Source organism: Pseudomonas sp. LBUM1671 (genome assembly GCF_059695685.1).
Map to the genome: position 1 here is coordinate 1,887,986 of NZ_CP166782.1, position 54,790 is coordinate 1,942,775.

At 58.5% G+C, this 54,790-nt stretch carries 61 protein-coding genes and 1 pseudogene (1 of these 62 only partly in view); 30 read left to right on the top strand and 32 right to left on the bottom strand.

The window, feature by feature from the left end; genetic code table 11:
• The 6 genes from ACA060_RS08570 to minC form a co-directional block, all read right to left on the bottom strand.
• Positions 1 to 521, bottom strand: partial view of a M18 family aminopeptidase gene (locus ACA060_RS08570; RefSeq protein ID WP_497316603.1) — the 5' end (the start) only. Its footprint begins 769 nt before the window's first position; only the first 521 of its 1,290 coding nucleotides appear in the window; its start codon is at positions 519 to 521; its stop codon lies beyond the left edge, outside the window.
• Between the two features lie 76 nt (positions 522 to 597).
• Entirely contained in the window at positions 598 to 1,704 is a 1,107-nt protein-coding gene (locus ACA060_RS08575) for a hypothetical protein (protein ID WP_109628720.1), read from the bottom strand.
• A gap of 50 nt (positions 1,705 to 1,754) precedes the next feature.
• Positions 1,755 to 2,390, bottom strand: a complete 636-nt coding sequence (locus ACA060_RS08580; RefSeq protein ID WP_109628722.1) for an RluA family pseudouridine synthase — start codon at positions 2,388 to 2,390, stop codon at positions 1,755 to 1,757.
• Positions 2,391 to 2,572: 182 nt separating this feature from the next.
• Positions 2,573 to 2,827: a cell division topological specificity factor MinE gene (gene minE, locus ACA060_RS08585; protein WP_007898843.1), complete on the bottom strand. Its 255-nt coding sequence runs from the start codon at positions 2,825 to 2,827 to the stop codon at positions 2,573 to 2,575.
• On the bottom strand, positions 2,827 to 3,639 hold the full coding sequence (gene minD / locus ACA060_RS08590; protein WP_109628724.1) for a septum site-determining protein MinD: 813 nt from the start codon (positions 3,637 to 3,639) through the stop codon (positions 2,827 to 2,829). Before minD ends, minE begins: the two co-directional genes overlap by 1 nt.
• 190 nt (positions 3,640 to 3,829) lie before the next feature.
• A complete protein-coding gene (minC, locus tag ACA060_RS08595) occupies positions 3,830 to 4,567 on the bottom strand; it encodes a septum site-determining protein MinC (RefSeq protein WP_497316606.1) in 738 nt (245 codons plus the stop codon).
• A gap of 118 nt (positions 4,568 to 4,685) precedes the next feature.
• Between minC and ACA060_RS08600 the strand changes: the two genes are divergently transcribed.
• Both ACA060_RS08600 and ACA060_RS08605 read left to right on the top strand, forming a co-directional pair.
• Positions 4,686 to 5,618: a lipid A biosynthesis lauroyl acyltransferase gene (locus ACA060_RS08600; RefSeq protein WP_109628726.1), complete on the top strand. Its 933-nt coding sequence runs from the start codon at positions 4,686 to 4,688 to the stop codon at positions 5,616 to 5,618.
• A gap of 35 nt (positions 5,619 to 5,653) precedes the next feature.
• Complete coding sequence (locus ACA060_RS08605; RefSeq protein WP_497316608.1) at positions 5,654 to 6,826, top strand: patatin-like phospholipase family protein; 1,173 nt, start codon at positions 5,654 to 5,656, stop codon at positions 6,824 to 6,826.
• 116 nt (positions 6,827 to 6,942) lie between these two features.
• Here ACA060_RS08605 and ACA060_RS08610 read toward each other — a convergent pair whose 3' ends face one another.
• The 10 genes from ACA060_RS08610 to ACA060_RS08655 all read right to left on the bottom strand — a co-directional run bounded on the left by ACA060_RS08610 (position 6,943) and on the right by ACA060_RS08655 (position 15,381).
• Positions 6,943 to 7,728 (bottom strand): outer membrane protein OmpK, encoded by a 786-nt coding sequence (locus ACA060_RS08610; protein WP_497316610.1) that lies wholly within the window; start codon positions 7,726 to 7,728, stop codon positions 6,943 to 6,945.
• Entirely contained in the window at positions 7,725 to 8,102 is a 378-nt protein-coding gene (locus ACA060_RS08615) for a hypothetical protein (protein ID WP_497316612.1), read from the bottom strand. Before ACA060_RS08615 ends, ACA060_RS08610 begins: the two co-directional genes overlap by 4 nt.
• 1 nt (position 8,103) lies before the next feature.
• Positions 8,104 to 8,889 (bottom strand): outer membrane protein OmpK, encoded by a 786-nt coding sequence (locus tag ACA060_RS08620; RefSeq protein ID WP_497316614.1) that lies wholly within the window; start codon positions 8,887 to 8,889, stop codon positions 8,104 to 8,106.
• Between the two features lie 113 nt (positions 8,890 to 9,002).
• Positions 9,003 to 10,409: a nucleobase:cation symporter-2 family protein gene (locus ACA060_RS08625; protein WP_497316616.1), complete on the bottom strand. Its 1,407-nt coding sequence runs from the start codon at positions 10,407 to 10,409 to the stop codon at positions 9,003 to 9,005.
• Between the two features lie 165 nt (positions 10,410 to 10,574).
• Positions 10,575 to 11,867 (bottom strand): urate hydroxylase PuuD, encoded by a 1,293-nt coding sequence (locus ACA060_RS08630; protein ID WP_497316618.1) that lies wholly within the window; start codon positions 11,865 to 11,867, stop codon positions 10,575 to 10,577.
• 50 nt (positions 11,868 to 11,917) lie between these two features.
• The gene (locus tag ACA060_RS08635; RefSeq protein WP_109628737.1) at positions 11,918 to 12,421 is read right to left on the bottom strand and encodes an ureidoglycolate lyase; all 504 of its coding nucleotides are present in this window, start codon (positions 12,419 to 12,421) and stop codon (positions 11,918 to 11,920) included.
• A gap of 121 nt (positions 12,422 to 12,542) precedes the next feature.
• Entirely contained in the window at positions 12,543 to 13,538 is a 996-nt protein-coding gene (alc, locus tag ACA060_RS08640) for an allantoicase (protein WP_059404692.1), read from the bottom strand.
• Positions 13,539 to 13,628: 90 nt separating this feature from the next.
• Complete coding sequence (gene uraD / locus ACA060_RS08645; protein ID WP_497316620.1) at positions 13,629 to 14,144, bottom strand: 2-oxo-4-hydroxy-4-carboxy-5-ureidoimidazoline decarboxylase; 516 nt, start codon at positions 14,142 to 14,144, stop codon at positions 13,629 to 13,631.
• The gene (puuE, locus tag ACA060_RS08650; protein WP_109628743.1) at positions 14,141 to 15,067 is read right to left on the bottom strand and encodes an allantoinase PuuE; all 927 of its coding nucleotides are present in this window, start codon (positions 15,065 to 15,067) and stop codon (positions 14,141 to 14,143) included. Before puuE ends, uraD begins: the two co-directional genes overlap by 4 nt.
• A 56-nt stretch (positions 15,068 to 15,123) precedes the next feature.
• Positions 15,124 to 15,381, bottom strand: coding sequence for a hypothetical protein (locus ACA060_RS08655; RefSeq protein ID WP_497316622.1), 258 nt, complete (start codon positions 15,379 to 15,381; stop codon positions 15,124 to 15,126).
• Between the two features lie 105 nt (positions 15,382 to 15,486).
• Here ACA060_RS08655 and uraH point away from each other — a divergent pair, with 105 nt between their 5' ends.
• On the top strand, positions 15,487 to 15,840 hold the full coding sequence (uraH, locus tag ACA060_RS08660; protein WP_010456673.1) for a hydroxyisourate hydrolase: 354 nt from the start codon (positions 15,487 to 15,489) through the stop codon (positions 15,838 to 15,840).
• Positions 15,841 to 16,043: 203 nt separating this feature from the next.
• Here uraH and ACA060_RS08665 read toward each other — a convergent pair whose 3' ends face one another.
• From ACA060_RS08665 to folE, 4 genes are all read right to left on the bottom strand, one after another.
• Positions 16,044 to 16,670: a LysE family translocator gene (locus tag ACA060_RS08665; RefSeq protein WP_497316623.1), complete on the bottom strand. Its 627-nt coding sequence runs from the start codon at positions 16,668 to 16,670 to the stop codon at positions 16,044 to 16,046.
• Between the two features lie 79 nt (positions 16,671 to 16,749).
• Positions 16,750 to 18,099, bottom strand: coding sequence for an NCS2 family permease (locus ACA060_RS08670; RefSeq protein WP_109628747.1), 1,350 nt, complete (start codon positions 18,097 to 18,099; stop codon positions 16,750 to 16,752).
• Positions 18,100 to 18,502: 403 nt separating this feature from the next.
• A complete protein-coding gene (locus tag ACA060_RS08675) occupies positions 18,503 to 18,874 on the bottom strand; it encodes a glutathione S-transferase N-terminal domain-containing protein (RefSeq protein WP_497316625.1) in 372 nt (123 codons plus the stop codon).
• Positions 18,875 to 18,975: 101 nt separating this feature from the next.
• Positions 18,976 to 19,521: a GTP cyclohydrolase I FolE gene (gene folE / locus ACA060_RS08680; protein WP_010456659.1), complete on the bottom strand. Its 546-nt coding sequence runs from the start codon at positions 19,519 to 19,521 to the stop codon at positions 18,976 to 18,978.
• A gap of 370 nt (positions 19,522 to 19,891) precedes the next feature.
• Between folE and ACA060_RS08685 the strand changes: the two genes are divergently transcribed.
• Positions 19,892 to 20,551 (top strand): hypothetical protein, encoded by a 660-nt coding sequence (locus tag ACA060_RS08685; protein ID WP_497316627.1) that lies wholly within the window; start codon positions 19,892 to 19,894, stop codon positions 20,549 to 20,551.
• Positions 20,552 to 20,597: 46 nt separating this feature from the next.
• Here the strand turns inward: ACA060_RS08685 and ACA060_RS08690 are convergent, their stop codons facing one another.
• The 3 genes from ACA060_RS08690 to ACA060_RS08700 all read right to left on the bottom strand — a co-directional run bounded on the left by ACA060_RS08690 (position 20,598) and on the right by ACA060_RS08700 (position 22,284).
• Positions 20,598 to 21,155, bottom strand: a complete 558-nt coding sequence (locus tag ACA060_RS08690; protein WP_007898817.1) for a Smr/MutS family protein — start codon at positions 21,153 to 21,155, stop codon at positions 20,598 to 20,600.
• An 87-nt stretch (positions 21,156 to 21,242) separates the two neighbouring features.
• Positions 21,243 to 21,563, bottom strand: a complete 321-nt coding sequence (locus tag ACA060_RS08695) for a hypothetical protein (protein ID WP_010456650.1) — start codon at positions 21,561 to 21,563, stop codon at positions 21,243 to 21,245.
• 130 nt (positions 21,564 to 21,693) lie between these two features.
• Complete coding sequence (locus ACA060_RS08700; protein ID WP_109628751.1) at positions 21,694 to 22,284, bottom strand: cysteine hydrolase family protein; 591 nt, start codon at positions 22,282 to 22,284, stop codon at positions 21,694 to 21,696.
• A 238-nt stretch (positions 22,285 to 22,522) separates the two neighbouring features.
• On the opposite strand from ACA060_RS08700, the gene prmB reads away from it, so the two are divergent.
• Entirely contained in the window at positions 22,523 to 23,431 is a 909-nt protein-coding gene (gene prmB / locus ACA060_RS08705) for a 50S ribosomal protein L3 N(5)-glutamine methyltransferase (RefSeq protein WP_497316630.1), read from the top strand.
• Positions 23,432 to 23,545: 114 nt separating this feature from the next.
• Here the strand turns inward: prmB and ACA060_RS08710 are convergent, their stop codons facing one another.
• Positions 23,546 to 24,337 carry a hypothetical protein gene (locus tag ACA060_RS08710; protein WP_497316632.1) on the bottom strand — a complete coding sequence of 264 codons (792 nt, stop codon included), beginning with the start codon at positions 24,335 to 24,337 and terminating at the stop codon, positions 23,546 to 23,548.
• Positions 24,338 to 24,436: 99 nt separating this feature from the next.
• Positions 24,437 to 25,436: pseudogene (locus ACA060_RS08715) on the bottom strand (alpha/beta hydrolase).
• A gap of 83 nt (positions 25,437 to 25,519) precedes the next feature.
• Here ACA060_RS08715 and aroC point away from each other — a divergent pair.
• From aroC to mtnC, 5 genes are read left to right on the top strand one after another with little or no spacing between them, the layout of a single operon-like run.
• Positions 25,520 to 26,611: a chorismate synthase gene (aroC, locus tag ACA060_RS08720; protein ID WP_109628758.1), complete on the top strand. Its 1,092-nt coding sequence runs from the start codon at positions 25,520 to 25,522 to the stop codon at positions 26,609 to 26,611.
• Positions 26,612 to 26,645: 34 nt separating this feature from the next.
• Entirely contained in the window at positions 26,646 to 27,791 is a 1,146-nt protein-coding gene (locus ACA060_RS08725; protein ID WP_497316634.1) for an MFS transporter, read from the top strand.
• A complete protein-coding gene (locus tag ACA060_RS08730) occupies positions 27,788 to 28,414 on the top strand; it encodes a methylthioribulose 1-phosphate dehydratase (protein WP_497316636.1) in 627 nt (208 codons plus the stop codon). The genes ACA060_RS08725 and ACA060_RS08730 overlap by 4 nt, the downstream gene beginning before the upstream one ends.
• Positions 28,415 to 28,434: 20 nt before the next feature.
• Positions 28,435 to 28,980, top strand: coding sequence for a 1,2-dihydroxy-3-keto-5-methylthiopentene dioxygenase (locus ACA060_RS08735; RefSeq protein WP_109628764.1), 546 nt, complete (start codon positions 28,435 to 28,437; stop codon positions 28,978 to 28,980).
• 4 nt (positions 28,981 to 28,984) lie between these two features.
• Positions 28,985 to 29,668 carry an acireductone synthase gene (mtnC, locus tag ACA060_RS08740; protein WP_497316638.1) on the top strand — a complete coding sequence of 228 codons (684 nt, stop codon included), beginning with the start codon at positions 28,985 to 28,987 and terminating at the stop codon, positions 29,666 to 29,668.
• Between the two features lie 204 nt (positions 29,669 to 29,872).
• Here mtnC and ACA060_RS08745 read toward each other — a convergent pair whose 3' ends face one another.
• Entirely contained in the window at positions 29,873 to 30,151 is a 279-nt protein-coding gene (locus ACA060_RS08745; RefSeq protein WP_109628767.1) for a DUF3509 domain-containing protein, read from the bottom strand.
• 344 nt (positions 30,152 to 30,495) lie between these two features.
• Between ACA060_RS08745 and ACA060_RS08750 the strand changes: the two genes are divergently transcribed.
• The 10 genes from ACA060_RS08750 to ACA060_RS08795 all read left to right on the top strand — a co-directional run bounded on the left by ACA060_RS08750 (position 30,496) and on the right by ACA060_RS08795 (position 39,747).
• Positions 30,496 to 32,322, top strand: a complete 1,827-nt coding sequence (locus ACA060_RS08750; RefSeq protein WP_497316640.1) for a long-chain-acyl-CoA synthetase — start codon at positions 30,496 to 30,498, stop codon at positions 32,320 to 32,322.
• A 112-nt stretch (positions 32,323 to 32,434) separates the two neighbouring features.
• Entirely contained in the window at positions 32,435 to 32,953 is a 519-nt protein-coding gene (locus ACA060_RS08755; RefSeq protein WP_497316642.1) for an ankyrin repeat domain-containing protein, read from the top strand.
• 271 nt (positions 32,954 to 33,224) lie between these two features.
• Positions 33,225 to 33,755 carry a hypothetical protein gene (locus ACA060_RS08760; RefSeq protein WP_109628771.1) on the top strand — a complete coding sequence of 177 codons (531 nt, stop codon included), beginning with the start codon at positions 33,225 to 33,227 and terminating at the stop codon, positions 33,753 to 33,755.
• Positions 33,756 to 33,819: 64 nt separating this feature from the next.
• Complete coding sequence (locus ACA060_RS08765; RefSeq protein WP_010456621.1) at positions 33,820 to 34,011, top strand: PLDc N-terminal domain-containing protein; 192 nt, start codon at positions 33,820 to 33,822, stop codon at positions 34,009 to 34,011.
• 264 nt (positions 34,012 to 34,275) lie between these two features.
• Complete coding sequence (gene speE, locus ACA060_RS08770) at positions 34,276 to 35,151, top strand: polyamine aminopropyltransferase (RefSeq protein ID WP_109628773.1); 876 nt, start codon at positions 34,276 to 34,278, stop codon at positions 35,149 to 35,151.
• A 222-nt stretch (positions 35,152 to 35,373) separates the two neighbouring features.
• Positions 35,374 to 35,607 carry a hypothetical protein gene (locus ACA060_RS08775; protein ID WP_109628775.1) on the top strand — a complete coding sequence of 78 codons (234 nt, stop codon included), beginning with the start codon at positions 35,374 to 35,376 and terminating at the stop codon, positions 35,605 to 35,607.
• A 214-nt stretch (positions 35,608 to 35,821) separates the two neighbouring features.
• Entirely contained in the window at positions 35,822 to 36,163 is a 342-nt protein-coding gene (locus tag ACA060_RS08780) for a ribonuclease E inhibitor RraB (protein WP_109628776.1), read from the top strand.
• 399 nt (positions 36,164 to 36,562) lie between these two features.
• Positions 36,563 to 37,972, top strand: a complete 1,410-nt coding sequence (locus tag ACA060_RS08785; protein ID WP_109628778.1) for a circularly permuted type 2 ATP-grasp protein — start codon at positions 36,563 to 36,565, stop codon at positions 37,970 to 37,972.
• A gap of 12 nt (positions 37,973 to 37,984) precedes the next feature.
• Positions 37,985 to 38,935 carry an alpha-E domain-containing protein gene (locus ACA060_RS08790; protein WP_497316645.1) on the top strand — a complete coding sequence of 317 codons (951 nt, stop codon included), beginning with the start codon at positions 37,985 to 37,987 and terminating at the stop codon, positions 38,933 to 38,935.
• Complete coding sequence (locus ACA060_RS08795) at positions 38,932 to 39,747, top strand: transglutaminase family protein (RefSeq protein WP_219095559.1); 816 nt, start codon at positions 38,932 to 38,934, stop codon at positions 39,745 to 39,747. The genes ACA060_RS08790 and ACA060_RS08795 overlap by 4 nt, the downstream gene beginning before the upstream one ends.
• A gap of 120 nt (positions 39,748 to 39,867) precedes the next feature.
• On the opposite strand, the gene ACA060_RS08800 is transcribed toward ACA060_RS08795, so the two are convergent.
• On the bottom strand, positions 39,868 to 40,689 hold the full coding sequence (locus ACA060_RS08800; protein WP_497316647.1) for a c-type cytochrome: 822 nt from the start codon (positions 40,687 to 40,689) through the stop codon (positions 39,868 to 39,870).
• A 598-nt stretch (positions 40,690 to 41,287) separates the two neighbouring features.
• Between ACA060_RS08800 and ACA060_RS08805 the strand changes: the two genes are divergently transcribed.
• The 3 genes from ACA060_RS08805 to ACA060_RS08815 all read left to right on the top strand — a co-directional run bounded on the left by ACA060_RS08805 (position 41,288) and on the right by ACA060_RS08815 (position 45,487).
• Positions 41,288 to 42,493, top strand: coding sequence for an acetyl-CoA C-acetyltransferase (locus ACA060_RS08805; RefSeq protein WP_497316649.1), 1,206 nt, complete (start codon positions 41,288 to 41,290; stop codon positions 42,491 to 42,493).
• A 25-nt stretch (positions 42,494 to 42,518) separates the two neighbouring features.
• Positions 42,519 to 44,663 (top strand): 3-hydroxyacyl-CoA dehydrogenase NAD-binding domain-containing protein, encoded by a 2,145-nt coding sequence (locus ACA060_RS08810; RefSeq protein ID WP_497316651.1) that lies wholly within the window; start codon positions 42,519 to 42,521, stop codon positions 44,661 to 44,663.
• A 95-nt stretch (positions 44,664 to 44,758) separates the two neighbouring features.
• Positions 44,759 to 45,487 (top strand): amidotransferase, encoded by a 729-nt coding sequence (locus ACA060_RS08815; protein WP_497316653.1) that lies wholly within the window; start codon positions 44,759 to 44,761, stop codon positions 45,485 to 45,487.
• Positions 45,488 to 45,602: 115 nt separating this feature from the next.
• Here ACA060_RS08815 and ACA060_RS08820 read toward each other — a convergent pair whose 3' ends face one another.
• The 5 genes from ACA060_RS08820 to ACA060_RS08840 all read right to left on the bottom strand — a co-directional run bounded on the left by ACA060_RS08820 (position 45,603) and on the right by ACA060_RS08840 (position 49,818).
• Positions 45,603 to 46,574, bottom strand: coding sequence for a magnesium and cobalt transport protein CorA (locus ACA060_RS08820; RefSeq protein ID WP_109628790.1), 972 nt, complete (start codon positions 46,572 to 46,574; stop codon positions 45,603 to 45,605).
• Positions 46,575 to 46,721: 147 nt separating this feature from the next.
• Entirely contained in the window at positions 46,722 to 47,444 is a 723-nt protein-coding gene (locus tag ACA060_RS08825; RefSeq protein WP_109628791.1) for a lysophospholipid acyltransferase family protein, read from the bottom strand.
• A 214-nt stretch (positions 47,445 to 47,658) separates the two neighbouring features.
• Entirely contained in the window at positions 47,659 to 48,348 is a 690-nt protein-coding gene (locus ACA060_RS08830; RefSeq protein ID WP_497316655.1) for a crotonase/enoyl-CoA hydratase family protein, read from the bottom strand.
• A 41-nt stretch (positions 48,349 to 48,389) separates the two neighbouring features.
• Positions 48,390 to 49,502 (bottom strand): phage integrase, encoded by a 1,113-nt coding sequence (locus ACA060_RS08835; RefSeq protein ID WP_497316657.1) that lies wholly within the window; start codon positions 49,500 to 49,502, stop codon positions 48,390 to 48,392.
• 55 nt (positions 49,503 to 49,557) lie between these two features.
• Positions 49,558 to 49,818 (bottom strand): helix-turn-helix domain-containing protein, encoded by a 261-nt coding sequence (locus tag ACA060_RS08840; protein ID WP_245006776.1) that lies wholly within the window; start codon positions 49,816 to 49,818, stop codon positions 49,558 to 49,560.
• Positions 49,819 to 49,883: 65 nt separating this feature from the next.
• On the opposite strand from ACA060_RS08840, the gene ACA060_RS08845 reads away from it, so the two are divergent.
• From ACA060_RS08845 to ACA060_RS08875, 7 genes are all read left to right on the top strand, one after another.
• Positions 49,884 to 50,123 (top strand): hypothetical protein, encoded by a 240-nt coding sequence (locus tag ACA060_RS08845; RefSeq protein WP_221106955.1) that lies wholly within the window; start codon positions 49,884 to 49,886, stop codon positions 50,121 to 50,123.
• A gap of 11 nt (positions 50,124 to 50,134) precedes the next feature.
• On the top strand, positions 50,135 to 52,786 hold the full coding sequence (locus tag ACA060_RS08850) for a toprim domain-containing protein (protein WP_497316659.1): 2,652 nt from the start codon (positions 50,135 to 50,137) through the stop codon (positions 52,784 to 52,786).
• Positions 52,786 to 53,166, top strand: a complete 381-nt coding sequence (locus ACA060_RS08855) for a hypothetical protein (RefSeq protein WP_497316661.1) — start codon at positions 52,786 to 52,788, stop codon at positions 53,164 to 53,166. The genes ACA060_RS08850 and ACA060_RS08855 overlap by 1 nt, the downstream gene beginning before the upstream one ends.
• A 90-nt stretch (positions 53,167 to 53,256) precedes the next feature.
• The gene (locus ACA060_RS08860; protein ID WP_497316663.1) at positions 53,257 to 53,550 is read left to right on the top strand and encodes a hypothetical protein; all 294 of its coding nucleotides are present in this window, start codon (positions 53,257 to 53,259) and stop codon (positions 53,548 to 53,550) included.
• A 14-nt stretch (positions 53,551 to 53,564) separates the two neighbouring features.
• Positions 53,565 to 53,816, top strand: coding sequence for a hypothetical protein (locus ACA060_RS08865; RefSeq protein ID WP_497316665.1), 252 nt, complete (start codon positions 53,565 to 53,567; stop codon positions 53,814 to 53,816).
• Positions 53,817 to 53,878: 62 nt separating this feature from the next.
• Positions 53,879 to 54,157 carry a hypothetical protein gene (locus ACA060_RS08870; RefSeq protein WP_497316667.1) on the top strand — a complete coding sequence of 93 codons (279 nt, stop codon included), beginning with the start codon at positions 53,879 to 53,881 and terminating at the stop codon, positions 54,155 to 54,157.
• Positions 54,151 to 54,387 (top strand): hypothetical protein, encoded by a 237-nt coding sequence (locus ACA060_RS08875; protein ID WP_497316669.1) that lies wholly within the window; start codon positions 54,151 to 54,153, stop codon positions 54,385 to 54,387. Before ACA060_RS08870 ends, ACA060_RS08875 begins: the two co-directional genes overlap by 7 nt.
• Positions 54,388 to 54,790 lie beyond the last annotated feature (403 nt).

A 54,790-nucleotide genomic window follows, 5' to 3' on the forward strand; every position in this document is an offset into this window, starting at 1 on the left:
GGCAGTTCGGTCTGGGCGTTGATGGCCCAGCCCATATTGGCTTCACGGTTGAGGTGGATCGCCAGGTTCGGGATGGTAGCGATCGGTGCCTTGAAGTCGATCAACTGGCTCTCGACCTTGCCGTCGCGGCGGAACGTCACGCGGCCGGCCAGGGACAAGTCGCGGTCAAACCACGGCGCCAGCAACGCACCACCATAGACTTCGACGCCCAGTTGCCAGAAACCCTGGCGCTGCAGTTCCGGCTGCGGCTTGACCCGCAGGCACGGGCTGTCGGTGTGGGCGCCGACCAGGCGAATACCGCCATGCAGCGGCGAATGACGGCCCATCTTGACCGCGACAATGGACGAGTCGTTACGGGTGACGTAGTAACGACCGTTGGCTTCGGTAGTCCAGGGCTCGCGCTCGTCAAGGCGCACAAAACCCGCCGCTTCCAGACGCTGAACAAGGCTGGCAGTGGCATGAAACGGGGTAGGGGAGGCCTTGAGGAAGTCGATCAGGCCTTGGTTCAACTCTTCGCGCATAAGAAGCTCCAGACAGCAGTGGGCGGGAGTTTAACGTATTGGCCGGGGCCTTTGGGCATGACGTGAGCCGGTCACGTCAGCTGGCAGCCTCTACCCGCTTTTTCAGGTACTTCATGATGATCCGCTCATCTTCAGGCTTTTCAGGCTTGGGCAATTGCCGGGGCCAGCCGTTCTGATGGGTCTCCAGCAGCTTTTTCTGTTGCGCCTGGTCCCAACGAAGGATCTCCCGCGAGGCACACTCCCACCATTCGTGGCGGCAGGCCGTGTAGTACGGGTGATCGGGCGCCGCGCTGCCGTAAAGCAGATCGCGGCCGACCTTGCGCAGGGCGCCACTCTGGTTGCGCAGTTTCCATTTGATTTTCAGCCGCTGCCAGGCCGAAGGGAAGGGTTTGACCCGTGGCACGTCCCGGCACAATTCAACCAGCTGCTGGCTGAACCGCTCGCCATGCTGAGAGAAAAAATACGCCTGCATCGCATGGAAAAAGCGTTTTTCCGCAAAGTAGTGATAGATGTATTTTCGGGCTTCATAAATCGGTTTGTCGCGCATGGCGAACGACAAGGCGATCTGCTCGATGGTGTGGATGTCGAAGCCGTCCCGGGTCCATTCGTCGATGTACTTGATGGACTCTTCGAACAGCCCGGCGTCGCGGTCGGTCACGCCACACAATCCGCTGTTGTACAGCTTGAAACCGTTGTCCGCAGTGACGCCGTGAGCGTGCAGGCAACCGCCGAGCTTCACGTATTCGGGGCGTTCACACACGTTCTGCCAGTCGTACTCGAAGCGATCCATCAAGTAGTGCTGCGGCTGGATCTGGTTGAAGATCAGGTTCGGATCGCTGGTGAACAGCGTGTCGGTATCGACGAACAGGGTTTTTTCCGCAAACTGCAGGCCGGCGGCAATCGCGCAGGCCTTGCGGCGATGGTGATAGCCGTTTTCGCCTTGCCACAGGGTCAGGGTTTCCTGGGTCAGCAAGACCGTTTCGACCGGCCAGCCGGCGTAGTCCTGAGGGCGATCCGTGAGGATGCGGATGCTCGGGAGCTTGCCGTTCTTCGCGTGGGACAGCGCGGTCAAGATACTGAATTTGGCTTCGCGCCGGTAAACGTCCTGGCTGCCATAGATCAGGTAGAGCAGTTGATTTCGGGTTTTCTTGACGGGTGTTGCCGGGAATTCGGTAAAGCTCATCGGGATGGGTATCCTTTTGCTAAAGCAGGCGACTGCGTGTCAGGCAGTGCTTAAAACGGTGCGGGGCATTCGAAGCGCAAGCGTTCACCGGTTTGCGGATGGGTGAAGCTGAGCATGCTGGCGTGCAGGCACAAACGCGGCCAGGCGGTCAGGGCCTGTTCGTGGGCATAAAGCCCGTCACCCAGCAGCGGGTGGCCGATGGAAAGCATGTGCACGCGCAACTGGTGGGAGCGGCCGGTGATCGGCGTCAGTTCGACGCGGCACCAATCGCCACAACGCTCCAGCACTCGCCAGAAGGTCAGGGCATGTTTGCCGAACTCATGGTCCACCACGTGGCGTGGCTTGGTCGGCGGATCGTAGCGCAAGGGCAGGTCGATGCTGCCGCTGTCCAGTTCCGGTTGTCCCCAGCACAGGGCGGTGTAGGCTTTTTCGGTTTCGCGGTCGTGAAATTGCCGAGACAGCTCGCGATGTGTGTCTGGGTCACGGGCCAACAGAATGATTCCGGACGTTTCCCAATCCAGGCGATGGACGATTCGCGCTTCCGGGTAGCCGTTTTCTTGCAGGCGAGTGATCAGGCAGTCCTTGTTGTCATCGGCCCGGCCAGGGACAGAGAGCAGCAGGGTCGGTTTATCCACCACCAGTACGGCGGCGTCCTGATGGATGATGCGGATGTTGGACAACGGCATTAAAACAGCCTCGTAACAAACGCCAACGGCGACTCAGGCCCCCGCACTCTGTAGGAGCGAAGCTTGCTCGCGAATGCGTCACCTCGGTCTATCAGATACACCGAGTTGCCTCTGTTCGCGAGCAAGCTTCGCTCCTACGGAGTGCATAAGAGCCTGCGCCGCCGTGGCTCCCGCTGGATCGACTAGCGATCCGGCAGGGTGATATTGAGTTCCAGAATCGAGCAGCTGCCCTGGTTTTCCAGCGCGACGTGCACGTCGTCGGACCCGATATTGACGTACTTGCGGATCACTTCCACCAGTTCCTTCTGCAAGGCTGGCAAGTAGTCCGGCGTACTGCGCTGGCCGCGTTCATGCGCCACGATGATCTGTAGACGCTCTTTCGCTACCGACGCGGTGCTGACCTTTTTGCTGGCACGAAAGAAGTCAAAAAGATTCATTATCTACCTCCAAACAGGCGCTCGAAGAAGCCCTTCTTCGTCACATCGAGAAAACGATGTTCCACGGATTTGCCCAGCAGACGATCAACCGCATCGCTGTACGCCTGACCGGCGTCGCTCTGGTCGTCGAGAATCACGGGCACGCCCGAGTTGGAGGCCTTGAGTACCGCTTGGGATTCCGGGATGACACCCAGCAGGGCGACCGCCAGGATTTCCTTGACGTCTTCGACGCCCAGCATTTCGCCATCACTGACACGCTGCGGGTTGTAGCGGGTCAGGAGCAAGTGTTCCTTGATCGGATCTTCGCCCTTTTCGGCGCGACGGGATTTGCTGGCCAGCAGACCCAGCATGCGGTCCGAGTCACGTACCGAGGACACTTCCGGGTTGGTCACGATAATCGCTTCATCAGCGAAGTACATGGCCAGGTGGGCGCCTTTCTCGATGCCGGCCGGGGAGTCGCAGACCACGTATTCGAAGTCTTCTTTCAACGCCATCAGAACTTTTTCAACGCCTTCCACGGTCAGCGCGTCTTTGTCGCGGGTCTGACTGGCGGCCAGGACGTAGAGGTTTTCCAGGCGTTTGTCTTTGATCAGGGCTTGTTGCAGGTTGGCTTCGCCATTCACAACGTTGACGAAGTCATACACCACGCGGCGCTCGCAACCCATGATCAGGTCGAGGTTACGCAAACCGACGTCGAAGTCGACGATCACTGTTTTGTGGCCGCGCAGTGCGAGGCCGGTACCGATAGCGGCGCTGGTGGTGGTCTTACCCACACCACCCTTGCCGGATGTAACCACTAGAATCTTGGCCAAGGTGTTTCACCCCTAAGGAAAAGGACTTTTAGCCCCTGAAAAACATCTCTTGAAAAACTACTGCAGTCGGACAGCCTTGGCTGGAATCCGGTCCAGAACAGCGATAAACACTGCGTTTGGCCTTTTTCCTACTTCGTTTGAGCCGTTTTCGCTACGTTTTAGAGATGCTTGGAAAATGCGGCAGTATCCGTTAAAGCCGAATGATGTTCAACACGTCACCTGACAGGCTGACTTGCACGCCCGCCCCCCACAAAGGGTCACGGCGCAAATCCTCGGAAACCTTGTAGTGGCCGGCGATGGAGACCAGTTCAGCGCTCATCTGCTGACAGAAAATCCTGGCTTTCGTGTCGCCTTTGACCCCGGCCAACACGCGACCGCGCATCGGACCGTATACATGGATGTTCCCATCGGCGAGAAGTTCCGCACCCGGGCTGACCGAGGAGATCACCACCAGATCGCAGCCCTGGGCATAAATCTGCTGGCCACCGCGTACGGGCGACGTGATGATTTTCGTCGGTTTGATGGTCGGCTCTGGCGGTTTTTCCGGCTTTTTCTTGACGGCGCCTTCGAGCGGATCAAGAGGACGCTCACGGGCGCCGGACGGCGGCAGCACCGGCAAATCCACCGCGATGGCGGCGGCGATGTCTTCGATGCGGCTGGCACGGATCGCCAGGGTGCGCAGGCCATGTTGGCGGCACACACGCATCACGCCCGGCAGATCAACGGCGCCTTCACTGGCCGGGAGTTTGTCCAGGGCCAGCACCAGCGGCGCGTTGCTGAAGAAATTGGGCGCCTGGGCCACCTTGGCGGCCAGTTGCCGATCAAGGTTCTCGAGGTCGTTGCGGGCCAGCTCCAGCACCGTAATGGCGAGCATGCTGCCCTTCAACTGGAACACGGGATCCTGGTCTTGCGGTTCGGTTTGGCTCATGGTCGGCATACAACGGCTTGTCACTAAAAGTGCCGAGACTTATAACGAGAACGCCCGCAAGCCGCAAGCCGGGTCGAACGATGTAGAATGCGCGGCCATTGTCTTTCCGGAACCTTTAATGGATCGCCCGCGTTTTCGAAAAACATTTCTTATGCCGCGTTTCTGGCCGCTGTGGTGTGGCTTGGGGCTGTTGTGGCTGATTGTTCAGTTGCCGTATCCGGCGTTGCTGTTTATCGGTCGCCTGCTCGGTGCACTGATGTATCGGCTGGCCGGCGACCGACGGCGCATTGCCAAGCGCAATCTGGAACTGTGTTTCCCTGAAAAGTCCGCCGACGAGCGCAAACGCCTGCTCAAGGAAAACTTCGCCTCCACCGGCATCGCTTTCTTTGAAATGGCCATGAGCTGGTGGTGGTCGCGCGAGCGTTTGGCGAAGCTGGCCCATGTCGAAGGCCTTGAGCACCTGAAAAAAGCCCAACGCGAAGGCAAGGGCGTGATCCTGATGGCGGTGCATTTCACCACGCTGGAGATCGGCGCGGCGCTGTTGGGGCAGCAGCACACCATCGACGGCATGTACCGCGAGCACAAGAATCCGTTGTTCGACTACATCCAGCGCCGGGGCCGCGAGCGGCACAACCTCGATTCGCTGGCGGTGGAGCGCGACGACGTGCGCGGCATGCTCAAGTTGCTGCGGGCCGGCCGCGCGATCTGGTACGCGCCGGATCAGGACTACGGCGCCAAGCAAAGTATTTTTGTGCCGCTGTTCGGGATTCAGGCGGCGACGGTCACGGCCACCAGCAAATTTGCGCGGCTGGGCAAGGCGCTGGTGGTGCCGTTCACCCAGGAGCGCCTGGCGGACGGCAGCGGTTATCGGTTGATGATCCATGCGCCGCTCGAAGGGTTCCCCGGCGAGACCGAAGAAGCCGATTGCATCCGCATCAATCAGTGGGTCGAAGGCGCCTTGCGCGAGTGCCCTGAGCAATACCTCTGGGCCCATCGCCGCTTCAAGAGCCGTCCACCGGGCGAGCCGAAGCTGTACAAGAAACGCGCTTGAGTCACCCATCCCTTTAAGCACCATGGAGTGTTGCGATGAGTCCTGCTGAACCGGTTACAGGGTTGATTCTTTCCGGCGGCGGGGCTCGGGCGGCGTATCAAGTGGGCGTGCTGGCGGCGATTGCCGAGTTACTGCCGGTGGGCGCAGACAATCCGTTCCCGGTGATCGTCGGCACCTCGGCCGGGGCGATCAACGCGGTCAGCCTGGCCAGTGGGGCGATGGACTTTCGTGGCGCGATTGAGCGCCTGACCGCTTTCTGGCAAGGCTTTCGCAGTCATTTGGTTCTACGCAGCGACTGGCCGGGCGTGATCCATCAGGCCAGCCGCTTCGTCAGCCACAGCTTGCTCGGCATTGGTGCTCAGGTTCCGGTTGCCTTGCTCAACAGTTCGCCGCTGCGCGGGTTGCTCAACGACAAATTGCACATGAACGGCATTGCCGAGGCCATCGCCCAGAAGCAGTTGCAGGCGGTGGCGGTCACGGCGTTCGGTTACGAGTCCGGGCAGGCCGTCACGTTCTATCAGGGCGGCGGCACCATCGATGCCTGGTTGCGCCATCGGCGGATCGGCGTGCCCACGCAATTGACCGTCGACCACTTGCTGGCCAGTTCAGCCATTCCGCTGTTGTTCGCGCCGGTGAAAATCGGCGAAGAGTATTTCGGCGACGGCGCGGTGCGCCAATCAGCGCCGATCAGCCCGGCCCTGCACCTGGGCGCCAGCCGGGTGCTGGTGGTGGGCGTCAGCGGCAACCCGCGTGGCGTCGACCCGGAGCAGCCACTGCAACGCGCCTACACCGGTCAGCAGCCGACCCTGGCGCAGATCGGCGGGCACATGCTCAACAGTACGTTCATTGACAGCCTGGAAAGTGACATCGAGTTGCTGCAGCGTCTGAATCAGTTCAGTCACTTGTTGCCCGATGGCACGCCGACCCGTGCGCTGGGCGTGGCGCCGGTCGAGGTGCTGGTGATTTCGCCGAGTCAGCCGATCGATGAAATCGCGGCGCGGCATCGGCAGGAATTGCCGGCGGCGTTGCGCCTGTTTCTGCGCGGGCCGGGGGCGACCAAGACGAGTGGGGCGGGGGTGCTGAGTTATCTGCTGTTCGAGGCGGGGTATTGCAGCGAATTGATTGATCTGGGGCGGCGGGATGCGTTGGCCAAGCGCGAGGAGTTGTGCCGGTTTCTGGGGTTGTCGGAGCCGGTGGCTACGGCCTGAGAGCTGCGGTGTTGCTATCGCTAGCAGGCTAGCTCCCACAGTGGATCTTCAGTGTCATTCAGATCAACTGTGGGAGCTAGCCTGCTAGCGATGGCGTCCTTACAGACGCCGCCGGATCAGAAGTGAACCTTGACCAGGAAGCTGGTCACGCTCTGATCAGTCTTGAAACCCTGGCTGTCTTCGATGCCGTACTTGTTTTTCCAGTAGTCATACTCGACGCCGACGTACAACTGCTTTTCGCCCAGGTTCAGTGCCTTGCCCAGGTCGTATTTGACCTGCGGATTGAAGTGCAGGTTGGCGTGATATTCGCCCTTTTTGTTGACGTCGTTGTCGACCACCCAGTCCATGAAACCGTCGATCAGGATGTTCGAATCGCCAACGGGAATGGTGTAGGACCAGACCGGTGTGATCTGCCAGATATCATCACCCGGACGGTCGCCTTCGGTGTGACGGTTGTAGAAGTTCAGCTGGAAGTAGTCGAAACCTGGAATGGCCAGGTCGAAACCAGGACCGATCAGGTAGGACTCGGTATCGTCTTCACCGAACTCATACGTCATGGCCAGCAGCACGTCTTTGACTGGGCCGAATTCGAGTTTCTGGTCGAAGATCTTGTTGAACGACAAGCGTGGGCTGAACTCACCGTAGTAGGTGTTCTCACCGGCGAAGGCGTCTTCCTTGCCGTTGTAGAAGATCTTGTCGATGAAGAAGAAGTTGTCGCCGTATTTCCAGCCATCGGCGTGTTCGAAAGTCACAGTCTGCTGAATGCGCGGGTTGACCTGGAAGTCCTTGCCATACAAGTAAGTCAGGCTGTTGTCCTGCCATTGCAGCAAGTCGCCGGCCATGGCCTGGCCCCCGGCCAGCAGCGATCCCGCGAGCATCAGGCTGGTGCACATACGTTTCATTCGGTTGCTCCCAAAAAGTAGTAGTTCCACGTTATTTTTCTAAGGTCGACGCTCTGGTGTGGCGCCTTTTTCTGTAGCGGTAAAAAATCATCCATTCGGTCAGCTTCAGTGCTGTTAGCAAGAGCTGCGCCAAGGCTTTCAAAAAACCAAAAAACTCCCGCTCGGCTGCTCAAGAGCAGTCGATTGAGAGGGGGGTTGGAGTGCCTTGGAACCGTCCAGAGCCGGGATAAGTTGGCTTTCTGGTCAGGAATTAAATCCGGGCTTTTTTTTAAAGCGGATTCAGGCGGCCGCGGAGAATACTGACTCCTTGGCCAGGTCTCAAGTGCCCCGCAACAGCGCACCGACGACAGGTTTGGAGCACGGTTGCGGGCCATCTTAAAAGTGCACCTTCACCAGCAGGCTGGTGGTGTTTTCATTGGTGTCGAAGTTGCCGTTGTTTTCGATGCCGTACTTGTCTTTCCAGTAGCTGTACTCGACGCCGACGTACACCTGTTTCTCCCGCCAGCCGAGGGCTTTGCCCAGGTCGTACTTGATCTGCGGATTGACGTGCAGGTTGGCGTGGTAGGTGCCGTGTGAGTTCTGGTCGTTGTCCACGACCCAATCGATGTAGCCGTCGATCAACAGGTTCGAGTTGCCCAATGGCAGGGAGTAGGACCAAGCCGGCGTGATCTGCCAGACATCGTCGCCAGGGCGCGAGCCTTCGGTCTGGCGATAGTAGAAGTTCAAGGTGAAAAAGTTGAAACCTGGCACCGCGAGGTCGAAGCCGGGGCCGATCAGATAGGCCTCGGTGTCGTCTTCGCCATTCTCGTAGGTCATGGCCAGCAACACGTCCTTGATCGGGCCGAATTCGAAACGGCGGTCGAGGATTTTGCCGAAGGAGAGGCGCGGACTGAACTCGCCGTAATAGGCGTGAACGCCTTTGTTCCGGTCTTTCTCGCCGTTGTAGTAAGTGCTGTCGACGAACAGAAAGTTGTCGCCGTACTTCCAGCGGTCGGCATGCTCAAAGGTTATCGTCTGCTGGATCGACGGGTTGACCGCGAAATCCTTGCCGTACAAATAGCTCAGGCTGTTGGTCTGCCACAGCAATAAATCGCCGGCCATGGCCTGGCTTGCGGCCAGGAGACTGCCGCCCAACAGCAGGTTTTTCTGTGTCCGAATCATCTGTTGCTCCCTCTTGTTTTTATTGTTTGAGGCACAGGCAGCCCCAACCTGTGGGAGCGAGCCTGCTCGCGATGGCGTCGGTTCAGTCAACATTGATGTTGAATGTGATATCGCTATCGCGAGCAGGCTCGCTCCCACAGGGGGCTTGTGGCGCTGGTGGGTGAGTGCGGGTGAGCGTGGCAGTCGTTGATCGCCGCACGTTCGCGGCCGCCAAGAATGTTGAACAGCAGGTTCAGCGACAGCGCACTCAGCGTCGCCATCGCAATACCGCTGTGGGTGATCGGACTCATCCACAACGGCAAGTGCGCGAAGAACTCCGGACGCACCACCGGGATCAGTCCCATGCCGATGCTCACCGCCACCAGCAACTGGTTGCGACGATCACCGATGTCGGCTTCCTGGAGAATCTTGATCCCGGTGGCGGCGACCATGCCGAACATCGCAATCGCCGCGCCGCCCAGCACCGCCGGCGGAATCGATGCCACCAGGAATGCCGCTTTCGGCAGCAGGCTCAGCAGCACCAGCAAACCACCGGCAACGATGGTCACCGAACGGCAACGCACGCCGGTCATCTGCACCAGGCCGATGTTCTGCGCGAAGGAGGAGTGAGTGAAGGTGTTGAAGAAACCGGCGAAGAACGAGGCGCCGGCATCACACAGCAAGCCGCGACGCAGCATCCGTGGGCAGACTTCCTGGCCGGTGATTTTGCCCAGGGCGAGGAACATCCCGGTGGACTCGACGAAGATGATCACCACCACCAGGCACATGGACAGGATCGGTGCGAGTTCAAACTTGGGCATGCCGAAATGCAGTGGGGTGACGATCTGCAGCCATGGCGCATCCGCCATGCCGCTGAGGTCGACCATGCCGATCAGCCCGCAAATCACGTAGCCGAGGCACATGCCGATCAGCACGGAAATATTGACCCAGAACCCGCGCATGAAGCGGTGGACCAGCAGGATGGTGGCCAGCACCAGCGCGGCGATGGCCAGGTAAATCGGTGAGCCGAATTGAGTGGCGCCAGCACCGCCGCCCGCCCAGTTGACGGCCACGGGGAACAGCGACAAACCAATCGAGGTGATGACCGTGCCGGTCACCAGCGGCGGGAAGAAGCGTACGACTTTGGACATGAACGGGGCGATGATCATGCCGAAGAAACCGGCGGCGATGGTCGCGCCGAAGATCCCTTGCAGGCCGATGCCCGGCATGCCCGCCATGGCGACCATGCTGCCGACGGCGGCGAAACTGGCACCCATCATCACCGGCATACGGATGCCCATCGGGCCGATGCCCAGCGATTGTACGATGGTGGCGATGCCGGCGACCATCAGGTCGGCGTTGATCAGGAAGGCGATTTCTTCACGACTCAGGCCGGCGGCCTGCCCGATGATCAGCGGCACCGCGATGGCTCCGCCGTACATCAGCAGAACGTGTTGCAGGCCGACCAGGATCAGTTGCAAAAGGGGCAATCGCTGAATAGCGGGTGCGTCGGGGATGCGCGCTTTGGATAGCTCGGACATGCAACACCTCGGATCTTTTTTATTCTTGTGATTTTGTGCATCAGGGGGACCGCGGCGCGGCCGTTCGCGGGCAAGCCTCGCTCCTACAGGTATTGGGTCGGTCGCATCATTTGTGAACGACATAAATCTGTAGGAGCGAGGCTTGCCCGCGAAGCTTTTCAACGATTAGTTGGTGGGGGCTCCCTGAACAATCCATGCACCGATCAGGTCACGTTCCTGCTGGGTCATCTGGGTGATGTTGCCCAGTGGCATGATCTGGGTGGTGACGGCTTGCGCCTGGATCCGCGCGGCGTTCTGACGGATCTGCTCGGGGGTGTCGAACATCACACCGCCCGGCGCGGCACTGAACAGCGGACTGGTCGGTTTGGCCGAATGGCACACCGAGCAACGTTCCTGGATCACACTGTGCACCTTGTCGAAACTCGGGCCGGCGTTTGACGCCTGGACCGGTGCTTCAGCAGGTTTCGCAGCGGCAGGTTTGGCACCACCACCGACGGCGGTTTCCGGCAGCGGCTGGTACTCGATGGTGCCAGGAGCCTTGGCCACTTCAGGTGCGCTCGGCATTTGCGCCGGGCCAGTCACGTAGGCCAGGCAGATCATGCCAACAGCCGCGACAGGCAAGGTCCAGGCGAACTTGTGGCTGTCGTGACGGGTGTTGAAGTAGTGACGCACCAACACCGCCAGCACCGCGATCCCGGCCAGGATCAGCCAGTTGTATTGGCTGCCGTAGGTGCTCGGGAAGTGGTTGCTGATCATGATGAACAGCACTGGCAAGGTGAAGTAGTTGTTGTGACGCGAACGCAGCAAGCCTTTGGCCGGCAGCGCCGGATCGGGCGTGCGGTTCTCGGCAATCGCCGCCACCAGGGCGCGCTGCGCCGGCATGATGATGCGGAACACGTTGCCGACCATGATGGTGCCGATGATCGCGCCGACGTGCAGGTACGCACCACGACCGCTGAACACCTTGCTGAAGCCGTAAGCAGCGCCGATGATCAGCACGAACAGGATGAAACCAAGCAGGGCAGGGCGTTTGCCCAGGGCCGAGTCGCAGAGGAAGGAGTAGACGAACCAGCCGACGAACAACGAAGCAATGCCCAGTGCGACCCCTTCAGGGCCGGTCAGGCTGCTGCCGGGTGCCAGCAGGTACAGCGTCGGATTGGAGTAGAACACCACGCACAGCAGCGCGATCCCCGACAGCCAGGTGAAGTAGGCTTCCCATTTGAACCAGTGCAGGTTGTCCGGCATGGTCGGTGGGGCCAGTTTGTATTTTTCCAGGTGGTAGATACCGCCGCCATGGATCGCCCACAGATCGCCGGCCAGACCGCTTTTCGGGTTGACCCGATTGAGGTTGTTTTCCAGCCAGACGAAATAGAACGACGCACCGATCCAGGCCACGCCAGTAATCATGTGAACCCAGCGCACGCTCAGGTTCAGCCATTCCAACAGATGTGCTTCCACAGTCTTTACCTCTCGCCTGTCACTCTGTTGTCGAGTGATCAGACCTTCTCTTATTGGTGGGGGGCAAGGATCAAACGCTCATCCTCTTTGAAAAAATGCTCATCGCAGTTATTGCCTGTGCCACTGCGATCAACCACCAGGAAGTCATCCCGCTTTTCGATCGTCAGCACCGGATGGTGCCAAACGCCGCGATGGTAATTAATGCCCTGCCTGCCGTTGGTGACGAAGGCGCGGACCAAGCCTGATACAGGTTCATCGCCAAGTGGCGCGACCACGATCAGAAAGGGGTTGCCGAGCAGCGGAATGAAAGCCTGGCTGCCCAGCGGGTGACGCTCCAGCATGCAGACGGTCAGCGGCATGTCCTGCGCGTCGGCGCGGAAGATGCTGATGATCGCGTTGTCCTCTGGCGTGGCGGTTTGCACCGTCGCCAGTTTATGGAAGCGCATGGTCGAACCGTTGTTGATCATGAAGTGATCGCTGCCGTCGGTTTCGATCACGTCACCGAAAGGGGCGAAGGCTTCTTTGGTCAGCGGTTCAATCGTCAGTGTGCGCATGCTGGTCTTCTTACCTTGAGTTCTGTGTTGTTTGTTCTATTGCTATCGCTAGCAGGCTAGCTCCCACATTTGGAATGCATTCCCCTGTGGGAGCCAGCCTGCTGGCGATTGGGTTCAGCGCTTATTTAGCGACCTTGCCCAATACCCGTAGGCGGCTAACACCACCATCCGGGAACACGTTCAGGCGGATGTGGGTGATAGGACCCAGCGCCTTGATCTGCTCGGCGAAGGTGTGTTCGGCGTGCATTTCCAGTTTCTGCGCCGGCAGCAGTTCGCGCCAGAACAGCGACTGGGTTTCGATCTGGCTGTCAGTTCCGCCCTTCACGAACGCGCCCTGGATCGAGCACGTGTCCGGGTAGTTGCCTTTGAAGTGCAGGGTGTCGACGATGACTTTCTCGATCTCGCCGGCATGACCCAGCGCGACGATGACCCAGTCATTGCCCGGCGTACGACGACGTGCGGTTTCCCAGCCGTCGCCCATGTTGATGCCACGGCCCGGGTTGAGGATGTTGCTCATGCGGCCGAAGTGTTCGTCGGAGCAGGCGAGGGCGCGGCCACCGTTGAGGGCTGCAGCCAGGTCAACCTGCTCGTTGTCGCCGACAGCGGACCAGTCGCGGAACGGAATGCCGTACACACGCAGACGGGCCACGCCACCATCCGGATAGATGTTGAAGCGCAGATGGCTGAACGCCTGGTCGTTGCTGATTTCGTGGTAGTGATGGCTGTTGCCTTGCAGCTCGACGGCCGACAGCACTTCAGTCCACTGGGTGTTGTCGTCCGGCTCACCCGAAGCCAGGAAGCAGGCCTCCAGGGACGCCGATGGCGGGAAGTTGCCGGTGAAGAATGAAGTGTCGATGTCCACGCCTTTGATCGAACCCGGTACGCCCAGGCGGATCACCGCGCTGTCGTAGCCTTCGAAGCGCTTGCGGCGCGACTCCCAGCCGTCCATCCACTTGCCGTTGTCATCGAACACGCCTTCTTTCCACACAGCCGGAGTCGGCTGGAACAGGCGGTTGGCATCAGCGAACCAGTCATCGGTGACCGAGATGATTTTGGTGCCCAGACGGGCGTCGGCCAGGTTGACGAACTTCTCGAAAGGTACGGCGTAAGCTTTCATTCTTCTTGTCTGCCTTTAATAAGTTGGCTTGGGATGCTTGCAGGGCCCTGGGAAACGCAAGCGTTCATGAGGTTTCTCGGGCCAGGCTCGCTATAGGGTCAGTAAACGGAACAAGGCGATCTTGTTGATCTCCGCCAGCGCGCATTTGAATTCGGTGTCTGCCGAGTTGTGAATGCGCGTTTCGAACGCCGCGAGGATCTGATGCCGGTTGCTGCCTTTTACCGCCATGATGAAGGGAAACTTGAACTTGGCCTTGTAGGCGTCGTTCAGCTCGGTGAAGCGAGAAAACTCTTCGGCCGTGCATTGGTGAATACCGGCGCCAGCCTGTTCATTGGTGCTGGCTTCGGTCAGTTGGCCCTGGACGGCGGCTTTGCCGGCCAGGTCCGGGTGAGCGTTGATCAGGGCCAGTTGGCTTTCGTGATCGGCGCTCAACAGGATGTCGCTCATGCGTTGGTGCAGGGTTTCGATCTCGTCGATCGAGGCGTCCTGGCCCAAATCGAAGGCCTTCTCGGCCACCCATGGCGAATGTTCGTAGATGTCGGCGAAAGCGGCGACAAACGCGTCGCGGGCCAGGGTCGAGGGTTTCAGCGTTTGAAAGGTGCTCATTTGGCAGCCTCTTGGTACGGGTGGGTTTCGTGCCAGTGGCGAGCGATGTCGACGCGACGGCTAAACCACACCTGTTCATGACTTTTAGCGTATTCGATAAAGCGTTTGAGCGAGGCCAGACGCGCCGGACGGCCGATCAGTCGGCAGTGCAGGCCGATCGACAGCATTTTCGGTGCATCGGCGCCTTCGGCATACAGCACGTCGAAGGCGTCTTTGAGGTATTCAAAGAAGTCGTCGCCCTTGTTGAAACCCTGGACCTGGGTGAAGCGCATGTCGTTGGTGTCCAGCGTGTACGGGATCACCAGGTGCGGCTTGCCGGTCGGGTTGTTCGGTTCCCAGTAGGGCAGGTCGTCGTCGTAGGTGTCGCAGTCGTAGAGGAAACCGCCTTCTTCCATCACCAGGCGACGGGTGTTCGGGCCGGTGCGGCCGGTGTACCAGCCCAGTGGGCGCTCGCCGGTGATTTCGGTGAGGATGCGGATCGCTTCGAGCATGTGCTCGCGTTCCTGCGCTTCGTCCATGTACTGGTAGTCGATCCAGCGATAACCGTGGCTGCAGATTTCGTGGCCGGCCTCGACCATCGCGCGGATCACATCCGGGTGACGCTGGGCGGCCATGGCCACGGCGAAGATGGTCAGCGGAATGTCGAATTCCTTGAACAGTTTCAGAATCCGCCAGACGCCGGCTCGGCTGCCATACTCGTAAAGCGATTCCATGCTCATGTTGCGCTCGCCCTGCAGCGGCTGCGCCGAGACCATCTCCGACAGGAAGGCTTCGGATTCTTTATCGCCGTGCAGGATGTTGCGCTCGCCGCCTTCTTCGTAATTGAGCACGAACGACAGGGCTATGCGGGCATTGCCCGGCCAGTGTGGGTGAGGAGGGTTACTGCCGTAACCGATCAGGTCGCGTGGGTAGTCAGCGCTCACTGCAGTCTTCCTTCTTATTCGTTGACAGGTTGTGTGGCGTGCCTGCAGATGGGAAGTCAGGCTGGCGTCACAGCGATGGGCTGATTGTATACAACTTTATGTTCACTTTGTAAGCCTGATTTTTTGCATTTTTGATGAGCTGTCATTTGTTCATGTTGTTGCAAGAAACCTGCCTGAATGGTCAGCTTATGGAGGGAAGATCCTTTGAACGTATGGTTTGGCGTTAGATTTTCCGTATTTCCATGAATGGCGAGGGTAGCGCTAAAAATGTCGTTTTTATTGTGTACAATTTTTATGAAAAGTGTCTTAATCAATCGCTCGCCGCAGCGTTTCGTGCTCCGAATCGGTGCGGTCTCCTTTTCAACTGACTTCGGGAGGCGCGAGGTCTGACTGCTCCATGCAGCAGGCGCGCAGAATCAATGGGACGTTTGACTACACACGTTTTGGACGCTGCACACGGTTGCCCGGGCAGCTCGATCAAGGTCGAGTTGTACCGCGTTGAAGGCTCGCAGCTGGAATTGGTCGCCAGCGCGATCACCAACAGCGACGGCCGTGTCGATGCTCCGTTGCTGCAAGGCGATGACTACCGTTCCGGGGTCTATCAGGTTCAGTTTCATGCGGGCGATTACTACCGCGCCCGCGGCGTTCAGCTGCCGGAGCCGGCGTTTCTGGATGTGGTGGTGCTGCGGTTTGGCATCTCTGCGGAACAGGATCACTACCATGTGCCGTTGCTGATTTCGCCGTACAGCTATTCCACGTACCGCGGCAGCTGATCCCCCAAGCAGCTGCCTCAACCTGGAAGCGACTGCGCATATAGCTTCTTTGGTCTTTCGCCCGCTCACACTGCGGGCTTTTTTTTGCCTGGTGAAACGTGGCGTCCGTGCAGGCGTAATCGCTAGCAGGCTAGCTCCCACAGGAGGCTTGCGAACGCCGCAAATCCAATGTGGGAGCTAGCCTGCTAGCGATGCTTTAGACTTTAGCGGCTCAACAACGAAGCCGCACCGGCACCACTGAACAACCCCGCACTCACCCGATTAAACCAACTCTGCCCCTTGCCACTGCGCAAGTACCGCGCCGCGCCGTGGGCTCCCAGCCCGTAAGCCAACTTGCACAGCAAATCCAGTACGGTCCACGTTGCAATCATCACCAGCAATTGCGGCAGGAACGGTTGCCCGGCACTGAGGAACTGCGGAAGGAAAGCGGCGAAGAACAGAATGTCTTTCGGATTGCTCGCACCCAGCACAAACGCGCGCCCGAACAGTGCGCGAAAGCGTGGCACTGGCGCAGCCTGGGGCACTTCAGCGCCGACGGAGGGCAGCCGCGATTGCTGCCAGCTCTGCCAGGCGAGGTAGAACAGGTACAGGGCGCCGACGATTTTCAGCGCGCTGAACAGCTGTTCCGATGCCAGCAGCAACGCACCCAAGCCAAGTGCGGAAGCGCTTAACAGGCAGATCGAAGCAAACACGCCGCCCAGAAACGCCGGGTAAGAACGGCGCAAACCGTAATTCAGACTGTTGCTGATCATCAGCAAAGACAGGGGCCCCGGGATCAGGATCACCACCAGCGCAGCGGCGCTGAACAGCAGCCAGGTTTCCAGACTCATCACTTTCCTCCATTTGTGCAAAAGCCCCACCCGCCGGGGTGAGGCTGTTTTGAAACACTGTTTTTGAAACGTGGACGGCTTACAAGAAAATGAACTTGGCGATGAAGATCGCGCACAGCACCCACAGACTGACGGAGATTTCCTTGTGCTTACCGGTGAAAGCCTTCAGCACCACGTACGTGATAAAACCCAGCGCGATGCCGTCGGCGACCGAGAAGGTCAGCGGCATCATGATCGCGGTGACGATCGCCGGAATGCTGTCGGTCGCTTCGTCCCACTCAATGTGCGCCATACCGCCCATCATCAGCATCGCCACATAAATCAGCGCACCGGCGGTGGCGTAAGCGGGAATCATGCCAGCCAGCGGTGCGAAAAACATTGCCGCAATAAATAGCACACCTACGGTCACGGCGGTAAGACCAGTCCGACCACCCGCCGCTACACCCGCGGCACTTTCCACGTAGCTGGTGACGGGAGGAACACCCACCACCGCACCAAACACGCTGGACGCACTGTCGGCTTTCATGGCGCGGGAGAGGTTTTCGATGCGGCCGTCAGCGTTCACCAGGTTGGCGCGCTGGGCGACGCCCATCAGGGTGCCAGCGGTGTCGAACATGTGCACGAACAGGAAGGCCAGCACCACGCTGATCATGCTGACGTTGAATACGCCGGCAACATTCATGGCCATCCAGGTCGGCGCCAGGCTCGGCGGGGCAGACATGATGCCTTCGTAGTGGACGAGGCCCAGGCCCCAGCCCGCGAGGGTCACGGTGATGATGCTGATGAGGATTGCACCGAACACTTTGTGGTAGCTGAGCACGGCGATCATCAGGAAGCAGATGGCGGCCAGCAGCGGGCCGGGTTCGCGCAGAGAGCCGAGTTTGATCAGGGTGGCCGGGCTATCGACGACGATGCCGGCGGTTTTCAGGCCGATCAACCCCAGGAACAGACCTACGCCGGCGCCCATGGCATAACGCAAGCTCACAGGAATGCTGTTGAGTAGCCATTCGCGAATCCGCGAAAAGGTCAGGAACATGAACAACACACCGGAAACAAACACCGCGCCAAGGGCGGTTTCCCAGTTGTAGCCCATGGTGCCGACCACGGTGTAGGTGAAGAACGCGTTCAAACCCATGCCAGGCGCGAGGCCGACCGGCCAGTTGGCGTAAAGGCCCATCAACAGGCAACCCAGGGCAGCAGCGATGCAGGTCGCGACGAACGCGGCACCGTGATCGATCCCGGCGTCGGCCATGATGTTGGGGTTGACGAAGATGATGTAGGCCATGGTGATGAAGGTTGTCAGACCGGCAATCAGCTCGGTCTTCACCGTGGTGCCATGCAAGCTGAGTTTGAAGATGCGCTCCAGCCAGCCATTGCGTAACGGCGGCGAGAGTTCCAACGTCGGGGCTTCGGATTTGCGGCTTTCCACAGCGAATACTCCTCAAGAGTTTTATTTTTATTTCCAGGGCCGGACCCATGAGGGTGGCAGCGGCCCTTTGAGGCACTTGCGAATTTGTTGACCGGCTGGTCAGAAACTCGCACGAAGTGGATTATGCTTTTGTATACAAATAAAGCAAATAATGTTTTTGGTTTTGTAGACGAAAAGTTTGGCAATAGGGATATATCGCTGGGAGGGAGGCTTTCGCGAGCCGTCTCGCCGGTGTGCGGGCGAAAAAAAACCGGCGATCGGCCGGTTTTTTCTGTTCGGGATTTGCAGTGTTGGTGCGGGCCTCATCGCGGGCAAGCCCGCTCCCACAGGTTTTGTGTGCACCACAGATCACTGTGGGAGCGGGCTTGCCCGCGATGGCGTCAGTCAAATCACCACAAAACCATCAGGCCGCTGCGAACCGCTTATCCAGATAATCAATAATCGCCTTGGACTCATACATCCAGGTGGTCTGCCCATTCTCTTCAATGCGCAGGCACGGCACCTTGATCTTTCCACCTTGCTCAAGCAGGGTCTGGCGATCCTGTTCGCTGTTCTTCGCATCGCGCAATGCCACCGGCACATTCAGGCGACGCAGCGTGCGGCGGGTTTTCACGCAGAACGGGCAGGCGTGGAACTGATACAACGTCAGGTCCTTGGCGGCCGTTTCGACCTGGGCCTGAGCGGCGGCAGGGCGCTGCTTTTTGCCTGGACGGGTGATGAAGTCGATGAAGATGATCAGTTGGCCAAGGCCGACACGAAGCGCTTTTACGAACACGGAATAAGCCTCACAGGGCGAACGGAAGGCGCGCAGCTTACCTGATTTTTCTCGGGCGAAAAAAAACCGGCGATGAATGCCGGTTTTCTTCGTGTAACAAATTACTTGATCAGGCTGAGAAACTCGCTGCGGGTCGCCGCGTTTTCGCGGAACTCACCCAGCATCACCGACGTGATCATCGACGAGTTCTGTTTCTCCACACCGCGCATCATCATGCACATGTGCTTGGCCTCGATCACCACCGCAACGCCCAAGGCGCCGGTGACTTGCTGGACCGCATCGGCGATCTGGCGGCTGAGGTTTTCCTGGATCTGCAGGCGGCGAGCGTACATATCGACGATCCGCGCGACTTTCGACAGGCCCAACACTTTGCCGCTCGGGATGTACGCAACGTGCGCCTTGCCGATAAACGGCAGCAGGTGGTGTTCGCACAACGAGTAGAGCTCGATGTCCTTGACCAGCACCATTTCGCTGTTGTCGGAGCTGAACAAGGCACCGTTGGTGACTTCTTCCAGTGTCTGTTCATAGCCGCGGCAAAGGTACTGCATGGCTTTGGCGGCACGCTTTGGCGTGTCGAGCAGGCCCTCGCGGGAGACGTCCTCGCCCAATTGGCCGAGAATCGCGGTGTAATTCTGTTCCAGTGTCACAGAGGCTGATTCCATAAGGGTTTCAGGAGGGTACTTATTCTGTCTGTACCAATTTTGTATCAATCGAGCTGTTTCGTTTGCCTAGGTCATCCAGTCGGTGCTGGAGGTCCACAGGGCATAGGTCGACAGCATCTGACGCTTTGACCGAGCTTAAAGGCAGTGATTGCAGGGTTTCATACCCGTCGTGCTGCACATGGTAGCTTAAGTGTGTCGGCAGTTGTATGGCCGGCGGGCGTGAACCTTCAATCCGGTCGGTGCTGACCTGAGGTATCTGCAGACCACACCGGCCTGCTTGGGTTGAAGAGACAAATCTGATCTAGGGCTGATAGCATTGGGCTATCCCTTGCCCTCTATCCCAGGAACGGAATCCATGTTTAAAAAAACCTGTGCGCTGGCCCTGTCCATGGTAGCCATTATCTCGAGTGCGCAGAATGCAGTTGCAACTGACAACCTGTTTAAAAACTACGCTTATGACTCACCTATCTCAAAGTATACTGAGGCTACCGGTTATCATGATTGTTCGTCGCAGGTAGGTACTACGGCTAAATGTACTGAATTGGTTTTTATTGAAAATAAATTCACAGCATCGCTAGTTTTCAAAAATGACAAGCTTTCGATGGTTTCGCTACGTTCCCCGTTTGATCGTGAGTTGTACCTGCGCGCCATGGCTGCCGTTAGGAAGAGCTTTGGCATGGCAGTGATTAGCAATGGGGAATCTACTATCGATATACTTTATCTGGCGAGCAGATTGACAAAAGCCGAGGATGTAAAAATCGGAGTTTCTAATTATGAAAGTATGGCCTTGGGGGCGGGTCATGTTGCTTATACTTTCATAGATAATAGAGTTTCGATTGGATATGCTAAAAACTTTCGTCGATTATTATTATTGGCCCCTGACAATGTGAGGACCGTAGATCTAATCGTCAATAGCGTAGGTAAAGATGCTTATTTGATTTTAAAGTTTTCCTTTCCAAAGCTTGACCAAAAAAAGCTGGATCAGCAGGCAAATAAGCCAGTCGAGTCGTTTTAAAGAAAATTGCCATAGGGCACGGCGCTGCAAGCGTGAAGCGACAGCTTTACTCGTCACGACCCTCCATCATGGTCCGTTTGAGCATCACATAAACCGCGCCGGCACCGCCATGTTTCGGTTGGCACGAGGTGAAGCCGAGCACCTGTGAATGCTGACGCAACCAGGTGTTGACGTGGCTTTTGATCATCGGCCGCTTGCCGTCCAGACGCACGGCTTTGCCGTGGGTGACACGCACGCAGCGGATTTCGAATTTGGTCGCTTCGGCCAGGAATGCCCAGAGGGTTTCCCGGGCTTTCTCCACGTTCATGCCATGCAGGTCGAGGCTGCCTTCGAACGGGATCTGTCCGATCTTGAGCTTGCGCATCTGGCTTTCCTGAACACCGTCGCGGGCCCACATCAGTTCGTCTTCCGGACCGACATCGATCACGAACTGGTCAGACAGACCATCAACGGTGGTGGCATCGGTGCGAACGGTCGCGGCCTGGCGTAGCTTGGCGATTTGCGCACGGTCGGCCTTGGGTTTGCCGGTTTCGGCGCGATCGTGCTTGATCGGCTTGACGCCTTGGATCGCACTTTTGAACAGGGAAAAATCGTCGTCTTGCATGTCAGCCTCCGCGAAGGGCGGCCAGTCTACCCAAGTCGAGGCGCTATCCATAACAATTGAGGCCCGCCTGAGCGCCGGGCCTTTGATTCAATCGTGTTTTTTCATCAGGTGCGGGGACATGTTCAGCTCTCGCGACTGGCGCGAGCGGCGACGGCAGCGACGCCACAGCCACACCCCGATATAAAGCACGAACAGGCCAACCGCCAGAATGATCGCCGAGCCCAGCGGGCTGGCATTCAACTCGCCCAGGGCCGGGGGACGGCCCAGCAGACTGGCGGCACCGGCCATGGCCAGCAACACACCGCACGTCGCCAGCAAGGCAGCAAAAGCTGCGCCGAATCGAAAACGCCAGTTGCGTTGGCCCTTGGGCCGCAAGCGGCGTGCATCAAAACCATCGGATAACTTCATTCCGACCTTCCTCAATGGGTATCGGCCCTTCGACCGGGAGTTGTCCGGGTTGTTCCTGAGGCTAAGTCAATTGCAGCAAATGAGAGGCTTTTGCGGATGAGCGGCGGTATTGACCGCTCTTCGAAGCCGATCAAATCAGTTCGTGAGTCAGTGCGAGGGTGGCGAAGTTGTCCGCCATGATCGCCATTTCGGTCTGTTGAACGTGCTCGGCCGTGAGTACACCACCTTTGTAGGGCAAATCGCGCGTCGCGCAGGCGTCTTCAACCAGAGTGCAGCGAAAGCCCAGGTTCTTTGCTGCACGCACGGTAGTGCTGACACTGGAGTGGCTCATGAAGCCGCACACGATCAGGTCCAGGGAACCCAGGTTCTGCAAGCGTTCCAGCAATTCGGTGCCGTGAAACGCACTCGGCAGCAGTTTGCCGATAATGGTTTCGTCCGCCTGTGGCTCCAGGCCCGGGATGAACTCACCGCGTTCGCCCTGTGGATCGAACAGCCCGCCGACAGTGCCGAGATGGCGCACATGCACGATCGGACGACCGGCTGCACGGGCAGCGGCGACCAGTTGCTTGATGTTCGCGACGGCAGCATCCATGCCGCTCAGGGCCAGCGGGCCGCTGAGGTATTCTTTCTGGGCATCGATGATGATGAGGGTCGCTTGGCTCAGTTTGGCCGCCGGGTAACCGCGACCGCTGAGTTGAAACATCGTTTGTGGAACGGACATTCTGGGGCTCCTTGGAGTGGGGCTTTTGCGACATTGTCCTCTGGCTGAGCGGTTCTGTGAATCGCTACTATCGTAGACGCCGTCGTTGCTGGCGTGCAGCCTTGTCAAGATGCAGGTTTTGTTCAGTAGCCAACAGCAAAAATGGATGTGTCCTACATCCGATCCGCTGTTTTCCCGCGTCGTCGTGGCGCGTTTTGGCTGTTAGAATCGCCAGTCGTTTTTTCTGGAGTTTACCCCCGTGATCACTTCCCGCCTTCGTACCCTGCGTGACCATATCCGTTGGGCCGTCAGCCACTTCCATGGGGAGGATCTGTTTTTCGGCCATGGGACCGACAACGCCTGGGACGAAGCCCGTCAACTGGTGTTGGGTGCCTTGCACCTGCCGTGGGAAATCGCCGACAGCTACCTCGACTGCAATCTGGAAGAGGACGAGTTGGTCAACCTGCAACGCCTGCTCAAGCGCCGTATCGAAGAGCGCATCCCGACTGCTTACCTGCTGGGCGAAGCGTGGTTTTGTGGCATGTCGTTCATCGTCGACGAGCGCGTACTGATCCCGCGTTCACCGATTGGCGAGCTGATCGAAAAACGCTTTGAACCCTGGCTGGGCGCCGAGCCTGCGCGGATTCTGGACCTGTGCACCGGTTCCGGCTGCATCGGCATCGCCTGCGCCTACGAATTCCAGAACGCCGAAGTGGTGCTGGCCGATCTGTCGTTCGAAGCGCTAGAAGTGGCCAACCAGAACATTGAGCGTCACGGCGTTGATGAGCGGGTCTACACCGTTCAGGGTGACGGGTTTGATGGCTTGCCGGGTCAGCGTTTCGACCTGATCGTGTCGAACCCGCCCTACGTCGATGCGGAAGATTTCGCCGACATGCCGGACGAATATCAGCACGAACCCGAGCTAGGCCTGGCCTGCGGTGATGATGGTTTGAACCTGGTGCGACGGATGCTCGCCGAGGCGGCAGATCATTTGACCGAGAAGGGCTTGCTGATTGTTGAAGTGGGCAACAGCCAGGTTCACGTCGAGGCGTTGTACCCGGAAGTCGACTTCGCCTGGCTCGATTTCGAACGCGGCGGGCATGGTGTGTTCATGTTGAGCGCAGAGCAGTGCCGCGATCATCAGGCCCTGTTCGCTTCCCGCGTCTGACTGAATTGGCTTTTGTGGCGAGGGGATTTATCCCCGTTGGGCTGCGAAGCGGCCCCCAAAAGAGGGACTGCTACGCAGTCCAACGGGGATAAATCCCCTCGCCACCAAAAGCAATCAGCGGTGCGTAGCAATCCAGATCAACAACCCCGCCTGAAACACCGCAAACGCCACCAGACACGTAATGGTAAAGCGCAGCCCGGCGTCTTCACGCTTGTACTTGCTGACCTTTTCTTCGTGTTTCTTCAGCTTCACTTCCTGCTCGGCCAGATTCTGCTCGGCCTGCTGAAGCATCTGCGCGGCTTCAAGGATTTCCACCAGTTGCAGCTTTTCGCTGTTCCAGTCACCCACAAGGTCTTCGACCTTTACTTCTTTGACGCTGCCTTTCAAATGCTGGGCGTCGGCGTAGACCACCTCAAACCCATGCGCCTTCAGAAAGTGATCGCGGCGCAGGCGGGTGTCTTCGTTCAACGCATCTTTATTGTTCAGATCGGTGCCGTCGACCGTGTAGCCGGGCCAACGCTTTTTCGCCCAGGTGATCCCTTGGGCGGCCATGAACCGGCCGATGCCACGGTTGATCGGTTCAATCTGCAAGCCGCTATCGGGCTCGAAATGCACACGTTTGGTGGTGTGATTGACCCACACGTCCAAGTGGTTCTGCTCTTTGCGCACGCGCTGGCCAGGCAGCTTGATGCTCATGCGCATCAGGCTGTAGTCCTTGCTGTTGCGGTCGGCGTAACCGAACTCGACAAAGCGCAGCGGCCGCCCACCGGTGTTGCGGTCGGTCTGCAGCGGCGCCAGACGGAGCATCTTGTGGTGCTCGACGTGGACGTCCGCCCACGGCAGCTCGACCGCTGGCGGTGCGTCTTTTTCAGCGGTCGTGTCGGGTGAAGTCTGGGTATCAGTCATAACGGCGAGATCCTGTCCAAGCTCTGCTTGTCGCCAGTCATAGCGCTGGCGACAAAGGCTTATCGGCCGTTTTTTTCAGGACTGGAGGGCAAAAGCCTCTTAACTGGCGCGAAGTCCGTCAATAAACCCGAGGATTCGTGCACCAAGTTCGGCGGCCAGGGGCAATTGTGGATCCTTGTAAGAGGCCATTTGCCGTTTCACGTCGTTGGGCACGATGCGCATGACGTGGTTCATGCCTTCGATCAGCGCCAGTTCGGCGTCCGGTTTTGCCGCCTTTAGCATTCGGGCGTCACCGACGCCGACCTGGATGTCGTTGCTGCCCTGAATGATCAGCGCCGGCATCTTCAACTTGCCGAACGCTGCCGCCGGATCCTGACGGAACAACGAAATCAGATACGGCTGCACACTCGGGCGGAAGATCACCTGCAACTGCGGTGGCACGTTGTCGTCGGTTTTGCCGGCCTTGAGGCTGTCGAGCAGTTCATTGCTGCGCAGCATCAGCGGCGGTGGCAGGCGATTGCTCAATTGCTGACGCAACACCTCATCGATCGGCCGGGCGCTGCCGGACATGGAGATGACCGCTGCGGCTTCGACGCTCGGTGCCGCGAGGCTGGCAATCAAGGCGCCTTCGCTGTGGCCCAGCAAAATCAGCTGGCCAAAGCGCGGATCGGTCTTGAGCTTGCGGCCCCAGGCCTCGGCATCGGCCACATAGGCTTCCACCGACAGATTGCGCTCGTCCGGCGTCGCCGCAAGGCTCGCCGCCACGCCGCGCTTGTCGTAACGCACGCTAGCGATGTTGTGTTTGGCCAGCACCCAGGCCAGCCGCTTGAGGCTGTCGTTGCGTCCGCCATCGGGGTTATTTCCGTCACGATCCGTAGGACCAGAGCCGGAAATAATCAGGACAACCGGCACCGGGGTCTCGGATTTCGGCAGCAACAGCGAGCCGAAAAGCTCGCCGGTGCCGGTATCCAACGTGATCGGGCGTTGCAGGACAGTGGCCTGGGCAAAGCCGGTAAACAGGGTAAGGCTCAAGGCTAGAACTCGCAGCATCATCACGCCATCATTCACAAAGGTGCCGGTTGGACTCGCGGGCACCCATAAGGTTCGAGGATGAACTACTTGGGTAGCCTGCGTATACTGGCGCGCATTACGTATTCAGGTTCATTTCACGGAGCGTCCTGCATGTCCGGCAATACCTACGGCAAGCTGTTCACTGTCACCACCGCGGGCGAAAGCCATGGTCCGGCGTTGGTCGCCATTGTCGACGGCTGCCCGCCGGGGCTGGAGATTTCCCTTGAGGATTTGCAGCGCGACCTGGACCGCCGCAAACCCGGCACCAGCCGCCACACCACGCAACGCCAGGAAGCCGACGAAGTCGAAATCCTCAGCGGCGTATTCGAAGGTCGCACCACCGGTTGCGCCATCGGCCTGCTGATCCGCAACACCGACCAGAAGTCCAAAGACTACTCGGCGATCAAGGATCTGTTCCGCCCGGCCCACGCCGACTACACCTACCACCACAAATACGGCGAGCGCGATTACCGCGGCGGTGGTCGCAGCTCCGCCCGTGAAACCGCCATGCGTGTGGCGGCCGGTGCGATTGCCAAGAAATACCTGGCCACCCAGGGCATCGTCATTCGCGGCTACATGAGCCAGCTCGGCCCGATCGAAATCCCGTTCAAGACCTGGGATTCGGTGGAAGACAACGCGTTCTTCAGCCCTGACCCGGACAAGGTGCCGGAGCTGGAGGCCTATATGGACCAGTTGCGCCGTGATCAGGATTCGGTCGGCGCAAAGATCACTGTCGTCGCCGAAGGCGTGATGCCTGGCCTCGGCGAGCCGATCTTCGACCGCCTCGACGCCGAACTGGCCCATGCACTGATGAGCATCAACGCGGTCAAGGGTGTGGAAATCGGCGCCGGTTTCGCCAGCGTTGCCCAGCGCGGCACCGAACACCGCGATGAAATGACCCCGGAAGGTTTCCTCAGCAACAACGCCGGCGGTATTTTGGGCGGCATCTCGTCCGGTCAGCCAATCGTTGCGCACCTCGCGCTTAAGCCGACCTCGAGCATCACCACGCCGGGCCGCTCCATCGACGTTCATGGCAACCCGGTGGACGTGATCACCAAGGGCCGTCACGACCCGTGTGTCGGCATCCGCGCCACGCCGATCGCCGAAGCGATGATGGCCATCGTGCTGATGGACCATCTGCTACGTCATCGTGGGCAGAATGCCGACGTGCGCGTGAGCACGCCGGTGCTGGGTCAGCTTTAATGGCTGACCTTTACGCCGCAGCGGCCTGACGGCCGTGGCGGCGCTCCCGTACTGGCGGCTTTCCAGTTTTTATCTGTTCTATTTCGCCTTGCTCGGTTCGACAGCACCGTTTCTGGCGCTGTACTTCGATCACCTGGGCTTTTCCAGCGCGCGCATCGGCGAGCTGGTGGCGATCCCGATGCTGATGCGCTGCGTGGCGCCGAATATCTGGGGCTGGCTCGGTGACTACACCGGCCGTCGCCTGGCCATCGTGCGCTTCGGCGCCGTCTGCACACTGCTGACGTTTTCGCTGATTTTCGTCAGCAAAACCTACGCCTGGCTGGCGATGGTCATGGCCTTGCATGCGTTCTTCTGGCACGCGGTGTTGCCGCAGTTCGAAGTCATCACCCTCGCTCACCTGAAAGGGCAGACCTCGCGCTACAGTCAGATCCGCCTCTGGGGTTCCATCGGTTTCATCATCACCGTGGTCGCGCTCGGCCGGATGTTCGAATGGCTGAGCCTCGACATCTACCCGGTGGCGCTGGTGCTGATCATGGCCGGCATTGTCGTCAGCAGCCTGTGGGTGCCCAACGCTCAACCGGTTCAGGGCGAGCGAATTGCCGGAGACGGGTTTCTCAAGCAATTGCGCAATCCCGGTGTGTTGGCGTTTTACGGCTGCGTCGCGCTGATGCAGGTGAGCCACGGGCCTTATTACACCTTTTTGACCCTGCACCTTGAACGGCTCGGTTACAGCCGGGGCGTTATCGGCATGCTCTGGGCGGTCGGCGTGGTCGCCGAAGTCCTGATGTTCCTGGCCATGAGCAAGATCCTCGCGCGCTTTTCGGTGCGTAGGGTCCTGTTTGTGAGCTTTCTGCTGGCGGCCGTGCGCTGGTTGCTGCTGGGTTCGTTGGCTGAATTCCTCTGGGTGCTGTTGTTTGCCCAAGTGCTGCACGCCGCAACGTTCGGCAGCTTTCACGCCGCTGCCATCCAGTTCGTGCAACGTAGCTTCGGTGCGCGCCAGCAAGGGCAGGGCCAGGCGCTTTATGCCGCGCTGGCCGGCACCGGCGGCGCATTGGGCGCGTTGTACTCCGGCTACAGCTGGAACGCCCTTGGTGCCACGTTCACCTTTAGTATTGCCAGTCTCGCAGCCTTCGCCGCTGCCGTTATCATTGCCACACGTATGCAAGAGGACAGGCCATGAGCCTTACCCGTGAACACCTCGCCCAGGAAATCATCGACGCCGGGCGTTTTCTGTATGGCCGCGGCTGGTCGCCGGCCACCAGCAGCAATTACTCGACCCGCCTGTCGCCGACCGAGGCGCTGTTGACTGTGTCCGGCAAGCACAAAGGCCAGTTGGGTCCAAATGATGTGCTGACCACCGACTTGTCCGGCAACAGCCTGGAACCGGGCAAAAAGCCGTCCGCCGAAACCCTGCTGCACACCCAGCTCTACAGCTGGCGCCCGGAGATCGGCGCGGTGCTGCACACCCATTCGGTGAACGCCACGGTGCTGTCGCGCCTGACGCCAGACGCGTTCATCGAGTTCGAAGATTACGAACTGCAAAAGGCCTTCAGCGGCGTCTCGACCCACGAGTCCCGGGTGCGCGTGCCGATTTTCGACAACGATCAGGACATTGCGCGCCTCGCCGCCAAGGTGCAGCCTTGGCTCGAAGCCCATCCCGATTGCGTCGGCTACCTGATTCGCGGCCACGGCCTCTACACCTGGGGCGCGCGGATGAGCGACGCGTTGCGGCAGATTGAAGCGTTTGAATTTCTGTTCGAGTGCGAGTTGAAGATGCGCTCACTCTTGAACCATAAAAGCTGAACCGTTAAGGAGTTGCCCTGATGAGCAGCCTGTCCGTTTACCACGTCTCAAGCCCTGACATTCCGAACAAGGTGCTGACCCATTTCGAAGACATCGCCTCGACCCTGGCCGAGCAGGGCGTGCGTTTCGACCGCTGGCAAGCCACGGCGAAAATCCAGCCCGGCGCCAGCCAGGAAGAAGTGATCGCCGCGTACCAGGAACAGATTGACAAGCTGATGACCGAGCGCGGTTACGTCACCGTCGATGTGATCAGCTTGAACAGCGATCACCCGCAAAAAGCAGAGTTGCGCGCCAAGTTCCTCGACGAACACCGCCATGGCGAAGACGAAGTCCGATTTTTCGTCGCCGGCCGTGGGCTGTTCACCCTGCACATCGACGATTACGTCTACGCCGTGCTCTGCGAGAAGAACGACCTGATCTCGGTGCCGGCCGGCACGCCGCACTGGTTCGACATGGGCGAGCATCCGCATTTTGTCGCGATCCGTCTGTTCAACAACCCTGAAGGCTGGGTGGCCAAGTTCACCGGCGAAGACATCGCCAGCCGCTTCCCGCGTCTTGAGGACTGAGCCGATGCCGATCAAAGCGATTCTCACCGACATCGAAGGCACCACCAGCGCGGTGAGTTTTGTGTTCGACGTGCTGTTCCCATACGCCGCCAAACACCTGCCGGACTTCGTTCGCCAAAACGCCGAGCGCCCGGATGTGGCCGAGCAACTGGCCGCTGTGCGCCGCGACAGCAACGAGCCGGACGCCGATGTTGAGCGGGTGATCGACATCCTGCTGGGCTGGATTGCCGAAGACCGCAAGGCCACGCCGCTGAAAGCATTGCAGGGCATGGTGTGGGAGCAGGGCTATCAGGCCGGGCAGTTGAAAGGCCACGTTTACCCGGATGCCGTCGAAGCGCTCAAGCGCTGGCATCAAGACGGTTTCAAACTGTTTGTTTATTCCTCGGGCTCGATCCAGGCGCAAAAGCTGATCTTCGGCTGCTCGGAGGCGGGGGATTTGTCGGCGCTGTTCAGCGGCTACTTCGACACCACGTCGGGGCCCAAGCGTGAAGCGCAGTCTTACGTGCGCATCGCCCAATCCATCGGGGTTGAGGCTGCGCAGATTGTGTTCCTCTCCGATATAGTCGAAGAGCTGGACGCGGCGCGCACGGCTGGCATGGCCACCTGCGGACTGGCCCGAGAAGGTGGGGAGCTGGCAGGGCATGTAACCGTCGACAGCTTTGCGCGGATTGATCCCTCCACCTTCTAAATCACAACACCCTACCCGTAGGAGCGAAGCTTGCTCGCGAAGGCGGCGTGTCAGTCAACATTAATACTGTCTGACACGCCGCCTTGGCGAGCAAGCTTCGCTCCTACAAAGGCTCGGTGTAGGTTCAGAAACTAAACAGGCCGTGGAGCGAAAGCTCTCACGGCCTGTTTGTTTGCAACGTATTTCTTTACACAACCGCAGGGTTCACGCCGAGTGATAGGTCGGCAGGGCAAACCGTTGCTGGCTTTGCAGCATGGAGATCTGCGGCAGCTCGCTGGCCTGTTCGGCCAGGTCACGGCGAATTGCACTGATCACCCACGACAACTGATCGCCGGCATGCAATTGCTGGTACGAAATCGAACGCTTGAACACTTTGCCTTCGGCGCTGCGCAGGGTCAGCAGAATGCCGCCATCCGGACGTGGTTGGGTGTTCACTTCGAAGTTGGAGAACAGGGAGGTAAATTTTTCTTGGATCAGGCTCATGTCTATCAGCTCCGTTAGCACTTGATTGGCAAGCATGGAGAGGTAGTTGCAGTGATTGTGCCAGCACCTGATATTTTTAAAATGCTTATAAATCAATAAGTTATGTTTTCAGTGGTTTTTTGCTTTCGTGCAATCTGCATGAATGGCCATCGTGCATCCTGCATTTTGCGTGGTCGGCCATGATTCGATGGAACCAATCACCCTCGCTGAGGTTCCCGATCTCGAACGCACCGGGCGCGGATACAAAACATTTCAAAAACCGCGTGTACAGCTCAAGAACCCCTGACGTATTTTCGGGCTCATAGACCGCCACCCGACAATAAAAAGATCGAACGGGAGCAAGCATGAGCGACACGATTACCTGGGGCATGATGCTCCGCAAGCTGCCTTCCATTGCCAAAGCCATTCCGCGAGTGGTGAAAGGCATGAAAGTCGCCAACGTCAAGGACCCGACCCAACCGTGTGGCCTCGGCTGGACGTTCGAGCAAGCGACCTTGCGCAATCCCGACGGCCCGGCGTTGCTGCAGGGGGACGTGACGCTGAGTTATGCACAGGTCAACCAGTGGGCCAATCGCATCGCCCATCACCTGATCTGCGAAGGCATCAGAAAGGGCGATGTGGTCGCGGTTTTTCTTGAGAACCGTCCGGAGTTGCTGGTGACGATATTGGCAGTGGCCAAGGTCGGTGCGATCAGCGCCTTGCTCAATACCTCGCAAACCCGCGACACCCTGGCCCACAGCCTGAACCTCGTGGCACCAGCGGCGATCATTGTCGGCGAAGAACTGGTCCCGGCTTTCAGTGCAGTCCGCGAGCGGGTGTCGATCGAGCCGACGCGCACCTGGTTCGTTGCCGATCAAGACACCTACCGGCATCCGGGCAATGCGCCCGACGGTTTCATCAATCTGATGAGCGCCAGCGCTCAAACGTCCAGTGGGAATCCGGCCAGCAGCCAGCAGGTTTTCTTCGACGATCCTTGTTTCTATATCTACACCTCAGGCACCACCGGATTGCCCAAGGCGGGTGTTTTCAAACACGGTCGCTGGATGCGCAGCTCGGCGAGTTTTGGCCAGATCGCCCTGAATATGCAGCCGCAGGATGTCGTCTATTGCACCTTGCCGCTGTACCACGCCACCGGACTCTGCGTGTGCTGGGGCTCGGCGATCAGCGGCGCCGCAGGATTTGCCATCCGCCGCAAGTTCAGCGCCAGCCAGTTCTGGAATGATGTGCGCAAATACCAGGCGACCACCCTCGGTTATGTCGGCGAATTATGCCGCTACCTGGTGGATCAACCACCCTCGGCCGACGACAACCAGCACCGCGTGACCAAGATGATCGGCAATGGCTTGCGGCCCGGTGCCTGGCGCGAGTTCAAGACGCGCTTTGGCGTTGATCACATCTGCGAGCTATACGCCGCCAGCGACGGCAACATCGGGTTCACCAACATCCTCAACTTCGACAACACCATCGGTTTTTCCCTGATGGCCTGGGAGCTGGTGGCCTACGACCACGACAGCGGCCTGCCGATTCGGGACGCCAAGGGCTTCATGCGCAAAGTCGCCAAGGGCGAGCAAGGTCTGTTGCTGGCGAGAATCGACGACAAGGCGCCACTGGACGGTTACACCGATCCGCAGAAAACCGAAAAAGTCGTGCTCCACGACGTGTTCACCCAGGGCGACCGCTACTTCAATACGGGCGACTTGCTGCGCAACATTGGTTTTGGCCATGCGCAGTTTGTGGATCGGTTGGGCGACACCTACCGCTGGAAGGGTGAAAACGTCTCGACCACCGAGGTCGAGAACATCCTGCTGCAACACCCGAATATCTCTGAAGCCGTGGCGTATGGCGTGGAAATCCAGAACACCAATGGACGTGCCGGCATGGCTGCTATCACCCCGGCGGAGTCCTTGGCGACCCTGGACTTCAGCGAGTTGCTGGCGTTCGCCCGCCAGCAAATGCCAGCGTATGCGGTGCCGCTTTTCCTGCGGGTGAAAGTGAAAATGGAAACCACCGGAACCTTCAAATACCAGAAGACCCGGCTCAAGGACGAAGCCTTCGACCCCGGCAAAACCGGCGATGACCCGATCTACGCCTGGCTGCCCGGCACCGAGACTTACGTGCAAGTCACTCCGCAGTTGCTGGCGGATATTCACGGCGGCGCTTTTCGTTATTGAAAGCAGCGCTATTGAATGTGGCTATGACGGCGCTCGAGAAAAAAGAAGTGACAGCCTCGGGGCTGCTCGGGAAACTGTCGGCTTTCCCGAATGACAGAAAGTGGAGTCCCCAATGTCAGACCAAAGCCGCCAGATGACCCCCGAAGAAGCCGCTGAATTTGCCGAACAGGTATTCAACAAGGCGCGTGAGGGCGATGCGGCCATGATGGCTGCGCTGCTGACCAAAGGCCTGCCGCCGAACCTGCGTAACCACAAGGGCGACACGTTGCTGATGCTTGCCGCTTACCACGGCCATGTGGAGACGGTAAAAGTGCTGCTGGAACACAAGGCCGATCCGGAAATCCGCAACGACAACGGCCAGAGTCCGATTGCCGGTGCCGCGTTCAAGGGCGACCTGGCGGTGGTCGAGGCGTTGGTCGAGGGTGGTGCGCAAGTGGAAGGTTCGTCCTTCGATGGCCGCACGGCGCTGATGATGGCGGCGATGTTCAATCGCGTTGAAATCGTTGATTACCTGATCAGCAAAGGCGCCGACCCGAAAGCCAAGGATGCCAATGGCGTCACAGCGCTGGATGCCGCGAAGACCCTCGGCGCTGTCGATACCACTGCGCAGCTGCAAAAACTGCTGGCCTGATTTCGCACGGTCCCCTGTGGTGGGTCATCCTGTTCACTTAAAATAATCTTCAGTCGAGCAGAATCCTGTGGCGAGGGGGCTTGCCCCCGTCCGGCTGCGAAGCAGTCGCAAAACCGGACAACTCGGTTTGTCTGAGCGGACGCTGGGGGCCGCTTCGCTGCCCAACGGGGGCAAGCCCCCTCGCCACAGGGAGCTCACCACAAGTCCGCATCTCACGCTGAATGCGCTATCCTTCGCGCCCTCAAAATTCACTCGCTACAGGATCCGCCCCATGAAAGCCGCACTCGTCGAACTCATCACTAAAATCAGCTCCGGGTGCATGAGCGATGACGAAATCCTGAAAGTCGCCGACGAAGCGGCCCAGGCCTACGCCGATCCCGAGGCTTTCCTGACGGCCAATCCGGACATCAACTACGACGACACCTTCCCGATTCCACTGGGCGAGTGGGTGGTGGTCGGCAGCCTGCCGGAAACCGTGCTGTTCCAGGCCGACACCTACGTGGACCTGTTCGCCCAGATCGTCGCCTCGTTTGGCCCCGGTGTTGATTTCAACATCAAGCCCAAGCAACTGGCCAAGACCGAAGCCCTGACCGCGCTCAATCGCATTCAGGTGCAGATGGGCAGCATGAACAAGGAAAACGGCGGTTACACGCTGATGAACTTCAGCCAGTTGCTCGACGACGAACTGCAAGTGGTGCTGGTCTTCGGCAACGACGTACCGCGCGTGCTCGAGTTGTGCGCCGAAGTGGGCATCACCGCCGCACCCTCGCTCGAAGCCCTGAAAATCGCGGTCCACGTTTAAAAAGCGGAACCCTCGCAAGGCCCGGCTATCCTAAGAGTGCACACCACTCTTAGGGAGCGACACCATGGGTTCCACGTTCAACGGCCTGATTGGCCTGATTATTCTTGTCCTGGACATCTGGGCAATCATCAACGTGCTCAAAAGTGGCGCCGACACAGGGATGAAAATCATCTGGGTGCTGCTGATCCTGCTGCTGCCGGTCCTGGGCCTGATCATCTGGGCCATCGCCGGGCCACGGGGCAATGTCCGGATCTGAATACGCAACCAAAGCCATCACTATTCCCCTGTGGGAGCTAGCCTGCTAGCGATAGCGGAGTGTCAGCCACAACTTTACTGACTGACACTCCGCTATCGCTAGCAGGCTAGCTCCCACAGGTATTGTGTCGACTCATCAAGTGAGGTTCGACCTGTCATCTTCCGCAACGTAGAATGCGCGCCTTTCCCGGTTAATCGAGCCGATCGATTAGCCGTCATGGGCGGGTAACCGTCCGTTGCCACCGCATTCATCGGAGCACTTCCCATGAGCAACATCACCACCAGCGATTACCTGGAAACCCTCTACGAAGGCTACGGCCAGCGTTTTCGCATGGAAAAACTGCTGCACGAAGTGCGCACCGAACACCAGCACCTGGTGATTTTCGAAAACCCGCGCATGGGCCGGGTCATGGCGCTGGACGGTGTGATCCAGACCACCGAAGCCGACGAATTCATTTACCACGAGATGCTCACCCACGTACCGATCATCGCCCATGGCTCCGCCAAGCGCGTGCTGATCATCGGTGGCGGCGACGGCGGCATGCTGCGTGAAGTGGCCAAGCACCGCAGCATCGAGCACATCACCATGGTCGAGATCGACGGCACCGTGGTCGACATGTGCAAGGAATTCCTGCCGAACCACTCCAAGGGTGCGTTCGATGATCCACGCCTGAACCTGGTGATCGACGACGGCATGCGTTTCGTCGCCACCACCACTGAAAAATTCGACGTGATCATTTCCGACTCCACCGACCCTATCGGTCCGGGTGAAGTGCTGTTCTCGGAAAACTTCTACCAGGCCTGCCGTCGCTGCCTGAACGAAGGCGGCATCCTCGTGACCCAGAACGGCACGCCGTTCATGCAGATCGAAGAAGTCAAAACCACTGCCGGTCGCCTGCGCAGCCTGTTCCCGGACTGGCACTTCTATCAGGCGGCGGTGCCGACCTACATCGGTGGCTCGATGACCTTTGCCTGGGGCGCGACCAACACGGCCTATCGCAAGTTGTCCCGTGAAACCTTGCAGCAGCGTTTCGCCGGCAGCGGCATCATCACCCGCTACTACAACCCGGAAATCCACATCGGCGCCTTCGCCTTGCCGCAATACGTGCTGCAAGCGATCAACAAGCCAAGCAACGACTAAACTCAAGATGTACGCATAACCCCTTGTGGGAGCGGGCTTGCTCGCGAAAGCGGTTCTCCATTCAACAGTGATGTTGCCTGACAGACTGCCTTCGCGAGCAAGCCCGCTCCCACAGGTTCTGTGTTTTTCATACTTCTACGCGGTAATCCGTTTGAACGATCACTCAGGCCAAAAGTCCAGATGGTTGTAAGCCCATTTGCGGGTTTGTTCGAGGAGGCACTGATGCAAAAGTGGAAAATCACTTTCGTGGATGATCACGGTGAAACACTCGATGAAGTCTTTGAGTGCGAGGAATGCCCGGACAACGAGCAAGCCGCGAAACTCATCAAGGCCCGGCTCCTTCCTGTCGCCGCCGAACTGGATCTGAACGATCTGGAAGGGCGAACCGCCGACGCAAGCGTCAAAGATCTCAAGACCCAGAACAGCATACAAATCCTCGGCATCACGCCAATCTGAACAACACCTGTCTCATTCTTATCCAGGCCTTGGCAGCGCCTCTGTCTTGGGGCTACTCTGCAAGCGAGATCAGCGAACGGATCGCTAAGGTCTGGTCTTGTCAGCTACATGCTTGCTTCCCACCGGCAACGTTGTTGCCGCATCGCTCGCACCAATCGGTTGCGAGTGCCGGGAATACGGAAAGTCTATCCATCAAGATTGAGGGGGACGTTTCATGAGCACAGCCTATCAAGAAGACATCAGCAGCAGCGTGTTGCGCCGCATGAAAGAAGGCGGTTTCGATTTCTCACGATTCCATCCCATCGAGTTCTACGCCATTTTCCCGGACGAGGAGCGGGCACGCAGGGCGGCAGGGCAATACAAGGGTGAATCGTTGAACGCGCAAATCAGTGTGCGCGATGACGGCGCATGGGCGCTCGAACTGAGCAAAGTCATGTACGCCACCTACGATGACATCGGCGATTTCGAACAGGGTTTCGAGGCGGTGGTTGAGCCTCTGGGCGGTATCATCGAAGGGTGGGGCGTCAAGCAGGAAGTACGAGGGCGACTCGCATAACGTTATGAACAGTGACAACGCTCAGCAACGGCTGACCTTCGGGTTGGCCGTTTTCGTTTATGGCGCCCGGAACATCCCCTCGGCAAAACCCTGAAACAAGAATCCGACGCAAAAAAAACCGCCTGAGCAGGCGGCTAAAGGGAAGTTTTGGTCAGGTTTTGCAGCGAATGCGCGGATTATCCGCAGCGCCGGCCGGGCAGTGAAATCAACTCTGACTATGCTGGTGATAGGCGACAACGTCGCCTTGCAATGAAGCGGGGGCGATCAGGTTGGGGCGTTTGCTGCACAGGATTGGTGCGGTGCAAACGGCGTGATTATCCAACTGGTTGATAACAAAGCGTTTCTGCCGATGGCACGGGCCTTGCGAAGCCTAGATGTCCGGGTGACAAGGAGTACGGCATGATCCGCACCTATTTTGATGAGATGTACGATGCAGGCGGCCAGGTCCGCCCGCATTATCGGGAGTTTGCCCGTTGGCTGGCCGAGACGCCTGACGAGCTTTTGGCACAACGGCGACGCGAGGCCGATCTGTTATTTCATCGCGCCGGGATTACCTTCACGCTCTACGGGGACGAGCAGGGCACAGAGCGCCTGATTCCTTTCGACACCATCCCGCGCAGCATCCCCGCCAGTGAATGGCGGATCGTCGAGCGCGGCTGCATCCAGCGGGTCAAGGCGTTGAACATGTTCCTCGCCGACCTCTACCATGAGCAGCGCATCATCAAGGCCGGCATCATTCCGGCCGAGCAAGTGCTGGCCAACGAGCAATACCAGCTGGCGATGCAAGGGCTCGATCTGCACCGCGATATCTACTCGCACATCTCCGGCGTCGACCTGGTGCGCGATGGTGACGGCACGTACTACGTGCTCGAAGACAATCTTCGTACACCCAGCGGCGTGAGCTACATGCTCGAGGACCGCAAGATGATGATGCGGCTGTTCCCCGAACTGTTCTCGGCCCAGCGCATCGCGCCGATCGATCATTATCCGAACCTGTTGCTCGACACCCTGAAAAGCTCCAGCCCGATCGATAACCCGAGCGTGGTGGTGCTGACGCCGGGTCGCTTCAATAGCGCGTTTTTCGAGCATGCCTTCCTGGCGCGGGAGATGGGCGTCGAGTTGGTTGAGGGCGCGGACCTGTTCGTGCGTGACGACAAGGTGTTCATGCGCACCACGGACGGGCCGAAAGCCGTCGACGTGATTTACCGTCGCCTCGACGATGCGTTCCTTGATCCGCTGGCGTTCAACCCGGACTCGATGCTCGGCGTTCCAGGGCTGCTGTCGTCTTACCGCTCTGGCAACGTGGTGCTGGCGAATGCCATCGGCACCGGGGTGGCGGATGACAAGTCGGTGTATCCGTTTGTCACCGACATGATCCGTTTTTACCTGGACGAAGAACCGATCCTGAAGAACGTGCCGACGTTCCAGTGTCGCAATCCTTCTGAGCTTTCCCACGTACTGGCCAATCTTCCAGACCTGGTGGTCAAGGAAACCCAGGGCTCCGGCGGTTACGGAATGCTGGTGGGGCCGGCGGCGAGCGCGGCGGAAATCGAGTCGTTCCGCGCACGGATAAAAGCCAAGCCCCACGCGTACATCGCGCAACCGACGTTGTCGCTGTCGACCTGTCCGACCTTTGTCGAAAACGGCATCGCGCCACGTCACATCGACCTGCGTCCGTTTGTATTGTCTGGCCGCGAAACCCGGGTTGTGCCCGGTGGTTTGACCCGTGTTGCCCTGCGTGAAGGCTCCCTGGTGGTGAACTCATCCCAGGGCGGCGGCACCAAGGACACCTGGGTAGTCGAGGATTGAAGGAAGCTTGCCATGTTAAGTAGAACTGCCTCGGATTTGTATTGGATGTCGCGTTACCTGGAGCGGGCGGAAAACCTCGCACGGATGCTCGACATCAGTTATTCGCTGTCGCTGATGCCACAGGATGGTCGCGGTGACGGTCTGCACGAACTGGCGATGCCGCTGCTGATCACCGGCACCCTGGACGATTACCTGGAACGCCACGGAGATTTGCACGCCGAACGGCTGCTGCATTTCTTTGCCCTGGACGCGGCCAACCCGGCGAGTATCTACAGCTGTCTCGGCGCGGCGCGGGCCAGTGCCCATGCGGTGCGTGGGCGAATCACCGCCGACATGTGGGAAAACATCAATGCCACCTGGCTGGAAATTCGCGGGATCGCCGAACAAGGCTTGAGTCGCTACGGCATGAGCCGTTTTTGCGAGTGGATCAAGGAACGTTCCCACCTGTTCCGTGGTGCGTCCTACGGCACGATCATGCGCAACGATGCGTTCCGCTTCATCCGCCTGGGGACGTTTATCGAACGGGCCGACAACACCTTGCGCCTGCTCGACGCCCGATACGAAATGGCCGGCGATCAGGCCGAAGCGGTCAGCGATGGCACGGCTCACGCGTATTACCAGTGGAGCGCTTTGTTAAGGGCGTTGTCGTCGTTCGAGGCTTACACCGAGATCTACCGCGACGCACCCGGCGCCCGGCATGTGGCCGAATTGCTGTTGCTGCGCGCCGATGTGCCACGTTCCTTGCGCGCCTGTACCGAAGAAATCGACCAGATCCTTGCCCAACTGCCGGGGGCCAATGGCCGTCCCGCGCAGCGTCTGGCGGCGGAAATGGACGCGCGCCTGCGCTACACCTGCATCAACGAAATTCTCGACGAAGGGCTGCACGCCTGGCTGACCGAATTCATCCCGCTGGTGCGCCAGTTGGGTAACGCCATTCACAGTTCCTACCTGGAGGCTGCATGAGACTTTCCATTAGCCACGAAACCACCTATCACTACGAAGATCAGGTGCGGGCGAGCATCCAGTACCTGCGGCTGACACCCCACGACAGTGAGCGCCAGCACGTGCTCAGCTGGCAACTCGACCTGCCGCGCCCGGTGCGTGCGCAACTCGACCCGTTCGGCAACATCCTGCACGTGCTGACCATGGACGAACCCCATGAGGCGATCATCATCGGCGCCCGGGGCCAGGTGGACATCGACGAACTGCGCGAAGCCGAACATGAGAGCCAGTCGGCGCTGCCGTTCCTGCGCTTCACCCGGCTGACAGAAGCCGACGAGGCGTTGCGTGCGTTCGCTGAGAAAGAATGCAAAAAGCGCCGGGATCGTACGGCGCTGATCGACTTGATGCATGGTCTGAATTCGCACATGACCTACACGCCGGGCTCCACTGAAGTCGACACCAGCGCCGCCCAGGCCTTCGCCGGGCGTTCCGGCGTCTGTCAGGACCACACCCATGCGTTCCTCGCGTGTGCTCGCAGCCTGGGCATTCCGTCGCGTTATGTGTCGGGTTATTTGTACAGCGAGAACAGCGAGCACTTGGCCAGTCACGCCTGGGCCGAAGCCTGGCTGGATGACGCCTGGTACAGCTTCGATGTGACCAACGAACTGGCCCGCCCCGAGCGCCATTTGAAACTGGCCGTGGGCCTGGATTACCTGGACGCCTGCCCGGTACGCGGCATGCGCCGTGGCGGTGGGTGCGAGCAGATGCATGCGAAGGTGTTTGTGTCGCCGACGCCGATGCCGGCGCCGGTTATCTCAGTCCAGCAGCAATAACCGCAGCACCAAATAACCCCTGTGGGAGCTAGCCTGCTAGCGATAGCGGACTGTCAGTCACAACTGTACTGACTGACGCACCGCTATCGCGAGCAGGCTCGCTCCCACAGGGGGGAAGTGTCAGGGCTTAGCTTTGCGCCCGGCCATATGCTTCAAATACCCCACCAGCATTTCCAGATCCCCCTCCGGCAATACCGTCGCCGCAAACCCCGGCATCTTCGCCTGAGGCCACTGCCGCAAGCTCTGCGGATCTCGAATGTAGCGCTTTAGAAAATCCGCCCCAAAGTACTCGGTCGGGTTAAACGGAATGTTCAAGTCCGGCCCGAACTGCGCATCCCCGGCACCGTTCAATCGATGGCAGGCCAGGCAATTTTTCTGAAACAACGCAAAGCCTTTATTCACCGGGTCATCCGGCTTCAACGCAGGATCAGGCAGCAGGGCAGGGAAGCGCTCGGCCACCGGCGCCATGCGCTTGATGCTCGCCACTTGAAACGGCCATTGCTCAGGGCTGATGTTGCCGGCCTGCGGATCGACCCAAACCAGATAAAACGGCCCGGCGCCGGGTTTCCCTTCGGATAAGGCAGGCCACGGCTTGGCCGGGTCTTCAATCGCCAGCCACGCGCGAGCCCCTTTGGTGTTCAGCAATGGCGCCGCCGACAGTTCTGCGGCAAACCCGTCCAGCGCCACGGCTTGCAGATGATCTTCAGGCTTGATGCCGGTCAACAATGCCGCCAACGGAACTGCGCGATAACTCATCTCCCGCTTGTAGGAAACGTCGTCGCTGATGGTGATGGTCTGGGTCTGAGGGTGCTTGAGCAATTCCTCGGTCTGCCAGGTGCGACTGCTCGCGCCCAGCTCGAGATTGAGCTGGGCGGCATATAGAGGCGTGCTGAGCAGCAAGGCCCCGAACAGAATGAGCGTTTTCAAATGATCGCCGTCCATGTCGTGGAAGTGCCATAAAGGTTGGCACACCCACGCTGGCCCGGGTAGCGAACCAGTCACATTTTTAAGAGGGCGATATAAAAACCTGGCGCCGTATTATTTGAAGTCCGACTAGCCGATCACCTTGGTCAGGTTCGGCAAAATCAACAACAGCGTAGTGGCGAAAAGAATGAGCCCGGCTTGACGTACTTTCGAATGCTTGAACATGGCTTGACCGCCTTTATTGTTATTTCCTGATGCTTGCCTGCATATCTCCATGACGGCAGAGCGCTGAACTTCCTGTAAGACGAGTGCCTCGGCAAAACCCGACGACAACTTCGTATATGTTCACCTTAGAGCCCGCGTCACGCTTGGTTTAGATCCATTTCGTATGGTTTTATCACTTAAAGCTTTTAAAAACGCATGAGGCCTATTGCCAGCTTCTTGGGCGCCCGTCTGCTAGACAGCTTGGTGACGTGAATCGGTTAATCCACACTCGAACGACCGTCCGTCTGAGCGTGACCGTCAACGCCAGTGAGCACTGCGGTCATTGAATCCATGGCGGCTCGGCCTAAGGTGGAAGCTCAGTATTTACTCACCGCCCAGGTTCGAGGACGTCATGACCCAAGCTTTGATTTTCGACGCGTTACGCACGCCCCGTGGCAAAGGCAAGGCCGATGGCGCCCTGCACAGCGTCAAACCGGTGAATCTGGTGGCCGGGCTGCTCACGGCGTTGCAGCAGCGCACTTCGCTGGATACCAGTCAGGTCGATGACGTGGTGCTCGGCTGTGTCACGCCGATCGGCGATCAAGGCTCGGATATCGCCAAGACCGCGGCACAGGTCGCCGATTGGGACGTCAGTGTGTCCGGCGTGCAGATCAATCGCTTCTGCGCTTCGGGGCTGGAAGCCGTGAACCTCGGCGCGATGAAAGTCCGGTCTGGTTTCGAAGATCTGGTGGTGGTCGGTGGCGTCGAGTCCATGTCCCGCGTGCCCATGGGCAGCGATGGCGGCGCTTGGGCGCTGGATCCGGAAACCAATCTGCACAGCCATTTCACCCCGCAAGGCGTCGGCGCCGACCTGATCGCCACGATTGAAGGCTTCAGCCGCCAGGACGTCGATGCCTACGCGCTGCATTCCCAGCAAAAGGCAGCGCGCGCGCGGGCGAACGGCTCGTTCAACAAGTCGCTGGTGCCGGTGCAGGATCAGAACGGCATCATCCTGCTCGATCACGATGAGTTCATCCGCGCCGAATCCACCCTTGAAGGCCTGGGCAAGCTCAAGCCAAGTTTCGAGATGATGGGGCTGATGGGTTTTGACGCCACCGCGTTGCGCGTTTACAGCCAGGTGGAGCGGATCAACCACGTCCACACCCCGGGCAACAGCTCCGGCATCGTCGATGGTGCCGCCCTGATGTTGATTGGCTCCGAGGCCAAGGGCCGGGCGCTGGGTCTGCAGCCACGGGCGCGGATCGTCGCCACCGCCGTGACCAGCACCGATCCGACCATCATGCTCACCGGCCCGGCACCGGCCACTCGCAAGGCACTGGCCAAGGCCGGGCTGCGGGTCGAAGACATCGACCTGTTCGAGGTCAACGAAGCCTTCGCCTCGGTGGTGCTGAAATTCATCAAGGACATGGCCATCGACCCGGACAAAGTCAACGTCAACGGCGGCTCCATCGCCATGGGCCATCCGCTGGGCGCCACTGGCTGCGCGATTCTCGGCACGCTGCTCGATGAACTGGAAATCCGGCGCCTGCGCTATGGTCTCGCGACCCTGTGTGTCGGCGGCGGCATGGGCATTGCCACCATCATCGAACGCCTCTGAGCCCCGACCTTAAGGAACAAGTGACATGACCGAAGCCATTCGTTACGAAAAAGGTCAGGACCAGATCGTCGTCCTGACCATCGACATGCCGGGCCAGAGCGCCAACACCATGAACGCGGTCTATCGCGAGGCCATGGCCGCCTGCGTCGCCCGTCTGGTGGCCGAAAAGGACAGCATTGCCGGCGTGATCATCACCTCGGGCAAGAAGACTTTTTTTGCCGGCGGTGACCTCAATGAACTGATCAAGGTTGGCAAACCCGAAGCCAAGGCCTTTTACGACATGGTCCTGACACTCAAAGGCCAGCTGCGCACTCTGGAAACCTTGGGCAAACCGGTGGTGGCCGCGATCAATGGCGCGGCGCTGGGCGGCGGCTGGGAAATCTGCCTCGCCTGCCATCATCGCGTGACGCTGGACAGTCCATCCGTACAACTCGGCCTGCCGGAAGTGACCCTCGGCCTGCTGCCGGGCGGTGGCGGTGTAGTGCGCATGGTGCGGATGCTGGGCATTGAAAAAGCCTTGCCGTACCTGCTCGAAGGCAAAAAAGTCCGGCCGCTACAAGCGTTGCAAGCCGGTTTAATCGATGAGCTGGCAGCGGATCGCGATGAATTGCTGAGCAAGGCGCGAGCCTGGATTATTTCCAATCCGGCGGCCGTGCAGCGTTGGGACGTGAAGGGTTATCAGATTCCCGGCGGTACGCCGTCGAACCCGAAAGTCGCGCAAATGCTCGCCATCGCGCCGTCGATCCTGCGCAGTAAAACCCAGGGTTGCATGCCGGCGCCGGAGAAGATTCTCTGTGCCGCCGTTGAAGGCGCCCAGGTGGATTTCGACACCGCACACCTCATCGAAACCCGCTATTTCACGGAACTGACCACCGGCCAGATCTCGAAAAACCTGATTGGCACCTTCTGGTTCCAGCTCAATGAAATCAACGCCGGTGGCTCGCGGCCCAAAGGGTTTGCGCCTTACGTCACGCAAAAAGTCGGTGTGCTCGGCGCCGGGATGATGGGCGCGGGCATTGCTTTTGTCAGCGCCTCGGCCGGCATCGACGTGGTGCTCAAGGACATCAACCTCGCGGCAGCGGAGAAGGGCAAGGCCCACTCGGCGGCGCTGCTGGACAAGAAAGTCGCGCGCGGCCAGATGCTCCCGGAACAGCGAGAGGCGATTCTGGCGCGGATCCACACCAGCGAAAGCGATGCGGACCTGGCCGGATGCGACCTGATTATTGAAGCGGTCTTCGAAGATCGCGAGCTGAAAGCCAAAGTCTCCTCGGCGGCGCAGAAAGTCGTCGGCCCGTCCGCCGTGATTGCCTCCAACACCTCGACCTTGCCGATCAGCGGCCTGGCCACCGCAGTGCCGGATCAAGCGAAGTTCATCGGCCTGCATTTCTTCAGCCCGGTGGAGAAAATGCCGCTGGTGGAAATCATCAAGGGCGCCAACACCAGCGACGAAACCCTGGCGCGCGGGTTCGATTTCGTCCTGCAAATCAAGAAAACACCGATTGTGGTCAACGACAGTCGTGGCTTCTTCACTTCGCGAGTGTTCGGCACCTTTACCAATGAAGGCATCGCGATGCTCGGCGAGGGCGTGAGCGCGCCGATGATCGAGACCGAAGCGCGCAAGGCCGGCATGCCGATCGGGCCTCTGGCGATCTCCGATGAAGTTTCCCTCAGCCTCATGAGCCATATCCGCCAGCAAACCGCCAAAGACCTGCAAGCAGAAGGGAAACCGCTGATCGAGCACCCGGCGTTCGCCGTGATTGACTTGCTGCTCAACGAATACAAGCGGCCCGGTAAAGCCGCAGGAGGCGGGTTCTACGAGTACCCGGCCGGTGGCCAGAAACATCTGTGGCCCGAGCTCAAGACCCGTTTCGAGAAAGCCGACGGGCAGATTTCGCCAAAGGATGTGCGCGATCGCCTGTTGTTCGTGCAAGCCATCGAAACCGTGCGGTGCGTGGAGGAGGGCGTGTTGACTTCGACGGCGGACGCCAACGTCGGCTCGATCTTCGGCATCGGTTTCGCGGCCTGGACTGGCGGGGCGCTGCAATTCATCAACCAGTACGGCGTAAAAGACTTCGTTGCCCGCGCGCAATACCTGGCCCGGCAATATGGCGAGCGTTTTGCGCCGCCGGCGTTATTGCTGGAGAAAGCGGCCAAAGGGGAGACCTTCTAAGGGACGTATGACGCCTTCCGGGGCTTGCCTTGTCACGGTGTTTCGAGGCAGGCTCTGGGGTGTGCATTATTCCCATCACGTGTCAGGTATTTTTTATGTCGTTACGCATCTGCATTCTGGAAACCGACATCCTGCGTCCAGAGCTGATCGATCAATATCAGGGTTACGGGCAGATGTTCCAGCATCTGTTTTCGCAGCAGCCTATCGCTGCAGAGTTCACGGTGTACAACGTGGTGCAGGGCGAGTACCCGAGTGATGATTTGACGTTCGATGCCTACCTTGTCACGGGCAGCAAGGCCGATTCCTTCGGCACCGATCCGTGGATTGAAACCCTCAGGGCTTATCTGCTGACTCGCTATAAGCGCGGCGACAAATTGCTGGGCGTGTGCTTCGGCCACCAGTTGCTGGCGCTGTTGTTGGGCGGCAAGAGTGAGCGTGCGACCCAGGGCTGGGGCGTCGGCACTCACCAATACAAACTCGCTGCCAAGGCGCCGTGGATGAGTCCGGTGCGGGAAGAGCTGACGCTGTTGATCAGCCACCAGGACCAGGTGACGTCGCTACCGGAAAACGCCACCGTGATCGCGTCGAGCGATTTCTGCCCGTTTGCCGCGTACCACATCAACGACCAAGTGCTGTGCTTCCAGGGGCACCCGGAATTCATTCACGATTATTCCCGGGCGCTACTGGAGATTCGGCAGGAGGCGCTGGGTCAGCAGGTTTATACGAAAGGCGTGGCGAGCCTTGAGCTGGAACATCACGGCACGACCGTTGCGGAGTGGATGATGCGGTTTGTGGCGCACAAGCCAGAGGCTAAAGCGGTTTAAAACATTGCCGTGAACGTGTGGTGAGGGAGCTTGCTCCCGCTGGACTGCGTAGCAGGCCCATTTTTGGGCAACTTCGTCGCCCAGCGGGAGCAAGCTCCCTCGCCACAAAAGCGTTTCAAAGCCACCCCGACTTCTTGAAACTCGCCCACAAACTCACGCACCCCACTGCAATAAACCCCAACACCCCGAAATACCCGTAGTGCCAGGTCAACTCCGGCATGTTCTGGAAGTTCATCCCGTAAATTCCCGCCACTGCTGTCGGGAACGCAAGAATCGCCGCCCACGCCGCAAACTTGCGCTGCACCACGCTCTGCCGTGACGCCTCCAGCAACACTCCGACCTCAATGGTCTGGCTGGCAATATCGGCCAGGGTCGTCAGGTCTTCCATCTGCCGTGTTACGTGAATCTGCACATCGCGGAAATACGGGCGCATGTTCTTGTCGATAAACGGAAAGTTCAGCTTCTGCAGTTCCTCACCAATCTCCACCATCGGCGCCGCATAACGACGCAAGCGCAACACGTCCCGGCGCAGGCCATGGAGCTTCTGGATGTCGTGTTCATTCAACGCGCTGCACAGCACGTTGCGCTCCAGCTCATCGATCTCGGCATGGATCGCTTCGCCCATCGGCTGGTAGTTTTCAATCACAAAATCGAGGATGGCATAGAGGACGAAATCTTCCCCGTGCTCCAGCAGGATCGGACGCGCCTCACAACGCTGGCGGACCAGGGCGTAGGACGCCGAGTGACCGTTGCGGGCGGTAATGATGTAACCGTTGCCGGCAAAGATATGAGTCTCGATGAACTCCAGTTTTCCTTCGTGCCGGATCGGCGAATACGTGACGATAAACAAGGCGTCGCCGAAGGTTTCGAGCTTCGGTCGGCTGTGTTTTTCCAGGGCGTCTTCGATGGCCAGTTCGTGCAGGTTGAACTGACGTTGCAGGTTGGTCAGCTCCAGGGCGTTCGGCTCTTCAAGGCCGATCCAGACAAAGTGGCCAGGCTTTGCAGCCCAGGCAGCGCCTTCGTCGAGGGTGATATTGGTGACTTTCTTACCGGCGCTGTAAACCGCAGCAGCAACAACTCTACCCATGATTCAGGTTCACTTCTTATTTGCAGGTGGCAGTGGCAGGCAGTGCTCAGCTTAGCCTTGTCTGCTGCTTGAGAGTCAGTGAAATCTGCCGAGTTCGCCGGCAAAAGTCCGCAGGCGAAAAAAAACCCGCACTCGGCGGGTTTGTTATCAAGCGGCTTGCAGTTGCCGATCCATCGACTCGATGCACTCACGCATCTGCTCGCGGCACTGGGCCATCAGCAGAGGCATGTCGTCCAGGCTCATTCCCGCCGTAGGAATCGCCGGCAGCGAGCGAATCAGAATTTTCCCACTGCGCCAGCGGTTCAATCGCATGTGTTTGACGTAACTGCTGACACACACCGGCACGATTGGCACGCCCGCGGCGATCGCCATCTGGAACGCGCCTTTCTTGAACGGCAGCAACTCTTCACCGAAGTTGCGCGTGCCTTCGGGAAAGACCCAGATCGAGGTGTCTTCATGCTGCAACGTGTGGGTGGTGGTCAACATCGACTGGCGCGCCTTGTGCGCATTGCCGCGATCGATCAACACATTGCCGGCCAGCCAGAACAACTGCCCGAACAGCGGCACCCACTTCAGGCTCTTCTTGCCAATGCACACGGTGCGGCGGGGCACCACGTTGCCGAACACGAACAGATCGTAGTTGGACTGGTGGTTGGCGACGATCACGCAGCTGTCGGGCTTATCCATCAACGGCCCGACATCGGCCTTCACCCGCAAACGCAAAATACACATCGCCGGCCACGCATACAGGCGCGCGCACAAACGGCTGTTGTCCGGGTTGAACGGACGGCACAGGCCCAGAATCACCCCCAGCACACCGGCCAGAATAAAGTGCAGGCCCATCAATAACATACGAAACACGAACAGCATTTACAGGCCCCACCGGGACAAAAGGTGGCGCAGTGTACGGATGTGCACTGTTTTCGGCAATTGCCGCTATAGAGGGAGGAGATAGGCGATGTTTGTGCGCATGTTTCCGACTTGTGGGTCAGACGCGTCCTAGAGCGGTTGTGGGATTTTCAACAGCGCACGTACGAAAAAGCCCGACACGACGATCGGGCTTTTCGGTGCAGCGTGTCTGGGCTCAGCCCATGTGTTCCTGATCCAGGATGATCGCGTTGTCCAGCGTATCGAGCAGCGCCTTGCGCACTTTCAGCTTGGTGTTTTTGTGCGCGGTCATGTTGATCTTCTTCAACTGACGCGCCGCAGCCAGCGCTGCACCTTGCAGCTCTTCGGCCGACACCACCAGGTCGAGGAAACCGGCATCTACTGCGCTCTGTGGATTAAACATCTCACCGTTGATGACGGAGCGGTGGAACGCCGACTTGCGCAGACGATCACGTGCGATCTCGATACCGGCGTGGTGCATGGTCATGCCGATCTGCACTTCGTTCAGGCCAATGCTGAACGGACCGTCGACACCGATGCGGTAATCCGCCGACAACAGCAGGAAAGCGCCCTTGGCCACCGCATGCCCAGGGCACGCGACGATCACCGGAAACGGGTGCGACAACAGACGACGGGCCAGCGTCGAACCGGCCGTCACCAGCGCCACCGCTTCTTTAGGGCCGGAGGTCATCACCTTCAAGTCATAACCGCCGGACAGAATTCCCGGCGTACCGGTAATGATCACTACCGCACGATCAGTCACCGCCTGATCCAGCGCAGCATTAAACGCAGCAATCACGTCCGGGGAGATGGCATTGACCTTGCCATTGCTCAAGGTCAGGGTCGCGATACCGTCTTCGAGGTGGTAGGAAATCAGGTCGCTCATCTTGTGTTCCTTTTGTTTTTGATAGGCTGAAGCCCTTTAATTTAAAGGGCTTGGTTAATTTCTTGGGGTTGGGCAAGTACAGCTTTTCTTTGTGTGGTGTCCACAAAGTGTCCACGGCCGCCAGCGAGAGGGTTCAAATTGACTACCTCCGCAAGGTGACCGGGGCTGAAGTGGGCATAACGGATAGTCATTTCCAGTGTTGAATGTCCAAGCACCCGCTGCAATGTGAGGATGTCACCGCCGTTCATCATGTAGTGACTGGCGAAGGTATGACGCAGGACATGCGTGACCTGGCCCTTTGGTAAGCCAAGGTCTAATTCGTTAACGACATCGGAAAAGGTGTACCAGGTTTCCCGGTAGGAAGACTTGAACGGCATAGATTCTGTAAGCAATTTCTCCAGCGCCGGCGAGATTGGAACCGTGCGGTTTTTGGCTGACTTCGTTCGAGTGAAGTGAATGCGACCGTCCCTCACTTGCCCTGGCTCCAGATTTGCCGCTTCTGCCCACCGTGCGCCAGTTGAAAGGCAGACGCGTGCGATGGCGCTAACGTCTGAATCGTCTTCGTCAAGTCGTGTCAGCAACAGCGATATTTGATCGCTGGACAGATAGGCCATCTCGCTTTGATCGAACTTCAAGGCCCGGACCTTGGATAACGGGTTTTCACCTGACCACTCCCCCAAGCGCTCCAGTTCATTGAACACAGCACGCAAGTAGCTCAGTTCGTGGTTTGCCGTGTTCGCTGTGATCGGCGTCGTGGATCCGTTCCGTTTACCAGCCTCGTCTACTTTTGCGCGGCCCCATTTACCGGCGAGCCGATCTGATCGGTATTGGGTAAAGCTACTCGCGGTGAAGTCGGTAGCCCGAGGATCGCCCAGGTTTTTGACCATGCGCTCAAGGAAAGCTAGGCATTTTTCACCTCTCTTGAGGTGGCAGCCGTGGAGCCTGAACCATAGAGAAACGAGGTCTGAAAGGCGGCGTTCGTCCTGTTTTGGCTTCTTTTCAAACTCGCCTTTGGCACCGTCTCCCATCAAGCGACGTTCGTAAACCATCGCTTCGTTTTTGGTTCGAAATTTTTTCCTAACACGTGCGCCTGCGCGGCCATCCGGCCGACAGTCCACGAGCCATTCACCAGACTCAAGCTTTTTTAATGACATAAGCCGCACACAAGTCGGATGGAAAAAAGGCTCACAGGACAATCCTTGTCAGAGGTTAGAGAGGGCTGATCTGGCCGCATTCTGGAGCTACGTCGCCGGTCATTAACCAAAGCGTGTATTTCTTGAAACGCGGGTGGTTGACGATCTTGAAAATGGGTGGGGCGCCCATTTCAGCAATGCCTGCCTCGTATTTTTTGTAGCTGCTGATGCTGATTTCCATCACCTCGCAGAACTCATTTTGAGTGAGCGCTTCCTTCGCCCTGATCGCCTTCAGCTTCGCTGGAATTTCCACGATGTCTCCCTTGACAAGTTCCATTTGTGGAACCAAGATAGTTCCATATCTGGAACTTTTTCAGAATATATACCCACGGAGAATACCAAATGCAGGTTGTAATCGACACGCCATACGTGACCCCAGATGAGTTTGCGCGTCGTGCTGGGCTCTCGGAGCGCTCTGTGCGTCACAAAATAGACCAAGGAATGATTCTGGTCAGGGAGAAAGAGCCTGGCCAAAAGAAAGGCACGGTCTTCATCAACATGGTCTACCTGGCTATGGAGGCGACGGAACAGGCCGAGCGTGTTCGGGGTGGGAAAAGTAAGAGCAAGACTGGCGAGCAGTAAGGGGCCAGGGAATGCAATTCGAAGACATCTATCGCCTGGAAGTGGTCGCCGCGTTGGAACATGACCACGAGCTGGATTTTAAGGACATTGGCAGTACCTACTTCCAAAAGGGAGTCTGCCCAAGTTGTAGCGAACGCACGCTCTACATTGCTCGCAAGCAGCCCTACCAACTCAAGTGCAACCGCCTGAATCAGTGCCAGTTCGAAGAAAAGACCCGTGAACGCTACAGCCATCTGTTCGAAAACCTCAGTGAACGGTTTCCGCGTACCGAGACAAATCCGAATGCTACAGCCGACGCTTACCTACAGCGTAATCGCGGTTTCGATATCAGCAAGATGAAAGGCTGGTACGAGCAAAGCCGACGCAAAATGAAGGATGACCAGTGGGCGGACACAGTCCGTTTCCCGCTCTGCGACGGCTATTGGGAACGAATCATTGACGCGACGATGGTCACGGCCAATGGCGGGGACAAAGCTGGCATCAAGTACAAGATGTCCTACAAGGGAGGTGCTTGGGTTCCGCCAGGCATGTCGATCGAGCAAGGGGATACCGTCTATGTCGTTGAGGGTATCTTCCATGCGATCGCTTTGTTTCTGGCTGGCTACAAGGCCGTTGCGTCTATCTCAGCCAACAACTTTCCCTGGGACATCATCGAGGCATACAAAGGTCTGAAGGTGCGCTGGATCATCGCCTTGGACGATGACGCGGCCGGCCACTCAGTTATTCCGAAGTACCGCAGCCAGTTGCTTGCCCGTGATGAACTGGCATGGGTAGCCCTTGCCGGCAACGATCGCGATTGGGACGACGTGTATCGCGACGGTCAGTTGAATGATCAATTTATGCAGGAGGCCAATTACCAGGGGCGCATCTTTGTTGCCGAGAGTCCTGCAAAAAAGGCTTATCTGCTGCACAAGAAAAAACCGCTCAACTTCTTCCTGCTGGACTTCGGCGAACGGCTGTACTCCGCCAAGGTGAACTCAGACCTGAACAAGCCACGGGAAGATGAAGAGGCGGTCCCTCGCGAGCAGCTTTTCTACAAATACTGCGACATCAAGCAGGTGGCCAACTGCGTGCCGCAGTTCGAATACATCCAGCGTGATGCGATCAGCGGTGACCAGCAGTTTTTCTTCCAATTCAACTTCCCCAACGCGGCGCAAAACTGCAAGGAACCGTTGGCACCGAACTCTATCGGTGATCCGCGGAGCTTCGCCAAATCGCTGCTGGAACGCACCCCAGGCGGCAACTTCGAAGGCGGGGAAAAGGTCTTGGCCATGCTGCGCAGCAAGTGGCTGGATAACGCACTGACCGTCCGATCGCTGCCCTTCGTCGGCTACGATGCAGCCAGTAAGACCTACTGCTATCAGAAGTTTGGGTATCACAAGGGGCGTGAGTACATGGCCAACAATCACGGCTACCTGGAGATTGGGAAAGCGGGCCTAAAAACCTCGCTCAATAGCCTGGCCATCGTCCGTGGTTCTGATTTCGATTCGAGTTGGTTTTCTGACTTCTTTGCAGTGCATCACTTGAACGGGCTCGCCGTGTTGTCGTGGTGGACCGCGACGTTGTTCGTCCAGCAGATCCGCAGCAAACAAGAGTCCTGGTTATTTCTGGAGCTGACGGGGGACGCTGGTGCCGGCAAATCCAGCTTGCTGCGCTTCCTGTGGCGCTTGCTCGGGCGCTCCAACTATGAAGGTATCAAACCCAACAGCGACGGCGCCAGTGCCATTGGCCTGACCCGTGCGCTGTCCCAGGTCAGCAACTTTCCGGTGGTATTGATCGAGTCCGACAGCCAGAGCGTTGACGCCCAGGGCCGCACCGTTATCAGCCAGTACAACTGGGAAAAGTGGAAACCGCTGTTTGACCACAACGCCACGCTCCGCACGGTGGGGGTGAAGTCCTCGAGCAATGACACCGACAGTTTGATCTTCCTGGCCGCGTTGTGCATTTCGCAAAACGCCAGTGTTGAGGGCTCAGAAGCGATCCTGACCCGGATCGGCCACCTTCATGCAACCCGGGCACACCACACCCCAGCGTTGAAGGCGCTCGCCACCCGCTTGAACGGATTTCCTGTCGAACAGCTGTCGGGTTACCTGGGGCACTGCCTCGGGCAGGAATCTGCCTGGCTGCAGCGCTATTTCGATGCGTTCCCAATGTATGAGCAACGTCTGCAGGCCAACCCGGTGATTCAGCACCAACGGATTGTTCTCTGTCATGCGCAGATGATGGCTGCCGCGAAAGCCACTCAGGGATTGTTTCCCGACTGGGGTGACGACGCTTTGGAACAGGTCATCAAGCACATTGAGCGCCGCGCCATCGATCGGCAACAACGCGTCAGTACCGAGAACCCAACGGCCGGACGCTTCTGGCAGATCTATCACTACCTCAATGAAAGAGTGGTTTCGATCAGCGACGAAGCTGGCGATCGTGAAGTCATTCAGGAAACGCTCAATCACAGCGCTGACAAAGACCTGATTGCTATCAACATCGAGCACTTCCACAACGCCTGTCGCCTCGCGGGCCAAGAAGTCATTCACGCGACACAGCTGCACCGTGCACTGCCGCTCAGCACCTCACACACCTTTGTCGAGACTCGAAAAGTTCGCTCGGTCATTGAGAAGCGCTCGCTCAACTGCTGGCTGTTCCGGAAGGGGAGTAAATCCTGATGAAGGTCCTGTGGATAAAAAGGCGTGTAGGGGGGCAAACCAGTGTTTTTGAAGGAATGCGAGTGTGGCCACTCGATGGCCGGAATATCTGGAACATGAATATCTATAAGGAAAATATCTATAAAAAACATATAGATAAACAACATACCCCCATCAATCAAGACCGGAACACGCTGGATCACACCGGAACATCTTTCCGATCCCTGTTCCGCAAGTGTTCCGCCAAGGCCATTTGCCGGAACACCTCGCCAGCCCTTGTAGATCAGGGCCTACAACAGATTTCGAAAAAATCCCGTTCTGCGATGTTCCGGCTCTGGGTCGATAGCAGTAATCACCCTGAAAGCCCCGTAAACAGCGGGTTCGCCATCTTCAACTTTTAGTCGTTCTGGATGTTCCGGGGTACACCCGGGCACACGCGGTATTTTTTGGGCCGGGAGCCCGATTCAACCAGTAGAAAAGGGAGCAACACCATGCAGGTACAAGTCATCACCGGTGAGCAGCGCACCGGCAAAACCACCCGATTGCGAGCCATCCAAGCCGAATTGAAAGGCCAGGGGATCGAGGCGCCAATCATCGTCGGCGAACACTGCACAACCCCGTTCTTCATCACTCGAATTGCCGATCAGGCCATGGCCGGTAACAAGCAATTTCTGGCAGACGACTGCACCCGGTTCCAGATCCAAGCCGTTATGGAATTGAAAGCGCGGGGCATTCACTCGGGTATCCCATCTGATTTCGTGGTGCACCTGGTGCGCCAGGCCTGAGGGGGAAAGTTGCAATGATTCTTCGCTACCGCGCGAACACTTTGCCCGGCCAGTTGCCGCTGCCGTCCGATTACGTGGCGCAGCGCACAGCCGAAGACCTAGCCGAACTGGCGGCCGCCGCACATTGGAGGGATCACCCAGAAGACGCCCCGACGTTTATCACCGTCGTGCACATGCAGGACGTTGACGGTGATGACTTGGGGTTGTTTGAAGTGCGCTGTGAACAGCGCCCGGTATTCACGGCGAGCCGATTGCGGCAAGCGTGAGAGAGACGGTGTCGAGGAGTTCGCACCTCCCCGACACCAACCACTACAAGAGGAGCAACACCATGCAAGCACAGCACCCGAGCAGCAGCAGCCACAAGGCTATCACACAGCCAGAGCAACGCCGCGGCACCATTAACACAACGCGTCCAATGTTGGCCGTCGCCGTGATCGGCGCGGCGCTGATTGGTTACCTGGTCCACAAGACACCCGAAGCCCGAGAGCGCCTAGAAAACTTGGCAGACATGGCGCAAGCCTTGGGTGAATTATCTGATCGCGATGCCGCCGTAATCGCGCAGTTGCTTGCCAAACCTTCGGAATCACAGGATGTATCCCTATGCTGATCGACAGACAATTCATTGCCGTTTCGGACGACCAAGAGCAAAAGGCTCGCCAGCAACTGGAACTGCCGACTGACTTCCATTTAGTAGAGGCGACTCGATTGCTTCAACACGAAACCGGCAATGGCCTGGTGCAAATCCCGCTGCCTGGCGGGCAGGTCGTTGCAGCTTTCGAAACCGCTGATGGCCGCCGACGCTACGGCGTGATCAAAATTGATGGTTTGGTGTGTTGAGGTGCAAAACACTTAGCCGTTAACACTCCCATATCCTGAACGTAAAGGGCGCCTTGTAGGCGCCCTTTTTTAGAAGTCCGATGAGTCAATGCTGAAAGGTCGGATTGTTAATACATTACAGTAGGTGCTATTCGGTTCTTCAGGATTTGCAGTGTGCCTAGTTTTGTGCAATATCATTATACTTAGCGTTATGGAGTCTTACGGTTTTAGTGTATTAGCGCTTTAACGTTTTTGTGTTAAATGCTTCTGAAGGTAATGGGTGTTTGAAAAAGTTCTAAAGTTGGAGTTTGTACTTTTGTACTGGCTCTCTTGAAACCGCAATGGCACAACCGCATACACCCCTAGCCCTAACAGGCACGGGGCGAGTCACGAATTTTCGTGTGCCGGCGGCCCCCATAAAAAT

What these genes read in the sequence shown, in the direction of transcription:
- ACA060_RS08575 (WP_109628720.1), bottom strand. Translation starts at nt 1,704, where the DNA reads ATGAGCTTTACCGAATTCCCGGCAACACCCGTCAAGAAAACCCGAAAT.
- ACA060_RS08580 (WP_109628722.1), bottom strand. Translation starts at nt 2,390, where the DNA reads ATGCCGTTGTCCAACATCCGCATCATCCATCAGGACGCCGCCGTACTG.
- minE (WP_007898843.1), bottom strand. Translation starts at nt 2,827, where the DNA reads ATGAATCTTTTTGACTTCTTTCGTGCCAGCAAAAAGGTCAGCACCGCG.
- minC (WP_497316606.1), bottom strand. Translation starts at nt 4,567, where the DNA reads ATGAGCCAAACCGAACCGCAAGACCAGGATCCCGTGTTCCAGTTGAAG.
- ACA060_RS08600 (WP_109628726.1), top strand. Translation starts at nt 4,686, where the DNA reads ATGGATCGCCCGCGTTTTCGAAAAACATTTCTTATGCCGCGTTTCTGG.
- ACA060_RS08605 (WP_497316608.1), top strand. Translation starts at nt 5,654, where the DNA reads ATGAGTCCTGCTGAACCGGTTACAGGGTTGATTCTTTCCGGCGGCGGG.
- ACA060_RS08610 (WP_497316610.1), bottom strand. Translation starts at nt 7,728, where the DNA reads ATGAAACGTATGTGCACCAGCCTGATGCTCGCGGGATCGCTGCTGGCC.
- ACA060_RS08615 (WP_497316612.1), bottom strand. Translation starts at nt 8,102, where the DNA reads ATGGCCCGCAACCGTGCTCCAAACCTGTCGTCGGTGCGCTGTTGCGGG.
- ACA060_RS08620 (WP_497316614.1), bottom strand. Translation starts at nt 8,889, where the DNA reads ATGATTCGGACACAGAAAAACCTGCTGTTGGGCGGCAGTCTCCTGGCC.
- ACA060_RS08625 (WP_497316616.1), bottom strand. Translation starts at nt 10,409, where the DNA reads ATGTCCGAGCTATCCAAAGCGCGCATCCCCGACGCACCCGCTATTCAG.
- ACA060_RS08635 (WP_109628737.1), bottom strand. Translation starts at nt 12,421, where the DNA reads ATGCGCACACTGACGATTGAACCGCTGACCAAAGAAGCCTTCGCCCCT.
- alc (WP_059404692.1), bottom strand. Translation starts at nt 13,538, where the DNA reads ATGAAAGCTTACGCCGTACCTTTCGAGAAGTTCGTCAACCTGGCCGAC.
- uraD (WP_497316620.1), bottom strand. Translation starts at nt 14,144, where the DNA reads ATGAGCACCTTTCAAACGCTGAAACCCTCGACCCTGGCCCGCGACGCG.
- uraH (WP_010456673.1), top strand. Translation starts at nt 15,487, where the DNA reads ATGGGACGTTTGACTACACACGTTTTGGACGCTGCACACGGTTGCCCG.
- ACA060_RS08665 (WP_497316623.1), bottom strand. Translation starts at nt 16,670, where the DNA reads ATGAGTCTGGAAACCTGGCTGCTGTTCAGCGCCGCTGCGCTGGTGGTG.
- ACA060_RS08685 (WP_497316627.1), top strand. Translation starts at nt 19,892, where the DNA reads ATGTTTAAAAAAACCTGTGCGCTGGCCCTGTCCATGGTAGCCATTATC.
- ACA060_RS08690 (WP_007898817.1), bottom strand. Translation starts at nt 21,155, where the DNA reads ATGCAAGACGACGATTTTTCCCTGTTCAAAAGTGCGATCCAAGGCGTC.
- ACA060_RS08695 (WP_010456650.1), bottom strand. Translation starts at nt 21,563, where the DNA reads ATGAAGTTATCCGATGGTTTTGATGCACGCCGCTTGCGGCCCAAGGGC.
- ACA060_RS08700 (WP_109628751.1), bottom strand. Translation starts at nt 22,284, where the DNA reads ATGTCCGTTCCACAAACGATGTTTCAACTCAGCGGTCGCGGTTACCCG.
- ACA060_RS08710 (WP_497316632.1), bottom strand. Translation starts at nt 24,337, where the DNA reads ATGACTGATACCCAGACTTCACCCGACACGACCGCTGAAAAAGACGCA.
- aroC (WP_109628758.1), top strand. Translation starts at nt 25,520, where the DNA reads ATGTCCGGCAATACCTACGGCAAGCTGTTCACTGTCACCACCGCGGGC.
- ACA060_RS08730 (WP_497316636.1), top strand. Translation starts at nt 27,788, where the DNA reads ATGAGCCTTACCCGTGAACACCTCGCCCAGGAAATCATCGACGCCGGG.
- ACA060_RS08735 (WP_109628764.1), top strand. Translation starts at nt 28,435, where the DNA reads ATGAGCAGCCTGTCCGTTTACCACGTCTCAAGCCCTGACATTCCGAAC.
- mtnC (WP_497316638.1), top strand. Translation starts at nt 28,985, where the DNA reads ATGCCGATCAAAGCGATTCTCACCGACATCGAAGGCACCACCAGCGCG.
- ACA060_RS08745 (WP_109628767.1), bottom strand. Translation starts at nt 30,151, where the DNA reads ATGAGCCTGATCCAAGAAAAATTTACCTCCCTGTTCTCCAACTTCGAA.
- ACA060_RS08750 (WP_497316640.1), top strand. Translation starts at nt 30,496, where the DNA reads ATGAGCGACACGATTACCTGGGGCATGATGCTCCGCAAGCTGCCTTCC.
- ACA060_RS08755 (WP_497316642.1), top strand. Translation starts at nt 32,435, where the DNA reads ATGTCAGACCAAAGCCGCCAGATGACCCCCGAAGAAGCCGCTGAATTT.
- ACA060_RS08760 (WP_109628771.1), top strand. Translation starts at nt 33,225, where the DNA reads ATGAAAGCCGCACTCGTCGAACTCATCACTAAAATCAGCTCCGGGTGC.
- ACA060_RS08765 (WP_010456621.1), top strand. Translation starts at nt 33,820, where the DNA reads ATGGGTTCCACGTTCAACGGCCTGATTGGCCTGATTATTCTTGTCCTG.
- speE (WP_109628773.1), top strand. Translation starts at nt 34,276, where the DNA reads ATGAGCAACATCACCACCAGCGATTACCTGGAAACCCTCTACGAAGGC.
- ACA060_RS08775 (WP_109628775.1), top strand. Translation starts at nt 35,374, where the DNA reads ATGCAAAAGTGGAAAATCACTTTCGTGGATGATCACGGTGAAACACTC.
- ACA060_RS08780 (WP_109628776.1), top strand. Translation starts at nt 35,822, where the DNA reads ATGAGCACAGCCTATCAAGAAGACATCAGCAGCAGCGTGTTGCGCCGC.
- ACA060_RS08785 (WP_109628778.1), top strand. Translation starts at nt 36,563, where the DNA reads ATGATCCGCACCTATTTTGATGAGATGTACGATGCAGGCGGCCAGGTC.
- ACA060_RS08790 (WP_497316645.1), top strand. Translation starts at nt 37,985, where the DNA reads ATGTTAAGTAGAACTGCCTCGGATTTGTATTGGATGTCGCGTTACCTG.
- ACA060_RS08795 (WP_219095559.1), top strand. Translation starts at nt 38,932, where the DNA reads ATGAGACTTTCCATTAGCCACGAAACCACCTATCACTACGAAGATCAG.
- ACA060_RS08800 (WP_497316647.1), bottom strand. Translation starts at nt 40,689, where the DNA reads ATGGACGGCGATCATTTGAAAACGCTCATTCTGTTCGGGGCCTTGCTG.
- ACA060_RS08805 (WP_497316649.1), top strand. Translation starts at nt 41,288, where the DNA reads ATGACCCAAGCTTTGATTTTCGACGCGTTACGCACGCCCCGTGGCAAA.
- ACA060_RS08810 (WP_497316651.1), top strand. Translation starts at nt 42,519, where the DNA reads ATGACCGAAGCCATTCGTTACGAAAAAGGTCAGGACCAGATCGTCGTC.
- ACA060_RS08815 (WP_497316653.1), top strand. Translation starts at nt 44,759, where the DNA reads ATGTCGTTACGCATCTGCATTCTGGAAACCGACATCCTGCGTCCAGAG.
- ACA060_RS08820 (WP_109628790.1), bottom strand. Translation starts at nt 46,574, where the DNA reads ATGGGTAGAGTTGTTGCTGCTGCGGTTTACAGCGCCGGTAAGAAAGTC.
- ACA060_RS08825 (WP_109628791.1), bottom strand. Translation starts at nt 47,444, where the DNA reads ATGCTGTTCGTGTTTCGTATGTTATTGATGGGCCTGCACTTTATTCTG.
- ACA060_RS08830 (WP_497316655.1), bottom strand. Translation starts at nt 48,348, where the DNA reads ATGAGCGACCTGATTTCCTACCACCTCGAAGACGGTATCGCGACCCTG.
- ACA060_RS08835 (WP_497316657.1), bottom strand. Translation starts at nt 49,502, where the DNA reads ATGTCATTAAAAAAGCTTGAGTCTGGTGAATGGCTCGTGGACTGTCGG.
- ACA060_RS08840 (WP_245006776.1), bottom strand. Translation starts at nt 49,818, where the DNA reads ATGGAACTTGTCAAGGGAGACATCGTGGAAATTCCAGCGAAGCTGAAG.
- ACA060_RS08845 (WP_221106955.1), top strand. Translation starts at nt 49,884, where the DNA reads ATGCAGGTTGTAATCGACACGCCATACGTGACCCCAGATGAGTTTGCG.
- ACA060_RS08850 (WP_497316659.1), top strand. Translation starts at nt 50,135, where the DNA reads ATGCAATTCGAAGACATCTATCGCCTGGAAGTGGTCGCCGCGTTGGAA.
- ACA060_RS08855 (WP_497316661.1), top strand. Translation starts at nt 52,786, where the DNA reads ATGAAGGTCCTGTGGATAAAAAGGCGTGTAGGGGGGCAAACCAGTGTT.
- ACA060_RS08860 (WP_497316663.1), top strand. Translation starts at nt 53,257, where the DNA reads ATGCAGGTACAAGTCATCACCGGTGAGCAGCGCACCGGCAAAACCACC.
- ACA060_RS08865 (WP_497316665.1), top strand. Translation starts at nt 53,565, where the DNA reads ATGATTCTTCGCTACCGCGCGAACACTTTGCCCGGCCAGTTGCCGCTG.
- ACA060_RS08870 (WP_497316667.1), top strand. Translation starts at nt 53,879, where the DNA reads ATGCAAGCACAGCACCCGAGCAGCAGCAGCCACAAGGCTATCACACAG.
- ACA060_RS08875 (WP_497316669.1), top strand. Translation starts at nt 54,151, where the DNA reads ATGCTGATCGACAGACAATTCATTGCCGTTTCGGACGACCAAGAGCAA.